At 60.2% G+C, this 57390-nt stretch carries 51 protein-coding genes, 2 pseudogenes and 1 riboswitch (1 of these 54 only partly in view); of the genes and pseudogenes, 24 read left to right on the forward strand and 29 right to left on the reverse strand.

The window, feature by feature from the left end; translation table 11 throughout:
* The 3 genes from HYX42_RS15405 to HYX42_RS15415 form a co-directional block, all read right to left on the reverse strand.
* The coding region (locus tag HYX42_RS15405; protein WP_293404565.1) for a filamentous hemagglutinin N-terminal domain-containing protein at positions 1 to 2465 on the reverse strand (2465 nt) is incomplete at its 3' end.
* A gap of 39 nt (positions 2466 to 2504) precedes the next feature.
* Positions 2505 to 4238 carry a ShlB/FhaC/HecB family hemolysin secretion/activation protein gene (locus HYX42_RS15410; protein WP_293404568.1) on the reverse strand — a complete coding sequence of 578 codons (1734 nt, stop codon included), beginning with the start codon at positions 4236 to 4238 and terminating at the stop codon, positions 2505 to 2507.
* Positions 4239 to 4540: 302 nt separating this feature from the next.
* Entirely contained in the window at positions 4541 to 4873 is a 333-nt protein-coding gene (locus HYX42_RS15415; RefSeq protein WP_293404570.1) for a hypothetical protein, read from the reverse strand.
* Positions 4874 to 5600: 727 nt separating this feature from the next.
* Between HYX42_RS15415 and HYX42_RS15420 the strand changes: the two genes are divergently transcribed.
* From HYX42_RS15420 to HYX42_RS15430, 3 genes are all read left to right on the forward strand, one after another.
* Positions 5601 to 7919: an NADP-dependent malic enzyme gene (locus tag HYX42_RS15420; RefSeq protein ID WP_293404573.1), complete on the forward strand. Its 2319-nt coding sequence runs from the start codon at positions 5601 to 5603 to the stop codon at positions 7917 to 7919.
* Positions 7920 to 8173: 254 nt separating this feature from the next.
* Positions 8174 to 8554 carry a ribonuclease domain-containing protein gene (locus tag HYX42_RS15425; RefSeq protein ID WP_293405415.1) on the forward strand — a complete coding sequence of 127 codons (381 nt, stop codon included), beginning with the start codon at positions 8174 to 8176 and terminating at the stop codon, positions 8552 to 8554.
* A 66-nt stretch (positions 8555 to 8620) separates the two neighbouring features.
* Complete coding sequence (locus tag HYX42_RS15430) at positions 8621 to 9046, forward strand: barstar family protein (protein ID WP_293404575.1); 426 nt, start codon at positions 8621 to 8623, stop codon at positions 9044 to 9046.
* A 300-nt stretch (positions 9047 to 9346) separates the two neighbouring features.
* Here HYX42_RS15430 and rsmA read toward each other — a convergent pair whose 3' ends face one another.
* The 3 genes from rsmA to lptD form a co-directional block, all read right to left on the reverse strand.
* Positions 9347 to 10111, reverse strand: coding sequence for a 16S rRNA (adenine(1518)-N(6)/adenine(1519)-N(6))-dimethyltransferase RsmA (rsmA, locus tag HYX42_RS15435; RefSeq protein ID WP_293404577.1), 765 nt, complete (start codon positions 10109 to 10111; stop codon positions 9347 to 9349).
* A gap of 253 nt (positions 10112 to 10364) precedes the next feature.
* Entirely contained in the window at positions 10365 to 11771 is a 1407-nt protein-coding gene (locus HYX42_RS15440) for a peptidylprolyl isomerase (protein WP_293404579.1), read from the reverse strand.
* Positions 11764 to 14220 carry an LPS assembly protein LptD gene (lptD, locus tag HYX42_RS15445; RefSeq protein WP_293404581.1) on the reverse strand — a complete coding sequence of 819 codons (2457 nt, stop codon included), beginning with the start codon at positions 14218 to 14220 and terminating at the stop codon, positions 11764 to 11766. Before lptD ends, HYX42_RS15440 begins: the two co-directional genes overlap by 8 nt.
* A gap of 139 nt (positions 14221 to 14359) precedes the next feature.
* Between lptD and HYX42_RS15450 the strand changes: the two genes are divergently transcribed.
* The 4 genes and pseudogenes from HYX42_RS15450 to HYX42_RS15465 form a co-directional block, all read left to right on the forward strand.
* A complete protein-coding gene (locus HYX42_RS15450) occupies positions 14360 to 15463 on the forward strand; it encodes a phosphotransferase (RefSeq protein ID WP_293404583.1) in 1104 nt (367 codons plus the stop codon).
* Positions 15463 to 16221, forward strand: coding sequence for a 16S rRNA (uracil(1498)-N(3))-methyltransferase (locus HYX42_RS15455; protein WP_293404585.1), 759 nt, complete (start codon positions 15463 to 15465; stop codon positions 16219 to 16221). Before HYX42_RS15450 ends, HYX42_RS15455 begins: the two co-directional genes overlap by 1 nt.
* 29 nt (positions 16222 to 16250) lie before the next feature.
* Positions 16251 to 17426, forward strand: coding sequence for an MFS transporter (locus HYX42_RS15460; protein ID WP_293404587.1), 1176 nt, complete (start codon positions 16251 to 16253; stop codon positions 17424 to 17426).
* Positions 17427 to 17487: 61 nt separating this feature from the next.
* Positions 17488 to 17961, forward strand: a pseudogene (locus HYX42_RS15465) (YidB family protein); the annotation flags it as partial.
* 247 nt (positions 17962 to 18208) lie between these two features.
* On the opposite strand, the gene HYX42_RS15470 reads toward HYX42_RS15465, so the two are convergent.
* Positions 18209 to 19111: an alpha/beta hydrolase gene (locus tag HYX42_RS15470; protein ID WP_293404589.1), complete on the reverse strand. Its 903-nt coding sequence runs from the start codon at positions 19109 to 19111 to the stop codon at positions 18209 to 18211.
* A 47-nt stretch (positions 19112 to 19158) separates the two neighbouring features.
* Positions 19159 to 20718 carry a M20 family metallopeptidase gene (locus HYX42_RS15475; RefSeq protein WP_293404591.1) on the reverse strand — a complete coding sequence of 520 codons (1560 nt, stop codon included), beginning with the start codon at positions 20716 to 20718 and terminating at the stop codon, positions 19159 to 19161.
* Positions 20719 to 20842: 124 nt separating this feature from the next.
* On the opposite strand from HYX42_RS15475, the gene HYX42_RS15480 reads away from it, so the two are divergent.
* Complete coding sequence (locus HYX42_RS15480) at positions 20843 to 21646, forward strand: DUF72 domain-containing protein (protein WP_293404593.1); 804 nt, start codon at positions 20843 to 20845, stop codon at positions 21644 to 21646.
* Here the strand turns inward: HYX42_RS15480 and HYX42_RS15485 are convergent.
* From HYX42_RS15485 to HYX42_RS15515, 7 genes are all read right to left on the reverse strand, one after another.
* Complete coding sequence (locus HYX42_RS15485; protein WP_293405417.1) at positions 21637 to 23139, reverse strand: glycine betaine ABC transporter substrate-binding protein; 1503 nt, start codon at positions 23137 to 23139, stop codon at positions 21637 to 21639. The two genes, HYX42_RS15480 and HYX42_RS15485, sit on opposite strands and share 10 nt — an antisense overlap.
* Before the next feature lie 63 nt (positions 23140 to 23202).
* Positions 23203 to 24057, reverse strand: a complete 855-nt coding sequence (gene asd, locus HYX42_RS15490; protein ID WP_293404595.1) for an archaetidylserine decarboxylase — start codon at positions 24055 to 24057, stop codon at positions 23203 to 23205.
* A 43-nt stretch (positions 24058 to 24100) separates the two neighbouring features.
* Positions 24101 to 24940, reverse strand: a complete 840-nt coding sequence (locus HYX42_RS15495) for a TIM barrel protein (protein WP_293404597.1) — start codon at positions 24938 to 24940, stop codon at positions 24101 to 24103.
* Positions 24941 to 24942: 2 nt separating this feature from the next.
* On the reverse strand, positions 24943 to 26865 hold the full coding sequence (locus tag HYX42_RS15500) for a SulP family inorganic anion transporter (protein WP_293404599.1): 1923 nt from the start codon (positions 26863 to 26865) through the stop codon (positions 24943 to 24945).
* Between the two features lie 44 nt (positions 26866 to 26909).
* Positions 26910 to 27518 (reverse strand): methionine biosynthesis protein MetW, encoded by a 609-nt coding sequence (metW, locus tag HYX42_RS15505; protein WP_293404601.1) that lies wholly within the window; start codon positions 27516 to 27518, stop codon positions 26910 to 26912.
* A 58-nt stretch (positions 27519 to 27576) separates the two neighbouring features.
* Entirely contained in the window at positions 27577 to 28827 is a 1251-nt protein-coding gene (locus HYX42_RS15510) for a homoserine O-acetyltransferase (protein WP_293404603.1), read from the reverse strand.
* 245 nt (positions 28828 to 29072) lie between these two features.
* Positions 29073 to 29645: a TMEM165/GDT1 family protein gene (locus HYX42_RS15515; RefSeq protein WP_293404605.1), complete on the reverse strand. Its 573-nt coding sequence runs from the start codon at positions 29643 to 29645 to the stop codon at positions 29073 to 29075.
* 11 nt (positions 29646 to 29656) lie between these two features.
* A riboswitch (yybP-ykoY riboswitch) is annotated at positions 29657 to 29851 on the reverse strand.
* A 152-nt stretch (positions 29852 to 30003) separates the two neighbouring features.
* Between HYX42_RS15515 and HYX42_RS15520 the strand changes: the two genes are divergently transcribed.
* The 4 genes from HYX42_RS15520 (at position 30004) to HYX42_RS15535 (ending at position 33110) form a co-directional block, all read left to right on the forward strand.
* Positions 30004 to 31206, forward strand: coding sequence for an ammonium transporter (locus HYX42_RS15520; RefSeq protein ID WP_293404607.1), 1203 nt, complete (start codon positions 30004 to 30006; stop codon positions 31204 to 31206).
* Positions 31207 to 31537: 331 nt separating this feature from the next.
* A complete protein-coding gene (locus HYX42_RS15525; protein WP_293404609.1) occupies positions 31538 to 32104 on the forward strand; it encodes a sigma-70 family RNA polymerase sigma factor in 567 nt (188 codons plus the stop codon).
* A 37-nt stretch (positions 32105 to 32141) separates the two neighbouring features.
* A complete protein-coding gene (locus HYX42_RS15530; protein ID WP_293404611.1) occupies positions 32142 to 32357 on the forward strand; it encodes a zf-HC2 domain-containing protein in 216 nt (71 codons plus the stop codon).
* 300 nt (positions 32358 to 32657) lie between these two features.
* Entirely contained in the window at positions 32658 to 33110 is a 453-nt protein-coding gene (locus HYX42_RS15535; RefSeq protein ID WP_293404613.1) for an RNA-binding protein, read from the forward strand.
* A 133-nt stretch (positions 33111 to 33243) separates the two neighbouring features.
* Here the strand turns inward: HYX42_RS15535 and HYX42_RS15540 are convergent, their stop codons facing one another.
* The 4 genes from HYX42_RS15540 to HYX42_RS15555 all read right to left on the reverse strand — a co-directional run bounded on the left by HYX42_RS15540 (position 33244) and on the right by HYX42_RS15555 (position 36384).
* Positions 33244 to 34017, reverse strand: a complete 774-nt coding sequence (locus HYX42_RS15540) for an SDR family oxidoreductase (protein WP_293404615.1) — start codon at positions 34015 to 34017, stop codon at positions 33244 to 33246.
* Positions 34018 to 34047: 30 nt separating this feature from the next.
* Positions 34048 to 34731: an LPS export ABC transporter periplasmic protein LptC gene (gene lptC, locus HYX42_RS15545; RefSeq protein WP_293404617.1), complete on the reverse strand. Its 684-nt coding sequence runs from the start codon at positions 34729 to 34731 to the stop codon at positions 34048 to 34050.
* On the reverse strand, positions 34728 to 35279 hold the full coding sequence (locus HYX42_RS15550) for an HAD hydrolase family protein (RefSeq protein ID WP_293404619.1): 552 nt from the start codon (positions 35277 to 35279) through the stop codon (positions 34728 to 34730). The genes lptC and HYX42_RS15550 overlap by 4 nt, the downstream gene beginning before the upstream one ends.
* Before the next feature lie 112 nt (positions 35280 to 35391).
* The gene (locus HYX42_RS15555) at positions 35392 to 36384 is read right to left on the reverse strand and encodes a KpsF/GutQ family sugar-phosphate isomerase (protein WP_293404621.1); all 993 of its coding nucleotides are present in this window, start codon (positions 36382 to 36384) and stop codon (positions 35392 to 35394) included.
* A 206-nt stretch (positions 36385 to 36590) separates the two neighbouring features.
* Here HYX42_RS15555 and HYX42_RS15560 point away from each other — a divergent pair, with 206 nt between their 5' ends.
* The gene (locus HYX42_RS15560; protein ID WP_293405420.1) at positions 36591 to 38603 is read left to right on the forward strand and encodes a monovalent cation:proton antiporter family protein; all 2013 of its coding nucleotides are present in this window, start codon (positions 36591 to 36593) and stop codon (positions 38601 to 38603) included.
* Positions 38604 to 38616: 13 nt separating this feature from the next.
* Complete coding sequence (locus HYX42_RS15565; protein ID WP_293404623.1) at positions 38617 to 39189, forward strand: adenine phosphoribosyltransferase; 573 nt, start codon at positions 38617 to 38619, stop codon at positions 39187 to 39189.
* A gap of 16 nt (positions 39190 to 39205) precedes the next feature.
* On the opposite strand, the gene HYX42_RS15570 is transcribed toward HYX42_RS15565, so the two are convergent.
* The 7 genes from HYX42_RS15570 to rpmH all read right to left on the reverse strand — a co-directional run bounded on the left by HYX42_RS15570 (position 39206) and on the right by rpmH (position 45255).
* A complete protein-coding gene (locus tag HYX42_RS15570; RefSeq protein WP_293404625.1) occupies positions 39206 to 40009 on the reverse strand; it encodes a hypothetical protein in 804 nt (267 codons plus the stop codon).
* Between the two features lie 321 nt (positions 40010 to 40330).
* The gene (locus HYX42_RS15575; RefSeq protein ID WP_293404627.1) at positions 40331 to 40822 is read right to left on the reverse strand and encodes a Crp/Fnr family transcriptional regulator; all 492 of its coding nucleotides are present in this window, start codon (positions 40820 to 40822) and stop codon (positions 40331 to 40333) included.
* Between the two features lie 110 nt (positions 40823 to 40932).
* The gene (gene mnmE / locus HYX42_RS15580; protein WP_293404629.1) at positions 40933 to 42339 is read right to left on the reverse strand and encodes a tRNA uridine-5-carboxymethylaminomethyl(34) synthesis GTPase MnmE; all 1407 of its coding nucleotides are present in this window, start codon (positions 42337 to 42339) and stop codon (positions 40933 to 40935) included.
* 163 nt (positions 42340 to 42502) lie between these two features.
* Entirely contained in the window at positions 42503 to 44242 is a 1740-nt protein-coding gene (gene yidC / locus HYX42_RS15585) for a membrane protein insertase YidC (protein WP_293404631.1), read from the reverse strand.
* Complete coding sequence (gene yidD, locus HYX42_RS15590; protein WP_293405422.1) at positions 44239 to 44571, reverse strand: membrane protein insertion efficiency factor YidD; 333 nt, start codon at positions 44569 to 44571, stop codon at positions 44239 to 44241. Before yidD ends, yidC begins: the two co-directional genes overlap by 4 nt.
* A gap of 19 nt (positions 44572 to 44590) precedes the next feature.
* Entirely contained in the window at positions 44591 to 45076 is a 486-nt protein-coding gene (locus HYX42_RS15595) for a ribonuclease P protein component (protein ID WP_293404634.1), read from the reverse strand.
* 44 nt (positions 45077 to 45120) lie between these two features.
* A complete protein-coding gene (gene rpmH, locus HYX42_RS15600) occupies positions 45121 to 45255 on the reverse strand; it encodes a 50S ribosomal protein L34 (protein WP_007862708.1) in 135 nt (44 codons plus the stop codon).
* A gap of 465 nt (positions 45256 to 45720) precedes the next feature.
* Here rpmH and dnaA point away from each other — a divergent pair, with 465 nt between their 5' ends.
* From dnaA to HYX42_RS15650, 10 genes are all read left to right on the forward strand, one after another.
* Entirely contained in the window at positions 45721 to 47115 is a 1395-nt protein-coding gene (gene dnaA / locus HYX42_RS15605; RefSeq protein ID WP_293404650.1) for a chromosomal replication initiator protein DnaA, read from the forward strand.
* Positions 47116 to 47120: 5 nt separating this feature from the next.
* Positions 47121 to 47438 carry a hypothetical protein gene (locus HYX42_RS15610; RefSeq protein WP_293404652.1) on the forward strand — a complete coding sequence of 106 codons (318 nt, stop codon included), beginning with the start codon at positions 47121 to 47123 and terminating at the stop codon, positions 47436 to 47438.
* Positions 47439 to 47503: 65 nt separating this feature from the next.
* The gene (gene dnaN, locus HYX42_RS15615; RefSeq protein WP_293404654.1) at positions 47504 to 48610 is read left to right on the forward strand and encodes a DNA polymerase III subunit beta; all 1107 of its coding nucleotides are present in this window, start codon (positions 47504 to 47506) and stop codon (positions 48608 to 48610) included.
* A 149-nt stretch (positions 48611 to 48759) separates the two neighbouring features.
* Positions 48760 to 51363, forward strand: a complete 2604-nt coding sequence (gene gyrB, locus HYX42_RS15620) for a DNA topoisomerase (ATP-hydrolyzing) subunit B (RefSeq protein ID WP_293404656.1) — start codon at positions 48760 to 48762, stop codon at positions 51361 to 51363.
* 45 nt (positions 51364 to 51408) lie between these two features.
* Positions 51409 to 51657: a DUF3297 family protein gene (locus HYX42_RS15625; protein ID WP_293404658.1), complete on the forward strand. Its 249-nt coding sequence runs from the start codon at positions 51409 to 51411 to the stop codon at positions 51655 to 51657.
* 27 nt (positions 51658 to 51684) lie between these two features.
* Positions 51685 to 52572 carry a glutathione-dependent disulfide-bond oxidoreductase gene (yghU, locus tag HYX42_RS15630; RefSeq protein WP_293404660.1) on the forward strand — a complete coding sequence of 296 codons (888 nt, stop codon included), beginning with the start codon at positions 51685 to 51687 and terminating at the stop codon, positions 52570 to 52572.
* Positions 52573 to 52608: 36 nt separating this feature from the next.
* A complete protein-coding gene (locus HYX42_RS15635; protein WP_293404662.1) occupies positions 52609 to 53217 on the forward strand; it encodes a 3'-5' exonuclease in 609 nt (202 codons plus the stop codon).
* Positions 53218 to 53597: 380 nt separating this feature from the next.
* A complete protein-coding gene (locus tag HYX42_RS15640; protein ID WP_293404664.1) occupies positions 53598 to 55208 on the forward strand; it encodes an anti-phage dCTP deaminase in 1611 nt (536 codons plus the stop codon).
* On the forward strand, positions 55189 to 55383 hold the full coding sequence (locus HYX42_RS15645) for a hypothetical protein (protein ID WP_293404666.1): 195 nt from the start codon (positions 55189 to 55191) through the stop codon (positions 55381 to 55383). Before HYX42_RS15640 ends, HYX42_RS15645 begins: the two co-directional genes overlap by 20 nt.
* Positions 55384 to 55424: 41 nt before the next feature.
* Positions 55425 to 56456, forward strand: coding sequence for an HNH endonuclease signature motif containing protein (locus HYX42_RS15650; RefSeq protein WP_293404668.1), 1032 nt, complete (start codon positions 55425 to 55427; stop codon positions 56454 to 56456).
* A 13-nt stretch (positions 56457 to 56469) separates the two neighbouring features.
* Here HYX42_RS15650 and HYX42_RS15655 read toward each other — a convergent pair whose 3' ends face one another.
* The 3 genes and pseudogenes from HYX42_RS15655 to HYX42_RS15665 form a co-directional block, all read right to left on the reverse strand.
* Positions 56470 to 56964 (reverse strand): hypothetical protein, encoded by a 495-nt coding sequence (locus HYX42_RS15655; protein WP_293404669.1) that lies wholly within the window; start codon positions 56962 to 56964, stop codon positions 56470 to 56472.
* Positions 56965 to 57000: 36 nt separating this feature from the next.
* Positions 57001 to 57219 (reverse strand): annotated as a pseudogene (locus HYX42_RS15660) (cytochrome b/b6 domain-containing protein); the annotation flags it as partial.
* Positions 57220 to 57267: 48 nt separating this feature from the next.
* A protein-coding gene (locus HYX42_RS15665) for a type II toxin-antitoxin system HipA family toxin (RefSeq protein ID WP_293404673.1) crosses the window boundary here: on the reverse strand, positions 57268 to 57390 show its end. The gene runs 1155 nt beyond the window's last position; the window shows 123 of its 1278 coding nt (coding positions 1156-1278); its start codon lies off the right edge, out of view; the stop codon is at positions 57268 to 57270.

Raw genomic sequence — 57390 nt, forward strand, 5'->3', positions numbered from 1 at the left:
AGCGTGATGGTGTTGCCGTTGCCGCCTGCCTGGCTGGCGCCCACGCCGGCCGTCCCGCTGGCTGTGATGGTGCTGGTGCCCAACGCAATGCCTGCGCCTGTGATGCTCACCGTGCCCGCATTGCGCCCCGCATTCGTGGCCAGTGCAGCGCCACCTGAGGCGGCGATATTGCCGCTGCCTGCAGTACCGAGTGCGCTAAGCGAGACGTTGCCGCCATGGCCCATGGTGCCGCCCGTGGTGGTGATGGCGCCTGTGCTGAGGCTGCCTGCAGCAGTATTGGTGACACTCACACTGCCGGCTGTTCCGCCTGCGCCTGCACCGACTGCATTGCCCGTCTGCGCAATCAGTGCGCCTGTGCTGATGTTGCCGGTGCCGCTGTTGGCGAGCGTGATGCTGCCTGCGGAACCGCCTGCGCTGTTGCCCGTGCCGCCTGCGCCGCCCGAAGCAGTGATGGTGCCCGTGGTGAGGCCGCCTGTTGATGTCAGGTTTACTGTGCCGCCGGTACCGCCGGCCTGCCCTGCGCCATTGCCTGCGCTGCCGCTGGCAGTGATCGCGCCGGTGCTGATGCTTGTGCCCGTGATGCTCACCGTACCGGCATTGCGGCCCACCGTGCCCGCGCCCGCCGTGCCGCCTGTGGCTGTCACGGCCGCAGCCAGCGTAACGGCACCGGCAGACGTAATTTCCACATTGCCAGCATTGGCGCTGGCTGCGCCCGTCGCATTGATGGTGCCCGCCGCGTTGCTGGTGACTGAAGCGCCTGACAGTGTGATGCCACCGGCCTGCGAACTCACCCCGGCATTGATTGCCAGAGCGCCCACACCGCTGGCATCGGCATCGGCTTTCAGGTTGATGGCGCCTGTGCCCGTCGTGCTCAATGCCGCACTGACGGTGATGTTGTTATTCGCCTCCATGGAGACGCTCTTGTTGGCGGCGACTGCAAAGGCGCTGCTGACCGTGATGTCGTTGGTAGCCTGCAGCGTGATGTTGCCCGCGACGGCATTGAGCGTACCCACCGACACGGTCTGCGTGGTGCCGGCCTGCGCGGCAAAGGTGCTGACGTCGGCATAAGCAGCCGCGCCTGCTGCAGCCACAATGATATTGAGCGGGTCCAGCAACAGGGTGCCTGCCTGGCCATTGGCCGCACTCAGGTTGGCGGTGCCGTCAAAAGCGAGATTCTGTTTGCCCGAGACTTCTGCAAAACCGCCATTGCCCGATTGCGCGCCGCCGGTGGCCTTGATGTCGCCATAAAAGCCGGTGGCGCCATCTGCCCAGACGATGGCCTTGCCGCCGTTGCCGCTGCTTGCAGCGCTCACGTCGATGGCCGCACCCTGTGCGACCAGCGTGAGCGATGCATTCTGCTCGGTCCCCTTGCCCTGGTAGTTGCCACCCACCAGAACAGTGCCGCCGCCGGCTTGACCCGAGGCGTCAAGCCGCGCACCGGATTCCAGCGCAACCTTGTCCCCCAGCACCTTGATCGTGCCGCCGGACTGGCCGCTGGCAGCGCCCGATGCAGTCAGTTGCCCGGCCACCCTGACCACGCCCGATGGTCCGCCGCTCAGGACAATCATGCCGTCACGCTCGGTTGCAGTGTTGGCGCGAACCACACCTGTCTGGTTGATGACGGTGGCCATCGCATCGCCAACCGAACTTGCCAGCAAGGCAATCTGGCCGCCGTCGGCGAGGATATTGCCGCTGTTGACAACCGCCGCGTTCGCCGCCGCAGCATCTACGGAAAAACGCACCAGCCCCGTGCCCGATGTGTCTATGGTCGCGCGATTGCCGGCAAGCAGGCCAACAGACCCTGCATCTGCCCTGATCGTGCCTGTATTGCCGACCTTTGGGGCCGCCAGCAATACATAGCCACCACGTTTGGCGTCGATGTTGCCGTGGTTATCAACCGGCCCGCCACCGATACCGCTGAAGGTATAACGGCCCGCCATGAAGTCGTCGTTGCTGATGGCCAGGCTGGATGCCACCAGCCCGCCCACGCTGACCTGCGCGCCAGGGGCAAACATCACGCCCGACGGGTTGATCAAAAAGACCTGGCCATTGGCGTTCAGGGAACCGTAAATCGACGAGGCGTCATTGCCAATCACCCGGTTGAGGGCCACCGATGTTGCAGCAGGCTGTACAAACTGCACCGACTGGCCTGTGCCGATATTGAAGGTCTGCCAGTTCAGCGCCGCCTTGTCGGTCGCCTGGTCGATGCGCATGCTGTTGGCCGTCGGCGTGCTGACGGTGGCCTGGCCGGCGACAACCACGCCGCCGGTTGGCAGGTCAGCTCTCGACAGCGGCGATACCAGTGCGAGCAGGCTGCTCAGCAGGAATGACAGGGACCGGCCGGTGCGGATACGGTAGGTCGCCGTCAGCTTGCGGGAGAGCCTGATGACCACCGTGCGCACGGACCACGGCCGGTAACGGCGTTTGCCGTAAGCGGATGGCGGAGCGTTGCGCGTGGAGGTCATGATGTCAGGATGTGCGGGTGTGCAGTCAGGCTGCAAGCCCTAGAACCACTTCTGGGCCGACAGCCAGGCGCGCGGACTGCGGTCTGCATCGCCGGTCGTGGGCAAGGCAGGCGTGGTTCGCCATGCAAGGTGAGTCTTGATGAGGAAGTTGCCAATGCGGCCCAACATGAAACCCAGGCCCACCGAACTCAGCGTGATGCCGTTGGCCGAGCCCGGTATGGGGGGACCTTCCTGGTTCAGCCTGACCTGGCCATAGTCATAAAAGGCCAGCAGGCTGACGGGTTCGGACAGCAGGGACACTGCGGACGGCAACTGATAGCGGTATTCAAGATTGAACATGGTGCCGGAGTCGCCAATGCCTTCGCCGACCGGGTAGCTGCGCACGCCGTTGGGGCCGCCCAATGCCATTTTTTCTGCAGAGCTGAGGTTTTTTGAAGCGATTTGCGTCTGGGCAGTGAAGTAAAGGCTGGAAGCGCCGCCAAAAAACTGGACACGCTGGTACTCGGCGTTCAGTTTGCGAAAGGCGCCGGCAGTATGCAGGCCACCAAAACCCTGGTCTAGCGCCATGTCGGCCGGGTCCAGCGTCAGGCGTCCCAGGGTGCTGCTGAGCGAGTAGCTGTTCGACGCCGTCAAGTCCGCCAGGCGATCAACGAAATTGCCCGACAGGCCGGCACGCAGGGAGATCATCTCGCGTTCGCTTTTCAGCAGTGGTGTGGTCGTCCTGTCGAGAAGGCGCTTATGGTCGGCGCTGACCTGCAGGTACGCATTGTTTTCGCGCCCGCGGACCAGCGGGTGGGACATACTCAGGCCGAACAGGTCTGCCTTGCCGCTGGCGCCCAGCGCGGCGAACTGTTTGCCCAGCGCGTAATTGAGACGGGCTGCATTCAAGCCGACGCGTGTACCCCATCCACCCACCGGCAGGGACCAGGCGGCACGGTAGAGGTTTGAGCCGGCCTGGTCGCCGATCTGGCCGCCCAGTGACAGCACATCGCCCCGGCCCGTCAGGTTGTTGATGTTCAGATTGGCCGAGGCATGTACTGCGCCGGCAGCACTGGCGCCGTAGTTGTCGGCGCTGACAGAGCCCTCCGTCCCGGGCCCCCGGCTGGTGATGGCAACGCGGACATTGGCCTCACCCGGATTTTCGCCGGGCTCAACCACGGCGCTGGCGTCATAACCGGCCAGGTCGCGCAGCAGCAGTATGGGTTTGTCGAGGCCGTATTCGGTGACGGCGTCGCCCCTGGTCATGTGCCTTGCCATCACTTCTTCAGCAAAACTTCTGGAGATGCCGCTGCCGTCGCCCTGAACCTCGACAGTGGTCTTGCCGATTTTGGCTTCAATTACCCGGATGGTGACCGTGCCGCCGGTAGCCGCGAGGGTCTGCTCGGGCAGGTAAGCCTCGGTCAGCAGGTAACCTTTGGATCGGTAGTAGTTGCTGATGGTCGTTGCCGCAGCCGTCAGTCCGGCGATATCGACCGGCTGGTCCACAAACCTGGCGAGCAGCGCATTCAACTCGTCGAAAGAAAAAATCGTGTTGCCGGTCAGCCTGAATGCCTTGGGCGTGATGCGGACATTGGCGGTTGCAGCAGGTGCCGGTTTTGCATCCGGCAGGGAAATGCGTGGCTCGCCCTGGCGGGGAAGCACGGGGGCCGGAGGCTGCGATTCAAGCAGGGTTCCGGCGTTGGGTCGCGTCTGGGACGAAGCTGTATCAGCGCCGAAGGCCATAAGGCCCAGCGCAAACAACTGACCAAGCGTGGCAGGACGGGAAAATATCAATGAAAAGGACGGTGGTTGAGGTATAGCCTATGAAACAGATTACTTCTGTTAACAATTTTTATAGCTATTCACCCGCATGTCCATTGATTTGTCCGGTATTTGCCAATTCCAGATGTAACGCAAGCGTATTTGTACAATTTGCCACAGTTCTCCCGAGTCCTGCGGCACCAGAAGCCCCTTTTCACCTTACAGACTCGGGTTGGCAGCTCGGTGTTGTGGGCCATGTCTGCTACAAAAACAGAAGCGTCACGCTGTTTTGACCGTGGGCTTTTGCGTCCCGGGCGAACGCCGGACGGACGCGGCTAAACCGCAGCAAGGTGCCTGGCAGGTATCCAGCCCTCAAAGATCGGCAGCAGGCTGTTGATGCGGCGCGAGGCTTCACTCTGCCCGCGTTGACGCGCCACGCACTGGTAGATGTCGCTGCGAAGCAACCACAACTCGGTGACGGAATCGGCTGAAGAAATCCGGTCTTCAATACTCAGGCGCCCCGCGCCATCGCGGCAGTCATCCAGCACCATGAGCAGCTGTTTTTTGACGTCTGCCAGGGAGCATGGCCCACCCCTGTCCGGAGTTGCTGCGCGCCCTTCGGGGACAGTTGCCTGACCGGTCACGGCCCGCCTCACCTTGGCCAGCATGCCGGAGGGCTGTAGGGAGCTTGAGAAGAACCCCTGCCAGGAAGAAGAGGAAGAAGAGGACGCCGAACGACTGGATACGGGTTCAGCGCCGGCTTCCGGTCGGGGTTGGGGAATGGTCTGGCCCGTCACGCAGACACCCTGCCATTTAGCGACGCGCACATGCCGCGCACCGTCATGAGAAAAATCATGTCGTCTCCCCGTTTTTGTACTTTGCGTCTCAAACACTGCGGCAAGGCACTTTCGCTCCAGCCCACTCGCTCAGCGAATGTAACCATTTGTTGCCCGGTGCTGATGCCATGGTTACCCTAGGACATCAGACGTCCAAAATTAATATGAAAGTTTGCATTTGGCTCGAAAGTTAACTTCCTTGTTAACTTTCAGGATTTTTACCGGCTGCCGACAGTTGTTGACCGGAAAAACCCTTCAAAATCATCGGAAAGAGCCTGTTTTCGACCATCAATCGGGCCACAGCCCTTTAAATACACGCGCAAGCAGCTATTGAATTAATAGCATTTATACTTCATCAAACTGCTGGTCAACCGAACATACGCGCCTGTTCTGGCCTCCCACGAAGACTGAAACGGGGTTGTTGCCGGTTTTACGTCACATCTGGTTACACCCACGTCTTTGCGTAGATTCACCTACTAGGGTTTCCCCCAAAGCGGCCTACAATCGCCAACCCTACAAAAAATCGCCGGTCAGCCGACCGCGCCCGTGGAGACTTTTGATGCCGACAACACCCCCCGCAACGCCTGGCAACCGCGAGGAAAAGCGCGCAGAACTGCGCCGCGCTGCGCTTGAATACCATGAGTTTCCCACCCCCGGCAAGATCGCCATCGCAGCCACCAAGCAGCTGACCAACCAGCGCGACCTGGCGCTCGCCTACTCGCCCGGCGTGGCCGCCCCCTGCGAAGAAATCGTCAAGGACCCCAACAACGCCTTCAAGTACACCAGCCGCGGCAACCTGGTGGCCGTCATCACCAACGGCACCGCCGTGCTGGGCCTGGGCGACATCGGCCCGCTGGCCTCCAAGCCGGTGATGGAGGGCAAGGGCGTGCTGTTCAAGAAGTTCGCCGGCGTTGACGTCTTCGACATCGAGATCGACGAGAAAGACCCGGCCAAACTGGTCGAGATCATCGCCTCGCTGGAGCCGACCTTCGGTGCCATCAACCTCGAAGACATCAAGGCGCCCGACTGCTTTTATGTAGAGCGCGAGCTGCGCAAGCGCCTGAAGATCCCGGTCTTTCATGACGACCAGCACGGCACCGCCATCACCGTGGGCGCGGCAGTGCTCAACGCACTGAAGGTGGTCAACAAGGCCCCCGGCCAGGTCAAGCTGGTCACTTCGGGTGCAGGCGCTGCGGCGCTGGCCTGCCTGAACCTGCTGCTCAAGCTCGGCATACAGCGCGAGAACGTCTATGTGACCGACCTCGCCGGCGTGGTTTACGAAGGCCGCACCGAACTGATGGACGAGGACAAGATCCAGTTCGTGCAGAAAACCGATGCCCGCTCCCTGAGCGATGTCATTGAGGGCGCGGACATCTTTCTGGGCCTTTCCGCCGGTGGTGTGCTCAAGAAAGAAATGGTCGCCAAAATGGCGGCGCGCCCCATCATCCTGGCGCTGGCCAACCCCAACCCCGAGATCTCGCCGGAAGACGTGAAGGCCGTGCGTGACGACGCCATCATCGCCACCGGCCGTACCGACTACCCCAACCAGGTCAACAACGTCCTGTGTTTCCCCTACATCTTCCGCGGCGCACTGGATGCAGGCGCCTCCACCATCACTGTGGAAATGGAAATTGCGGCTGTACACGCGATTGCCGAGCTCGCCCAGGCCGAGCAGAGTGAAGTGGTGGCTGCCGCCTATGTCGGCGAAAAGCTGGCCTTCGGCCCTGAATACCTGATCCCCAAGCCGTTTGACCCGCGGCTGATGATGAAGATTGCGCCTGCCGTGGCGAAAGCTGCGGCAGAAAGCGGCGTCGCGCTGCGCCCGATTGCCGACCTGGACGCCTACCGCGAGAAGCTGCAGAGCTTTGTCTACGCCTCCGGCTCGGTGATGAAGCCGATTTTTGCAGCCGCCAAGGCTGCATCCCGCAAGCGCATCGCCTATGCAGAGGGCGAAGAAGAACGCGTGCTGCGTGCCTGCCAGATCGTCGTTGATGAGGGCGTAGCCCGCCCGACGCTGATAGGCCGCCCCGCCATCATTGCGCGGCGCATCGAGCAGTTCGGCCTGCGCCTGAAGGAAGAGCTGGATTACGACGTCGTCAATGTCGAGCAGGACCACCGCTACCGCGACTTCTGGCAAACCTACCACCGCATGATGGAGCGCAAGGGCGTGACGGTGCAGATCGCCAAGATCGAGATGCGCCGCCGCCTGACCCTGATTGCCGGCATGCTGCTGCAAAAAGGCGACGTGGACGGCCTGATCTGCGGCACCTGGGGCACCACGGCCCACCACCTTGATTACCTCGACCAGGTCATTGGCAAGCGCGAAGGCGTCAACACCTATGCCTGCATGAACGGCCTGCTGCTGCCCGGCCGGCAGGTGTTTTTGCTCGACACCCATGTCAACTACGACCCGACGGCCGAACAGCTGGCCGAGATCACCACCATGGCGGCTGAAGAGATGATGCGCTTCGGCATCAAGCCCAAAGCGGCCCTGCTGTCACATTCAAACTTCGGCTCGTCCAGCCTGCCCAGCGCCATGAAGATGCGCAAGACGCTCGAATTGCTGCGCGAGAAGGCGCCATGGCTGGAAGCCGACGGCGAAATGCACGGTGACATGGCGCTCGATGAAGATGCCCGTGCACTGATCATGCCCAACAGCACGCTGGCCGGCGAGGCGAATTTACTGGTCCTGCCCAATATTGATGCAGCCAATATTTCCTACAACCTGCTCAAGACTGCCGCTGGCGGCAACATCGCCATCGGCCCGGTTTTGCTGGGGGCCAACAAACCCATGCACATCCTGACCGCGACCGCCACCGTCAGGCGGATTGTCAATATGACAGCGCTGACTGTCGCAGACGCCAACGCGGCACGGTGAAGCCTTTTTAGATAGTTTGCACTAACTTTTTAAGCCTTCCGGCGCCGGATCGGGTGCCTAATTTTTCAGCACCCCCTTGCCTTTTGAAGCCGGATGCGGCAAACTATCACTCTTGAAATTTAAGGGTTAACCCGAAATTTCCTTGGGATGCCTTCCGGTATTCAAAGGGTGTGCCGGTTCTGGCATTAAATTCAAAAAAGGTTTTTTTCATGTTGCGCAACGGTTACCGGCATTGGCAGGAGATTGTTGCAGCGATGAAGCTGGCTCTTTTGGCCAGCCTGATCAGTCTGACGGTTGTCAGCCCCAGCCTGGTGCAAGCCAGGGGGCCCCAAACCTCACGCCAGATTGACACCATTGCACTCACCCAGCTGCCGCCACAGGCGCGCGACATGATGACATTGATTTACCAGGGTGGTCCGTTTCGGTATGACAAGGACGGCACGGTTTTCGGCAACAGGGAGCGCATTCTTCCCGCCCAGAACCGCGGCTACTACCGCGAGTACACCGTCAGGACGCCAAATGAACGCAGCCGGGGAGCCCGGCGCATCATTTGCGGTGGGGTCAAACCCGCCGCGCCTGACAACTGTTATTACACGGACGACCACTATGCGAGTTTTCGCAGGATTTCCCGTTAAGCCCGGCCAACCGGGCAGGTGGTTGTTATTTTGAGTTTTGTTGACTTCATAGAAAGAGATGCGGAGATGGATACACCACTTCGTAAGGATACTGATACGCCCCTCAAGGGTGTGCGGCCAAATATCGTGCAGTCCATTCGCGCTTTCCGCGTGCAGGACCTGCAGGATGCGGCTACGCACCTGAACCAGCACTTCCTGTACGCCAACCTGGGCAATGCCCAGAGCAAGCAGGACGTTCTGGACATGATCGCGGCCCAGTACACCTTCCCCGCCCACTTCGGCAAGAATTTTGACGCCCTGTATGACTGCATGACGGACCTGGTTCACAAATCAGGCCCGCAACCCGGTTTTATCGTGGTGTTGGAGCAAATCCCGGCAAACGCGAAGTTTGACAAGGAAGCGCGCGAGCAGCTTCTGGACATCTTCAGGGATGCCGCGGACTACTGGGCGGATCGAAAGATACCGTTCCGGTGCTTCTATTCTTTTCTGTAGCCCGCTCCCCGGAAATTGGCCAAGGGGATCGGGCTAATGAGGCCCAGAACGCAATCGCAGAAGGCGAAGAAATCATGCCGACCGACAAACTGGTCGACGTGTCTCCGCTGGCTCTGCGCATGAGTAGCCCGTTCAATGCGGGTTACTGGCTGGCAGCAGCCTAGTAGTTATAGAGCCCCCACGTTCGCTCACTTCGTGTAGCTCTCTGCCCCCCAAGGGGGCTAATTTTCCCAGGGGCGGCCCGTCGGAAAATTTTGCGTTTAGTTAAAAGCCCGGTCACTCACGTGATTCCGGGCTTTTTTATGCCTGCTGCGCCAGCGCGATGTACTCAGCCACCGGCACCTCCTCGGCACGCCGCTGAAGGTTGAAGCTGCCGGCAAAAGCGCGCTGCTCCAGCCATTTGCCCAGCGAATGCCGCAACAGTTTGCGCCGCTGGCTGAAGGCGACACGCACCAGTTCGCTGAACAGCGCCACATCCAGCAAAGCGGGCGTGGGGTGCGGCACCATGCGCACGATGGCACTGTCCACCCGCGGCGGCGGGTCGAAACTTTCGGGCGGCACAAAGAGCACGTTTTCCATCGCATAACGCCACTGCAGCATCACGCTCAGGCGGCTGTAGTCGCCGTTCGAAGGGGTTGCCACCATGCGGTCTATGACTTCCTTCTGCAGCATGAAGTGCTGGTCCTGAACCACATCAGCCACATCAAGCAGGTGAAACAGAATCGGCGTGGAGATGTTGTAAGGCAGGTTGCCCACGACACGCAGTTTTGCGCCAGCCTCTACGGCTTCAGCCGCCAGCGCGCGGAAATCAACCTTCAGCACATCCGACTCAATGACCTTGAGCTGGGGATGCGCCCGCAGCTGCACGGCAAGGTCGCGGTCAAGCTCGATCACCGTCAACTGGCCCAGGCGCTCGACCAGAGGCTGCGTCAAGGCGGCAAGCCCCGGCCCGATCTCCACCATGGCATCCCCAGCCCGAGGCGCAATCGCCTCAACGATGGCTTCAATGATGTACTTGTCGGTCAGGAAATGCTGGCCAAAGCGCTTGCGGGCTATGTGCTTCACAAAACAGTGCCTGGTGGTTCGAAATCGGACACAACGCCCGCGCCAGCTGCATTCAACGAAGCGCTGCCTTTGCAAGCAGGAGCCGCGGTCCGGCTCTGCCGGCCGCAAGGCAGGGCGGCCCCCGAGGGGCTGGAGCCTGCGGCTCTGAAGCTGCTTGAGCAGCTTCGGACAGGCGACAGAGGCGAAGCGTCTCGCAAGCCGCGGCCTGCAAGGCCTCGGGCGCTACACGAAGTGAGCAACCGTGGGGGCCACATTATTGCGGTGGTTCACGATACTCGACATAAGCCCGCCCACGCACTTCCTGCGCCCACAGGGAATAGGCTTCTTCCTGCTTCTTCTCGCGGACGATGCCGCGCACCAGCTCGCGCTGGTCGCGCTCCGACAGCTGGGTGACGCGCCGCTCCAGAACCTGGATCAGGTGTGCGCCGAAACGCGATATCACCGGGTCAGAAATCTGGCCGGGAGACAGGCCATTCATGGCCTGCTCAAACTCCGGCACAAAACTGCCGGGGTTGGTCCAGCCGAGGTCGCCGCCGTCCTTGGCGGAGCCGTCGACGCTGTTCTCCTGTGCTTCCTTTGCGAAATCTGCCTGGCCGGCGGCAACGCGCTTTTTGATATTCAGCAGTTTTTCAACGGCGCCGGCCTCGGTCAGCTGGGGTGTGGGGCGCAAAAGGATGTGGCGCGCACGCGTCTGCGTGATGTTCACGCCGGGAACACCGGCCTTCTTTTTCTCAAGCACCTTGAGGATGTGAAAACCCGCACCGCTGCGTACCGGCCCCGCCACACCACCCGCGGCCAGGTTCTGGGTCGCCTCCAGGAAGAGGGGCGGGTAGCGATCAGCCGCGCGAAGCCCCATCTGACCGCCGGTCAGGCGCACCTGGGCATCAGAAAATTCATTGGCCAGCGCGGCAAAATCGCCACCCGCGCGCGCGCGCTGCGCAACCTGGCTGGCCCTGGCCTGCAGGGCGGCAAGCTGTTCAGCCGTTGCGTTCTCGGGAACAGGGACCAGGATCTGCACCAGGTTGAGCTCGATCGCAGCCGCATCGTTGCTGCCTTCCTGATCGCGCAAAAACTGGTCAATGTCGGCTTCGGTGACCGTCACACGCGAATCCACTTCACGCTGACGCAGCCTCGTGACCAGCAATTCATCGCGCAACTCGGACCGGAACTGCGCGTAGGGAATGCCGTCGGCCACAAGCCGGCGTCGCAGTTCGTCAATCGTGAGCTGGTTCTGCTGTGCCACGGCGGCGACGGCGTTTTCCACCGCGTTGTCATCGACACGGATACCGGAGGTGCGCGCCATCTGGAGCTGCGCCTTGTCGCTGATCAGGCGCTCCAGAACCTGCAGGGCAAGCTCATTGCGCGGCGGCATGGCGCTGCCACGCTGCGACAGCTGCTGCTCCGCACGCACTAGTTTTGAACGCACCTCGTTGTTGGTCACGGGCTCTGAGTTGACCACCGCCACGATGAAATCTGCCTGCCGCTGGCCGCCTGCATTTGCAGCTCCGACGGCCCTGTCAGGCAGGCGCAATGCGCCCGATGGCCTGAGTCCCTGGGCATCGACGGCCATGGCAGAAAAAACCAGCGCCAGCGCCGCCATAACCCGGCTGTCAAAAACGCTCCTGGCGGCAACACGTGAAGAAATAAGATGTTTAGTCATAGTTGGTAAAACGGCTAGGTGCGGTCACTTGGTCGCGCAGGAACTCATAGCGCGGAATATTCTGTTTCAGGGTATCCAGGGGATTCACCCCAAGACGCGAAAATCCGACCAGTTCCAGCTGGAAAAGAATGCGTGTGTTGGAGGCCACCAGCGTGTTCTGGGAGCGCTGAAGCACCACCCGGCCAATCCAGCAACAGCCATCGTACTCAACGCCGGCGATGGCATCAACCAGTTTCCGTTCGGGGATGCTGTAGTTGAGGCGCCCTACCGTATACAGGCGGCCGCCGCCCTGGCCGCGCCCGGCGCCCAGATCCTTGCCCTTGTCGCCCCAGATATCGTTGAGCGGCCACTGCCAGCCGACATCCACAGAATTGCTGATATTGCGCTGGTAGCGCAGCGATGCGCTGATCACCCGGTAATGACTCGGGTTGTAACGGACCCCGTAGCTGCTGCGCTCGGACTGCTTGAGTTTGGGGTTGTATTGAACCGTCGCGTCAAATGCCCACTGCGGTGCCCAGTTGATGCTGGTACCGAACAACAGGTCACTGATGCGATCGGTGACGGGCAGGCCACCGGGCGTGGTGACTCTCTGGTCTGCAAAACGCAGGCGCTGGGCTGCACCGAAGCGCACTTTTTCCGCGCCGGTGTCGGGGTCCAGCAGGCGCGATGTTACGCCAAGCGTCAGCAGGTTGGCGTCCGAAATACGGTCATTGCCGACAAAGGCGTTTTCCGTAAACACGGTTGCAAAGTTGAAGTCATTGAGCCCGGAGTCATAGTTGGGCAAAAGGCTCTGGTCACGGTAAGGTGTGCGCACGTAGAACGCGCGCGGCTCCAGCGTCTGCGTGAATGTGCGGCCGAAGTAGCTGGTCTTGCGTTCGTATTGAAGACCGCTGTCAACGCTGAACGTCGGCACCACACGCGATTTTGAGAATGTGCCGTCGGCCAGCGGCGCATCAAAGCGGTACATGGTCGAATGCAGCTGCATTTTCGGCGTGAAGTACCAGCCCGGGGACACCCATGGACGGCTGATCTGGGCGATAGCCACCGCCCGGTTGCTGTTGGGCTGCCTCGTGAGGGCCCTGTCAGCCGAAAACCGCGTGAATTCGCCGGAAAGCGAATAGTCAAACCCGTTCGCGCCAGCCAGTGGCGCATTGAGGCGGCTGTAGGTTGAGGTGATCTGGGGAAGCCGGTTGTAGGGCGGCACGATCACTGACAGCGGGTCCTGCAGGGGCTGCCAGGTCAGTGCGCTCACCGTGGTTGAAACATAACCCTTGGACCAGCTGACACTGGCGTCATTGGACAGCAGCCGCTGCACGAGGAAAGTGCTGCTGCGCGGGAAGTCCTTCCAGTAGTCGTTGTCGCTCACGCGGTTCAGGTTGAGGCTGAGCCCCAGCTTGCCGAATGTCGGCGTGCCGGTGTCAAAGACGCCCACGTGCGTGGTCGCATAGGACCAGCGGTCGATGTTGTTGCGCAGCTTGTCGCTGACCAGGTAGCTGGCCCGCACGCGGCCGGAGTTGGTCTTGTTGAGGTAACGGAACTCCGACCCCAGATCCAGCCCGCGCTTGCTCATCATCGTTGGCGAGAACGTGGCATCCATGTCGGGCGCGATGTTCAGGTAATACGGCTGGCTCCACATCACGCCACTGACGCTGTCCACGTTGTAGGTGGGCGGCAGCAAGCCGGACTTGCGCTTGTCGCTCAGCGGAAAGCTGATGGTCGGCCCCGCCAGGATGGGCACGCCCTTGAAGCGCAGCACCGCACCGGTGGCCTCGCCGGTTTCGGTTTCCTGGTCGAACTTGAAGCTGGTGCCGGTCAGTGTCCAGGCCGGCTCCCAGGTGGCTTCGTTGTCGCGCTCGCAGGTCGTGTAGTTGGCGTTGCGTGCGACCAGCACCTTGTCGCTGAGGAAATCAATGCGCCCCGCCTTGCCATTGCCGCCATTGCTCAGGAAGCGGTAGGAAGGCTGGGCAAAATAGCCCTCGAAGGTGTCGAGCTTGAGTTGCAGCTCCGGGCCGCGAAACTGGTTCCCCGAACTGCTGACATGCACATTGCCTTTGGCATTGAGCATGTCGGTCGGATGCGTGAGTTCGATGCGGTCGGCACGGATGGCGGTCGGGCCCCGGCGCAACTCGGCATTGCCATCAATCACCGTCTCAAGGTCGGGGCGGCCGGTCACGCTGTCGCCGAACACAAAGGTCGGCGGAATATTTTCGTCGCCCTCGGGTGGCTTCTCGGCCAGCATGGGCGTCATCTTCAGCGTGATGGGCGCGGTTTCCGTGTCATACGTGCCAGTCCACTCCTGCTGCTGGGGCAGCGCCGGTGGCTGCAGCTCCATGGCCTGGGCGTGTACCGGCGCGTGAAAGCCCCATCCCAGCGCGGTGATGGAAACCACGCAAAGAACGGCACGGGACACCGGGGAAAGCAGGAAGGGCGAGGGAGATGCGTGGCGCATCAAGTTTTGTACGGGCTAGGGCGTGTTTGTAAAATCAGGCCTGATTATCCATGACCCTCTGGTGCGGCCCCGGGCATGACCCTTGTTCCCGCTGCGCAGGCCCTGCATGTATCTGCCCGCCCTTCCCGACTGGAAAACCATGACTGCCTCCCTTAACGACATTGCATGGCCGGATCCGGCCAGAAGCCAGGCATTCTTCACATGGCTGTCCGGCCTGTCTTCGCGCCATGAGGTGCCCCAACTGAATGCGGCCAGCCTGCGCCTGGCGTCGGCCGATGCCAGCTTCAGGCGCTACTTCCGGGTCGATGCGGCCTCGGGTGGCGAGACCTTCATCATCATGGATGCCCCCCCTGACAAGGAGGACTGCAAGCCTTTTGTAAAGGTGGCCGAGCTGATGGCCGGTGCCGGCCTGCAGGCGCCACGCATACTGGCCTGGGATGAGGCCAACGGCTTCATGCTGCTCAGCGACCTGGGCAGCCGCACCATGATGGAGGTGATGGCGCTGCCGTCAGCGGTAGATGCCGTCGCCCGGCCGGTTGCTGCAGACCATGAGCTTTACCTGGCGGCCACCGATGCGTTGGTGAAATGGCAACTGGCCTCAAAGCCGGGGGTGCTGCCGCCCTATGACGATGCACTGCTGAGCCGGGAGATCCATCTCTTCCCTGAGTGGTACATCGCCAAACACAGGGGCATCACGCTCAAGCCGGAGCAGCAGGCGACTCTCGACTCGGCTTTTGCGCTCATCAAGACCAGTAACCTTGATTCACTGGACAATGCGCGTGTTTACGTACACAGGGATTTCATGCCGAGGAATCTCATGGTCACGGGTCAGGCTGAAGGACCGCTAGGTGTATTGGATTTCCAGGACGCCGTTTACGGCCCCATCACCTATGACATCGCCAGCCTGATGCGCGACGCCTTTCTGACGCTGGAAGAAGACTTCGTGCTCGACATCACCATCCGCTACTGGCAAAAGGCGCGCAAGGCCGGCCTGCCGGTGGGTGACGACTTCGGCGAGTTCTACCGCGCCGTCGAATGGATGGGCCTGCAGCGCCACCTCAAGATCCTGGGCATCTTTGCGCGCCTGACCCTGCGCGACGGCAAACCGCGCTACCTGGCCGACACGCCGCGCTTCATCAGATATGTACGTGCCACCTGCGCACGCTACCGGCAGCTTGGCCCGCTGATGGTGCTGCTCGACGAGATCGAGGGCAACGAGACCCGCATCGGGTACACCTTCTGATGGCGCCCCGGTTTTACGCCGACCTGCCACTGGCCGCAGGTGAATCCGTTTTTTTGCCTGCAGCAACGGCGCGCCATGTGCAGGTGCTGCGCATGCAGCCAGGGGGGCTCATACGCCTCTTCAACGGCCAGGGCGACGGCGGCACGGCCAGTGAAGGCGAGTTCGAAGCCGTCATAGACGAGATGGGGCGCAGCGATGTGCGCGTCACCATCAAGAGCTACAAGGCCACCCAACGCGAGTCAGGCCACCAGGTGCACCTCGCCGTCGGCATGCCGGCCAATGACCGCATGGACTGGCTGGTCGAGAAGGCCACCGAACTCGGCGTCGCCAGCATCCAGCCCCTGATGGCCGAGCGGTCGGTGCTGCGGCTCAAGGGTGATCGTGCGGACAAAAAAATTGCGCACTGGCGCGGTGTGACCATCGCGGCCTGCGAGCAATGCGGGCGCAACCGCGTGCCCGTGATGCATGAAGCCCTGGGCCTGACAGAGTGGCTCAAGGCGCTGCCGCCCGTGTCGGGCGAAGGCGCACCCCTGCGTTTGCTGTTGTCGCCAACAGCGGGCAGCAAGCCCTTGAAGCAACTGGCGCCACTGCCGGGACCCGTGGTTTTCCTGAGCGGCCCTGAGGGCGGCTTGAGCGCAGGCGAAGAAACCGCAGCCATCAGCGCAGGCTTCACACCTGTCAGCCTGGGCAGCCGCATACTGCGCGCCGAAACCGCGCCGCTGGCCTGCCTGGCCTGGCTGGCGCTGGGCGAGGGCTGAAGCCCTCAAGAACACCATAAAAGAACAACATGAACGCCAACCTCTACCTGCTCACCATCTGCCAGGGCCTGTTCCTGACCAACAACGTCACCTTCATCGCCATCAACGGCCTGGTCGGGCTGGCGCTGGCGCCCCTGGGATGGATGGCGACGCTGCCCGTGATGGGTTATGTCGTCGGCGGCGCGCTGTCGACCGGGCTGGTGGCCCGCACGCAGCGTCTGTTCGGGCGCAAGACATCTTTCCAGCTCGGGCTGCTGGTGGCCTTTTTGTCTGCACTGCTGTGCTGTTACGCGGCCTATGGCAAGAACTTCTGGCTGCTGGTAGCCGCGACCGTGGTGGCCGGTTATTACAACGCCAACGCCCAGCTCTACCGTTTTGCAGCTGCAGAGCTGGCAGCACCCGCATTCAAGGAAAAAGCGATTTCGCTGGTCATGGCCGGCGGCCTGATAGGCGCGGTCGCCGGCCCCAACCTTGCAGCGCGCACCCGCAGCCTGACCGAGGTGCCTTTTGCCGGCGCTTACCTGGCGCTGGCTGCGGTTGCACTGCTGGCCATGCTGCTGCTGGCTTTTATCAGATTCCCGCCGCTGCCCGTCAAGGTGGCTGGCGCTGCCGCCGTCAGCACGGGCCGACCACTCAGCGAAATCATGCGCCAGCCGGTCTTTATCGTCGCCGCGTCGGCGGGCTCGCTCGGTTTCGGTGTCATGAGTCTCCTGATGTCGGCCACGCCGATTGCCATGCAGATCTGCAGCCTGCCGTTTTCCGATGTAGCGCTGGTGCTCGAATGGCACGTGATCGGCATGTTCGCGCCCGGCTTTTTCACTGGCCACCTGATCAAGCGCTTCGGCACGCTGCCCATCATGGCGGTCGGGCTGGCGCTGAATGTCATTTGTGTGTTCATTGCCCTGTCAGGCATTGACCTGATGCATTTTGTCAGTGCGCTTTTCCTGCTGGGTGTGGGCTGGAACTTCCTCTTCACCGCCAGCACCACGCTCTCGCTCGGTGCCTGGCGCCCGGAAGAAAAAGACAAGGCCCAGGGCGCGCTCAACTTCTGCGTGTTTGCCGTGCTGGCCGTGTCCTCTCTGGCCTCGGGCGTGCTGGTCACCACCCAGGGCTGGCGGCTGCTGAATCTGGGCTCACTGTTGCCGCTGGGCCTCACGGCAGCGGGCCTGTTCTGGCTGGCGCTCCGAAAGCGCCCCGTCGGCTGAGGATTGACACACAGGGACCGGGGGCTTACCTTAGGGTCAGTTTCTTCAACAACAGGGGCATGTCATGGGTTTATTCGATTCCGTTCTGGGCGCCATCAACAAAGGTCAACCATCGGCGGACGGCAGCGCTGCGGCTGGCGGGCTGGGTGCGCTGATCGCCATGGCAGCCAGCAACCCGCAGCTGGTGCAGGCCATCACCGGCATGCTGGGCAATGACGGCCAGCACGGCGGTCTTTCCGGCCTGGTCGAGAAGTTCCAGCAGGCAGGCCTGGGTGATGTGGTCGGTTCATGGATAGGCAGCGGCCAGAACCAGAGCGTCTCGGCTGACCAGTTCACCAATGTTCTGGGTTCTGACGCCATGGCCGGGCTGGCAGAAAAACTGGGCGTCAGCCCTGACGAAGCCGCTGGCCAGCTGTCAAACGTGCTGCCGGGGCTGATCGACAAGCTGACGCCGGGCGGCGAGGCACCCCAGGGCGGCCTGGGCAATTCCGGCGACCTGATGGGCATGCTGGGTGGTTTGCTTAATCGCCGCTGAGCTACATCAGCTCCACCGCCCTGATTTTAATGTTTACGGCAAAAATTTAACGCAAGCATTAAAAACCGGGGGATTGTTAATATGGAAGTTAACATTTTGCCCTCCAGCCCGATCTCCACTGGATGGTGCTTAAAAAACAGGCAAAAAAGGCCTGTTTTTGGCGTCAAATATGGCTCTAGCCCTTTAAATACGTGCGTGAGCAGCTACTTAATTAATAGCGCTTCCAGCGCTCCGCCCGGGTTGGCCGCTATTCAAAATGCTCGTCCAGCCAGGACTTCAGCCTGATAAAAACCTCGCCCGAATCGCGCTCATTGAAGATCTCGTGGTACATGCCCTCGAAGCAGTGAGCGGTGACCGTGTCGGGTTTGACCGCTTTTGAACTGGCCGCAATTTCTGCAAATGCGCGGCTGCCGGCCGGGTTGACCAGCCTGTCCTGGCCCGCATACATCAGCAGGGTGGGCACGCACCACTTTGCCGCAGCCCTGACCGTGGGCGGGCCGGCACGCGTGATGAAGCTGGCCAGGCGCGGCGAGATTTTTTTATGGATGCGCGGGTCTGCCTTGTAGTTGCGCACCACATCTTCGTCGTGCGAGATGTAGTCGGCATTCAGGCCGTTGCCGACGCACAGGTTGGGGGCCAGCCGGTAGCCGATCTTGAGCTTGAAGCGCTGGAAGGCGCTCAGCCCGGCATCCAGCGCCGGCGAGGACATCACCAGGGCCGACACCGGCCGCACGCCCAGCGCCACAAAACGCCCGGCGATCAGGCCGCCCATGCTGTGGCCCAGCAGGATGAGCGGCAGGGGACGGACCCCGCCATCCCGGTTGAGGGCGTGCGCCCGGGTGTCATCAACGATCTCGGCCAGGTCATAAAGCAGGGCGGCTTCCGTAGGCACCGCTCCACGCGCGCCGCCGGACTCTCCGTGCCCGCGCTGGTCATAGGAGCGCACGACAAAACCCCATTCCGTGAGCTGGGCAGCCACATGCTCGTAACGAAGGGCATGTTCACCCAGGCCGTGCACGATCAGCACCATGCCGCGAAGGCCGGTTCCGGCGTCTTCAAGGCCGGCCGGGCCGCTGTCGGGCTGCCACTCGTACAGCGCGAGAAGTTCACCGTCACGCGCAATGAACGGCAGGGCAACTGCAGATGTCATTAGGGAACAGGTCTTTTTTTATTGATGCAGTCTGGCGCGGCCTGAGCCTAGCCGGGCATGCGCGCAATCACCTGCGCCACCGCCGCTGTCAGCTTCTTCGCATAAGGCACATGCAAAAACTCGTTCGGCCCGTGTGCATTGCTCCTGGGGCCGAGCACGCCGCAGACCATCATCTGCGCCTTGGGAAAGCCCTGGCTCAGCATGTTCATCAGCGGTATGGTGCCGCCCTGGCCAATCGTGCCGCAGGGCGCACCGAAAAAGTTTTGCGAGGCTTCGTTGAGGGCATTTTCAAACCAGTCAACCGTGCCGGGCGCATTCCAGCCGGTCGCCCCGCCGTTGCTTTCAAAGGTGACTTTGGCGTTGTAGGGCGCGTTGTCTTCCAGCAGTTTTTTAAGCTCCTGCACCGCGGTGCCGGCGTCAATCAGCGGCGGAAAGCGCAGCGACAGCTTGAACGCCGTGTAGGGCCGCAGCACATTGCCGGCGTCCTTGAAAGCAGGGAAACCTTCGGCACCGGTCACGCTCAGCGTCGGCCGCCAGGTGCGGTTGAGCAGCGCCTCAAGCGGGTCGGTCGTCGTCGGCAGCGTGAAGGCGCTGGAGCCTTCGCAGTCGTAGTGCGCCCACGGAAATCGTTTGTACAGCTCGTCGCCCAGGATGGCGGCGGTGGCTTTGGCCTGGGCCATGCGGTCGGCCGGGATCTCGCAGTGAAAACTCTGCGGCAGCAGGCGGCCGGTCTTGCTGTCTTCAAGGCGGTCCAGCAGCTCGCGCATGATGCGAAAGCTCGACGGCACGACGCCGCTCGCATCGCCGGAATGCACACCTTCGGTCAGCACCTCGACCTTGAGCACACCCCCGCCGTTGCCGCGCAGGCTGGTGGTCAGCCAGAGCTGGTCATAGTTGCCGGCGCCGGAGTCCAGGCAGACGACGAGGGCTACATCGCCGAGGCGGTCCTTGAGTGCCGTCACATAGGGCAGCAGGTCGTAGGAGCCGCTTTCCTCGCAGGTTTCGATCAGGCCAACGATGCGCGGATGCGGCACATTCTGGCTCTTGAGGGCCTGCACGGCCGCGATGCTGGCGTAAACGGCGTAACCGTCATCCGCACCGCCGCGGCCATACAGCAGGCCGTCTTCATATTTGGGTGTCCATGGGCCGAGGTCGCTGCGCCAGCCGCTGAACTCGGGTTGTTTGTCGAGGTGGCCGTACATCAAAACCGTTTGTGTCGATGTGATGGCCCCCACGCTCGACGCTTCGCGTTCTTCGCTGCCCCCCGAGGGGGCTGAGCTTGCTTGGGGCGGCCCTGCGCGGCGCTCGCCACGCGAGGCGGGAATCTCAAAAAACAGCACAGGCGTACGGCCTTCAAGGCGCACGATTTCGAGCGTCAGGCCCTCGACCTTCTGGGCTTCGACCCAGGTGGCGGCATTGCGCATGACAGTGTCGATGTAGCCGTGCTGCTTCCAGTCGCTGTCAAAGCCGGGCGACTTGGCCGGGATGGCGATGTAGTCGGACAGCTGTTTGACGATGTCGCTGTCCCACTGGCGCGTGACCTGTGACAGTGCCTGGGCGGCGTCAAGGATGTCGGCGGGGATTTCGCGGTGCAGGGGGGCATTCATGAGGCAAACTCCAGACGGGCTCGGGTACAGGGAACATACTTTACGCCTCTGCCAAATCCCGCGCTACCTTGGAGACCATGCCGGGACCAAAATGACATCAAAACTTGAAAAGGATGATTCGTCAATGAGACATTCCATACGAGTGGGCACAGGCGGCTGGACTTATGAGCCATGGCGCGACAACTTTTTCCCCGAAGGCCTGCCGCACAGCCGCGAGCTTGAATACGCCAGCCGCCATCTCAGCGCCATCGAGGTCAATGGCACCTATTACGGCACGCTCAAGCCCGCCAGCTTCAAAAAGTGGCACGACGAAACGCCGGAAGGTTTTGTCTTTTCACTCAAGGCCACGCGTTACGCCACCAACCGGCGCATGCTGGCTGATGCGGGCGAGTCCGTCACCCGTTTTGTGGAAAGCGGCATCAGCGAGCTCGGCGCCAAGCTCGGGCCCATCGTCTGGCAGTTCATGCCGGGCAAGGTGTTTGATGCGGCGGATTTCGAAGCCTTCCTCACACTGCTGCCAGCAAAAGCGGACGGCATTGCGCTGCGCCATGTGGTCGATGTGCGCAATGAAAGTTTCATGACGCCGGAGTTCCTGGCGCTGGCGCGCCGCTACAAGGTGGCCACGGTGTTTGCCGACGCAGAGCAGTTCCCGTCTTTCGCTGACCTCACCAGCGACTTCGCCTATGCACGCCTGATGATGAGCGACGCAGCGATTGACACCGGTTATGCCGGTGCCGCGCTTGATGCCTGGGCCGAACGGGCCAAATTGTGGGCTGCAGGTGACGCACCCGATGATTTGCCGAGCATTGAAGATGTGCCGAAAAAGCAGGCGCCGCGCGATGTGTTCATCTTTTTCATCAACGGCGCGAAGGAGCGCGCGCCCGCTGCGGCCATGGCTTTGCTGCAGCGCCTTGGGTTTCAGGCCTGAAGGGCATTCACTTTTGAGCTGACACCACGGAATCGCCTGCGCATCAGCCATTCGATCACTTCAAACACAGCCTCGCTGATCAGGGCCAGCGCCGCAGCGGGCAGCGCACCCGCCAGCAGCAGCCCGCGGTCATTGAGCGCCAGCCCGGTCACTATGCGTTCGCCATACCCGCCCGCACCTATAAAGGCGGCAATGGTGGCCGTGCCAATCGCAATGGTGGTGGCGGTACGCACACCGGCCAGCAGCGTCGGCAAGGCCAGCGGCAGCTGCACCAGCCAGAGGTTTTGCCGGTTGGTCATGCCCAGCGCAATAGCGGCTTGGCGCAGGCCCTGCGGCACCTCATTCAAACCGGTCACGGTGTTGCGCATGGTGGGCAGCAGCGCGTAAAGCGTGAGTGCGACCAGCGCGGGCAGTGTGCCAATGGCACCCATCCATGAAATGAGCACCGCCAGCAGCGCCAGCGAAGGCACGGTCTGCAACAAGCCAGCAAGCCCCAGCACGGCAGCACGCAGCCGCACATGCGGAAAGACAAGAATGGCCAGCGGCACAGCAATCAGCAAAGCCAGCGCGACGGATGCGCCGACGAGCAGCAGATGCTGGCGCGTGAGACGTGCAAAGTCAGGGCCAAAAAGCTTGTCCGCAAAACCGCGCTGCGCAGAAGACGCCGCACCGCCCTGGAGGAAGTCACGCGCAATCACATCAAAACCCTGGCCCTGCAGCTCGGCGCGCGCATTCATGGCAATCATGGCGCGCTCGTCGATGCGGCCTTCGAGCTTTTGCAGCGCAGCCCACGCGGCCGGGAAGCGCGCCGGCACATCGAGTCGGTACAGCACCACGGCGTCATAGCGCGGAAAGTACTGGCGGTCGTCGCCGAGCACACGCAGGCCCAGGCTGTCGATTTTGGCGTCCGTCGTATAGATGTCGATCACATCGACCTGCTTCGCAGCTATGGCCCCATAGGCCAGGCCGTGGTCCAGCCCCGTTGGCGATTGCGGCAGCCGGTACTGCGCGGCCAGGCCCTTCCAGCCATCGGCACGGCCTATGAATTCATTGGACAGGCCGAGCTTAAGCTCAGGGTGTTTTGCAAGGTCAGCCAGGGTGCGAATGCCCAGGCTGTCAGCACGGTCTGCGCGCATGGCGAGTGCGTAACCGTCGTTAAAACCAAAAGGCGCCGTCACGCCCAGACCAAAAGGCGCCAGCGCCGCATTCATCGCATCGCGCGACATCGGCTTATCGCTCTTGAGAATCTCCAGCGCAATCGTGCCCGTGTATTCGGCGTACAGCTCTATGCTGCCTGAGCGCAGGGCCTCATACACGATGGCTGTGTTGCCCAGCCCGTGGCGCACCACTGGCGGCGTCGCCACATGGGGGGCTGCGGTTTGCGCCAGCACCTCGGCGAGGATGTAGGACTCGGTAAACCGTTTGGAGCCAATGCGCAGCGGCTCGTCTGCAGCATGTGAGAGTGTTGTGTTCAGCAGCCCTGTCAGCAGCAGTGCCTTGATAAAGCCGTGCAGGATGTGTCTGATCACTTGCGCGGCCTGCTGAAGGTATGACCGCTAGGACTGGTCAGCCATGGCCTCGCCCAGCCTGATGCTGCGGCCGGGCGCCCACTCGGGGTTGAAGCTGAGCGGACCTTTGGGGAACAGCATCACGACGGTAGAGCCGAGCAGAAAGCGTCCCATCTCATCGCCTTGCCTGATGTGTATGGCAGATGTCGGCTCATCCGGGTAGTCCCATGTGCGTACACCCCTGCCGCGCGGCGGATTCACCACGCCATGCCAGACGGTGGCCATGCTGCCGACGATGGTGGCGCCGACCAGCACCAGCACAAAAGGGCCGCGAGGTGACTCGAACACACAGACCACACGTTCGTTGCGCGCAAACAGGCCGGGCACACCTCGCGCGGTGACCGGGTTCACCGAGAACAGGTCGCCCGGCACATAAATCATGCGCACAAGCCGGCCGTCACAGGGCATGTGGATGCGGTGGTAATCACGCGGGCTCAGGTAGAGCGTGGCAAAGCTGCCGTCCTGGTATTGCGCGCCCAGTGCGGCATCACCGCCCACCAGTGCGGTGGTCGAATAGCTGTGGCCCTTGGCCTGAAAAATCTGGTCGCGTTCAATGCGCCCGAACTGGCTGATCGCGCCATCGACCGGCGAGATGAGGTCAGCGTTGGCGATGGGCCTTGCGCCGGGTTTGAGCGCCCGCGTGAAGAAGTCGTTAAAGCTTTTGTAGCTGGCGATGTCTGAATCCAGCGCTTCGCCCATGTTCACGTCGTACTTCGCCACAAAGCGGCGAATGATTTCTGTCGTCACCCAGCCTCGTTCTTTTGAAGCCACCCAACCCGCGAAGCTGGTGAGCGCCTGTTTGGGGAACAGGTATTGGGGAAGGACGGCTGATCTGTCGGACACGTGTGCTTTTGGTGTGAAGGTGGGTGCGATTCTATCGAGCGTCTCACCCTGCACGCTGTAAGCCAGCCGCCCGAAGCCAGCCCAGTCCCGCGGAAGTCGCCCCCGGCTGATTGCCGCGCACGGGCTGGTATTCGCCGGCTATCCAGCCCTGATAGCCCAGCTCTTCAAGCACCGAAAAAAGATAGGGATAGTTGAGCTCGCCAATGTCAGGCTCATTGCGCCCGGGCGAACCCGCCACCTGAATATGGCCCACGTCGCCGGTCGGGATGTATTTGCGCAGCTTCATGGCCACATCGCCCTCCACCACCTGGCAGTGGTAAAGGTCCATCTGCACCTTGAGGTTTTTTGCGCCTACCTGTCGCAGGATTTCATGCGCATGGTCCTGGCGGTTCAAAAAATAGCGCGGAATGTCGCGCGTGTTGATGGGTTCGATCAGCAGCTTGATGTCCAGCGGTTCGGCCATGCGGGCAGCGTGACGCAGGTTGCTGACATAGGTCGGCTGCACGGTCTCGCGGTCCACGCCTTCCGGCACCACACCGGCCATCACGTGAATCCGCGGGCATGACAGCGCGCTTGCATAGGCCAGTGCAATGTCAATCCCGGCATTGAACTCTGCCTCGCGTCCGGGCACACAGCCCAGGCCCTTCTGTCCTGACGACCACGCGCGTTCTATGGTGGCTGCATCAATGCCCGCGGGCGGCGCGTTGATGAGCACCAGCGACAGTCCATGGGCCGAAAGTAGCGACTTCAGTTCATCGACAGGCCATGCATAGGGGGAGAGGATTTCAACACCGGTAAAGCCGTCTCGGGCAGCTGCTCCAAAGCGTTCGTCAGGTGGCAGCTCGGCGTACATCCAGCTGAGGTTGGCGGCAAATTCAGGCATGGTCAGACATTGTTTGTGGTCTCCGGCGGCGGCACGCTTTTGCACTCCCAGAATATGCGTGCAGTGCAAGCCCTGCAGATCTGCGGGTCGAGTTTGGGGAAGATGGTGGCAATTGCGGTGCGCTTGTCGGGGAACTGGTGCTCGGGCCCCAGCAGCCGCGTAAAGCCTGTCGTCTGCCACATCGCAATGACTTCGGGGCGCGGCCTGTGGAAGTACAGGTCACCGCCTATGGCGCGGCGCGCATTGAGTTCGGCCTCCCAGAGCTCGGCACCCGCGAGGTCTATGAAGTTCATGCTTTTGCCCATGACGAGCAAATGTTTTTGCACCGGCGGGGTGTGGCGCAGGGCGTGAAGTGTGTCTGCCACATGCTGGGTGGCACCGAAATAAACCTCACCCTCCATCCTCAGGAGCTTGAGTTGCGGGCACTCAGGCAAAAATAGCGCCCCCACGCTTGTCACTTCGTGTACTGCGCTGCCCCCCGGGGGGGCTGGCCTTGCTTGGGGCGGCCCGGCGCGGCGGCCGTGCGTGATTGCTTGCGACGCGTCATCAATCACCACAAACTGCCGCTCCTGCCCCCAGCCGTCAAAGCCCATGGTGCGCATGGCGGGTTTTGAGGTGCGGTAAAGAAATGACATCAGCGACAGCAGGGTGCCGAGCAGAATGGCCATCTCCAGCCTGATGGTGACGGTGGCCACCATGGTGGCAAAGGCGACGGCAAACTCGGTCTGGCTCAAGCTGAAGAGCTGTTTCCAGCGCGGGATATCCAGCAGCGTGATGGCCACCAGCATGAGCAAGGCGGCCAGCGCGGCCATCGGGATGCGCGCCAGCAGGGATGAACTCACCGCCACAAGACCCAGCAGCAGCAATGCAGAAAAAACGGCCGCCAGCGGTGTGCGCGCACCCGCCTGCAGATTCGGCATGGAGCGGTTCATGGACCCGCAGGACACGTAACACGAGAAAAAACCGCCCACGATGTTGGACAGGCCCTGGCCGCGAAACTCGCGGTTGGCATCAATGCGCTGACCGGAGCGCGCAGCAACCGCCTTGGCAATCGAGATGGCCTGGCCCAGCGCCACAATCGTCAATGCAAAAGCCAGCCCCAGCAGGTCGGGCACGGCGGCCCAGTTGATGCGCGGCAGTTCAAACCTGGGCCAGGGCGTGCTGAGCGCGCCCACCGTGCGCAAGGCCTGCATCGGCGAAACCGGATTGGTGGTGAAGTGCAGCCAGAGCATGGTGCCAGCTGTGGCCACCGCAAGACCCATCAGCATGTAAGGCCAGTTGGGCCGCAGGCGGCGCACGCCAAATGCCACGATGGCCGTGACCGCAGCCACCAGCAATGCCGCCGGTTGCGCATGCGTGGCCTGCGAGACCACATGCTTCAACACCCCGGCAGCGCCATGCTCGGCTGCAGGCGCAAGCCCCAATAAATCGGGCAGGGCATACACCGCAATCAGCAGGGCCGCGCCTGACGTAAAACCAAACAGTGCGGCAGGCGAAATGAAATTGGCCAGGCTGCCCAGCCTGAGCGCGCCTATCAGCCACTGCATGATGCCCACCATGATGGTGACGACCAGCGCCAGCTGGATATAGGCCGGGCTGAAGGCAAAGGCCAGCGGCGACAGCATGGCAAACAGGGCCAGAGAATTGGCATTGGTCGGCCCCGACATCACATGCCAGCTGGAGCCGAACAGCGCCGCGATGATGCAGGGAATGACGGCCGTGTAGAGCCCGTATTCAGGCGGCAGCCCGGCCAGCGTGGCAAAGGCAATGCCCTGCGGCAACACCAGCACGGCGCCCAGCAAACCGGCCAGCGCGTCGGCGCGCAGCGTGTCACGCGAGACACGTTGTACCCAGTCGCCAAAGAGGCGCTCAAGCAGCGGCGTTGCGCCGCGCGGGTGTTGAGCTTCTGTGGATGCCTGCGTCATGGTGAAGAGGCAAGGATAACCCGCTCAAGGCTTGCGCAGGGCGGTCAGCGGCGCTGCACCTTGAACACGGCACGGCTGGCCCGTGCATTCGGCCAGAGCCGCACTTCGCGACCTTCCTGGAGGCCGAACTGGTCAAGGATGTCGAGCCTGTTCTGGGTGGCCAGCGCCTCGAAATCTTCAAGTGTTCCGACGCGGATATTGGGCGTGTCGTACCACTGGTAGGGCAGCACGCGGGTCACCGGCATGCGGCCGCGCAGCACGGCCAGGCGGTTGCGCCAGTAACCAAAGTTGGGAAACGCCACCACGCCCATGCGGCCGACACGGGCGGTTTCCATCAGCATGGTTTCGGCATTGCGCAAATGCTGCAGCGTGTCGATCTGCAGCACCACGTCAAAACTGTTGTCGCCGAACATGGCAAGGCCCGCTTCGAGATCGAGCTGCAGGACATTGACACCGCGGGCCACGCAGGCCTGCACATTGGCGTCGTTGATCTCCACACCGTAGCCCGAGCAACCGCGCTCGCGGATCAGGTGGTCAAGCAGCTCACCTGTGCCGCAACCCAGGTCAAGCACACGCGAGCCTTGCGGCACCAGACGCGCTATCGACAGCAGGTCTGGCGATGGCTGGGCGGTCATATCGGTGATCGGGGTCATTGAGAAACCTTCGTGCTGCGCACTGCGGTGCAAACGCCTTCGGGCGGCCGGGCGGCGTTCATGCCGCCACCCGCGCGTTGAAGTAGGAGCGCACCACGCCCATGTAACGCTCATCGTCGAGCAGGAAGGCGTCATGGCCGTGGGGCGCATCGATCTCGGCGTAGCTCACGTCGCGCTGGTTGTCGAGCAGGGCCTTGACGATCTCGCGGCTGCGGGCCGGCGAGAAGCGCCAGTCGGTGGTGAAGCTCACCAGCAGGAATTTCGCGGTGGCCTTCGCCAGGGCTGCGCTGAGGTCGCCGCCGAAAGCCGATGCCGGGTCGAAGTAATCGAGTGCGCGCGTGATCAGCAGGTAAGTGTTGGCGTCGAAGTATTCGCTGAACTTGTCGCCCTGGTAACGCAGGTAGCTTTCGATTTCGAACTCGACATCCTGGGTTGTGTATTTGTAAGGTGAAGCGCCTGACGGGAAAACGGCCTCTTCACCCGCCGGGGCCGCAGAACCGGCTTCGCCGGGCTGCAGGCGCAGCGCCCCCTCGGGGGGCAGCGCAGTACGCGCAGCGACAAGCGTGGGGGCCCGTAATTGTCTGCCGAACTTCTCGTTCATCACGTCGTCGCTCAGGTAAGTGATGTGGCCAATCATGCGGGCAATGCGCAGGCCGCGTTTGGGCAGCACGCCCTTGCGGCTGTAATTGCCGCCATTGAAATCGGGGTCGGTGATGATGGCGCGTCGCGCCACTTCGTTGAAGGCAATGTTTTCGGCCGTGAGGTTGGGGGCGCTGGCCACGACCACGGCGTGGCGTACGCGGTCAGGGTATTGCAGCGTCCAGCTCAGCGCCTGCATGCCGCCCAGGCTGCCACCCATCACGGCGGCAAGTGTGTTTATGCCCAGCGCATCGAGCAGCCGCGCCTGCGCATTGACCCAGTCCTGCACGGTGACGACCGGGAAGTCTGCGCCATAGATATTGCCCGTGTCGGGGTTGACCTCCATGGGGCCCGTGGTGCCGAAACACGAGCCCAGGTTGTTCACGCCAATGACAAAAAAGCGGTCTGTGTCGACCGGCTTGCCCGGGCCGATCATGGTGTCCCACCAGCCTTCGGATTTGGCTATGACCTTGCCGTCGGGATCTATATAAACGCCAGCCACATGGTGCGAGGCATTGAGGGCGTGGCAGATCAGCACGGCGTTGGACCTGTCGGCGTTGAGTTCGCCGTAGGTCTCGTAGCTGATGTCGTAAGCACGTATGGACGCGCCGCTCTGCAAAGCCAGAGGGGCTTCAAAGTGCATGCTGGACGATGTGGCAATCAGGGGCAAAAAATCACCTGCAGAAAAACAAAAACCCGAAGTCGCCAAGCAGGTGCTAAAGCGAGTCCGGGTTCATGGGCTTTCTTTAGCTGTACTTTTTAAGCGCCCGCAAGCTGGGCAAATCGGCGCTAAAGAAAGTATACCCCCACGGTTGCTCACTGCGTGTAGCGCCCTGCCCCCCGAGGGGGCCGCTGCTCCTGCGGCCCGGCCAAGCCGGTTCCGCGGACCTGCTTGCTTAAGAGGGCTTGTGCGGATCAACCACCGGTCAGCATGGGCCACAAGGCGATAACCCCGAGCACCGCGAATACGCATGCAGACACCACATGCACCACACGTAGCGGTACCAGCCGCGTCACGCGCTCGCCCAGCCAGACGACAGGCGCGTTGGCCAGCATCATGCCCAGCGTGGTGCCCGCGACGACCGCGATCATGGCGTTGTAGCGCGCGGCGAGCATGACTGTGGCGATTTGTGTCTTGTCACCCATCTCGGCCAGAAAGAACACCACCACGGTGGTGGCGAAAACACCGAAGCGGGGTGCTTTGCTTTCTTCTTCTTTTTCGAGTTTGTCGGGGATCAGCATCCACACGGCCATGGCGAGGAAGGAGGCGCCCAGAATCCAGCGCAACGTCTGCGGGCTGATCAGGGTGGTGACACAGGCGCCCGCAGCGCCGGCCAGCGCGTGGTTGAGGATGGTGGCGACAAAGATGCCGGCGACGATGGGCCAGGGTTTCTTGAAGCGGGCGGCCAGCACAAGGGCCAGCAGTTGCGTCTTGTCGCCCATTTCGGCGAGAGCGACGATGCCTGTAGAGACGAGGAAAGCTTCCATACAAATAGACCTCCGGCCGGAAAACAAAAACCATTGACTGCACGGCATCCCCGGCCAATAGCGGAGGCTGTGCAGTCAAAGGTCTCGCCAGGTCTGTGGAACTGTTTGCGCCATGTCTGCCTTGTTGCAAGGCCGGACAAGTCTGTTGACGCAAACCCCTTTCAGTCTTTGCAGACGAAGGGCGGCTACTCCCCAATGACAGCCTTCATTCTAACCCTTCTGGCCTCAATACCCGGGTTAAACCCTGAATTGCACGCTATTGGCGCATTTATTGCTTGTATTTGGTGCGCTCATTGAATTTCAGCCAATAACGCACCACAAACAAACAATTCATTCAGTTTTCATCCAAGAGGAACCTATGGAAGCACTAAAACAGGGCTCAGACGCCTTGTTCATTTTGTTGGGCGGCATCATGGTGCTGGCCATGCATGCCGGTTTTGCGTTTCTGGAGCTGGGCACGGTCCGCAAGAAAAACCAGGTCAATGCGCTGGTGAAGATCCTGGTCGATTTTTCGGTCTCGACCATTGTTTACTTCGTGGTGGGCTTCGGCGTGGCCTACGGCACCCACTTTTTTGTGGGCGCCGAACAGCTGGCCGCCAAAAACGGTTATGAGCTGGTGCGCTTCTTCTTTCTGCTGACCTTCGCGGCGGCCATACCGGCCATCATCTCGGGCGGCATTGCCGAGCGCGCACGGTTTTACCCGCAGCTGATCGCCACAGCCGTCATCGTGGGTTTTGTTTACCCCTTCTTTGAGGGCATCGCCTGGAACCAGCACTTCGGCGTGCAGGCCTGGATCAAGTCGCTGACGGGCGCCGAGTTTCATGACTTTGCCGGCTCCATCGTGGTTCACGCCGTGGGCGGGTGGCTGGCCCTGCCGGCAGTCATCCTGCTGGGCGCGCGCAGCAACCGCTACCGCAAGGACGGTGCGGTGTCGGCGCACCCGCCATCGAACATCCCCTTCCTGGCGCTGGGCGCGTGGATTCTGACCGTCGGCTGGTTCGGCTTCAACGTGATGAGCGCGCAGACCATAGACAAGATCTCGGGCCTGGTCGCGGTCAACTCGCTGATGGCCATGGTGGGCGGCACGCTGGCCGCGCTGGCTTTCGGCAAGAACGATCCGGGCTTTGTGCATAACGGCCCGCTGGCCGGCCTGGTCGCCGTGTGCGCGGGCTCTGACCTGATGCACCCGCTGGGCGCGCTGGCCACCGGCGGCGTGGCCGGCGGCGTGTTCGTCATGATGTTCACGCTGACGCAAAACCGCTGGAAGATCGACGACGTGCTCGGCGTATGGCCGCTGCACGGCCTGTGCGGTTTGTGGGGCGGGATTGCCGCCGGCATCTTCGGCACCAAGGCCCTGGGCGGGCTGGGCGGCGTGAGTTTCAGCGCACAACTCATAGGCAGCGCGATGGGCGTGGTGTGGGCCGTGGCCTCGGGGTTTGTGGTCTACGGCATCCTGAAAGCGGTCATGGGCCTGCGCCTGAGCCAGGAAGAAGAATTTGAAGGGGCGGATTTGTCGATTCACCGCATTGGCGCCACGCCTGACCGCGAAGTGAACTGGTAGGGCAGACGGATTTGCAGGCAGGTTGCTATTTATTTGGTAGCTGCTCACGTACGTATTTATTGGCTTGCAGCCGAAATTAGCCCCTGAGAACGGCCTTTTTCGGCGTTTTGGCATGTTTTTGAGCCACGCTGCATACCGGAAGGGCCAAAAGTTAATATGGAAGTTAACTTTTCGGGTCTTTTTGCCGTGCACGTTAAAAATTTAGCGTATACGTCAAAAGTCCGTCGTCATTGCGGGCCTGGTGCGTCGGCCAGGCACAGCAAACCTTACACCGCCGCATCAAAATAAATGTCTACCGCAATCGCACACTGCGGGGCTAGACTTCCCGCCCATGGCCACCTTTGAAGAGCAGCTCGTCGAGCACCGCAGCTACCTGATGCGTTTTGCGCGCCTGCAACTGCGCAATGACGCCTGGGCAGAAGATGCGGTGTCCGAAACCCTGCTGGCGGCCCTGGCCAAACCGCAGACTTTCGGCAACCGCTCCCAGCTCAAGACCTGGCTGGTCGGCATCCTCAAGCACAAGGTCATAGACATGATCCGCAGCAACACGCGTGAGGTGTCGGCCACCGATGCGGATACCGACCATGAAGGCGACGAGCTCGACAGGATGGCCTTCAAGGCCGACGGGCATTTTGCAGAGGAGCCCAACGACTGGGGCGACCCGCACAAGACCTTGCAGCAAAGCCAGTTTTTCCAGGTGCTGGACGCCTGCATGGAGCGCCTGCCGCCCGCGCTGGGCCGGCTGTTTTTGATGCGCGAGTGGCTGGAGCTGTCGTCGCAGGACATCTGTAAGGAACTGTCCCTGACGCCGACCAACCTGTATGTCCAGTTGCACCGGGCCCGCCTGCGTTTGCAGGAGTGCCTCAACATCAACTGGTTCGGCAGGCATGGCGCCTAGGGCCTGTTAACTTATTGGCCATACAGGCATTTCTGACGTGAAACCGAAACTCACCCTGCTCAGACGTACCTGCCGTGAAGCGGCGGCGCTGATCATCGCGCGGGAAGACCGCGCCCTGAACCTGCCGGACAGGGTCGCGCTGAAGCTGCACCTGCTGGCCTGCAAGGCCTGCCCCAAATTTGCCAACCAGGTGCTGACACTGAGAAGCGCCATGGGGAAGTGGCGGCGCTACACCGACGACAGCGGCAACTGACGACCGGCTTACGCCAGACTGACGCGCCCGGATACACAAACCCGCCAAGGGCCCCGGGCTTGGGTAAAGCCGCCCCCAAAACCGCCGGAGATGGCGTGGTTACAGGGTTTTTCCCGTATCGAAGAATACCAATGTTGCTTGACTTCCAGTCGAGTGCCGCATAATGTACGCCTACAAATGTCCGCATTTGTACAGGTCAGGTGATCGGTCAGTTTCGCGCGCCACAGCGGTACGTATAAACATTTGTTGTGCTTTCGGGACCCCATCGCTTTTGTTATTGTGTTTTAGAGGAGTCCCTTCATGGGCAACAAACTTTACGTCGGCAATCTGCCGTACTCGGTTCGCGACGAAGACTTGCAACAATCTTTCGGCCAGTTCGGCTCTGTCACCAGCGCCAAGGTCATGATGGAACGCGATACCGGTCGCTCCAAGGGCTTTGGTTTTGTCGAAATGGGCAGCGATGCAGAAGCCCAGGCAGCCATCAACGGCATGAACGGCCAGCCTCTGGGCGGCCGTAGCGTTGTCGTCAATGAAGCCCGTCCCATGGAAGCACGTCCTCCACGCAGCGGCGGTTTCGGCGGCGGTGGTGGTGGATACGGCGGTGGTGGTGGTGGTGGTGGATACGGCGGTGGCGGCGGTGGTGGCCGTTCCGGTGGTGGCGGCGGTGACGGCGGCTTCCGCAGCCCATACGGTGGCGGCGGCGGCGGTGGCCGTTCCGGCGGCGGCGGTGGTGGTGGCCGCGGCGGCTACTAAGCCCCCGGATCCCACACACCCGCATCAGCCGAAAGGCTGATGGCAAGCTGAAAAGGCTTCAAGACCCAGGTTTTGAAGCCTTTTTGCATTGGTAGCTCCATACAGCGCAGGCTTCCAAAAAGAATACCTGCCTTCAGCTGCCCAGTCGCTTCTTTCGCGCACGGCCCGACAGCGCCTTGTCGAACACGGCATTGGGCAACAATCGCAAAAGTTTGGCTACCACGCCCATCTGCCAGGGAATAACGCTGTAGCTGCTGCCAGCCTGTATGGCCGCAAAAGCCTTGTCCGCAAAGTCGTCCGGCTTCATGAGGAAGGGCATGGCGTAGCTGTTCTGCTGCGTGAGCGGCGTATCGATATAGCCCGGGCAAATCGTCACCACATTCACGCCCGCGCTTTTAAGTTCACCTCGCAGGCTTTCACAGTAGGCGATGACTGCGGCCTTGCTGGCGCAGTATGCGCCGTGGCCCGGCAGGCCACGAATGCCGGCCACGCTGCCTATGCCCACCAGCGCGCCCGAGCCACGCCTGGCCATGGCCTCGATAAAGGGGTTGAAGGTGGCTGCCACGCCGATGTTGTTGGTCGCAAAGGTCTGGCGCATCACATCCAGGTCTTCGCGCATGGCCGTATCCATGCCAATGCTGATGCCCGCATTGGCAATGACGACATCAGGCACACCCTGTGCCGCAATACAGGCGCGGCCGGCGGCAACAATGCTGTCGATGTCTGACACATCGGCGCTGTAGACCCGGTAGCTGTCGGCGCCTATGGACCGGGCATGCGCCCAGGCCTCAACTTCGGCAGTCCGGCGCGCGACCAGTGCCAGCCGATAGCCCGCCTGAAAAAACCGCAGCGCCAGCGCCTGGCCTATGCCACTGGAGGCGCCTGTGATGAATACGAGTCTGGACACACGGCCCTCCTGACTTTGAACGGAACGCCGCTACCGGGGCGGCACGGGCACAAGCACCCTGGGCACCAGCACACCCTTGACACGGCCATTGAGGTCGGCCACGCCCGTCAGGTTGTTGAAGGCAAACGTATCGCCCGTGAACTGGTCACTGCCGCGGATCAACACAACCGGCAGGTGCGACTTGACCCGTTCATCATTGATGTAGGCATGCAGGAATTCACCCTGAAACTCCATGCGCGGCAGATCGTTGCCGTCCGCATCTTTTGCGGCCTCGCGCACCACGCGCGCATTACCCATGAGCTGCACTTCCGAGCCATCGCCATTGGACAGGGCGCGGTTGCCGGTAGACGTCACCAGCCGACCCGCATCGCTGATGCTGCGAATGCGCGGCGCGTCAATCTCCAGCGTATCGGTATCGGGGTAGTGACGCGCCTCTATGCCGTAAATTTCGCTCTTCAACCTGCCTGTCTCATCATAGGTCTTGATGGTGAACTTGCGCATGAAGTAATCAATCTCGTGTTTGGCCTCCTTCGCCGCTTCGGCCGGACCAAACACCGGCGAGTTCCGCACCAGCCAGTAGGTGCCCAGCGCCAGGCCGCCCATCAACAGCAGCGGCAGGTAAATGGACACGTGGTCCCAAAGGCGCAGGGCCTTGCGCCAGGGTTCACGCATGGCGCGCAAGGCGGTCGTCAACGGCGTGACAGCCCTGCTCATGCGTAGGCTTTCAACAAGGCCGCGTAATGTCCACCGGCTATCAGCAGCAGGTCGCAAAAAGCGCGTGCAGCACCGTGCCCGCCCTGCTCATGGGTGACGTAATCAGCCGCCGCCCGTACCTCTGCGTGGGCGTTGGCGGGGGCCGCGCTGAATGCCGCCTGCCGCATGACGGGCAGGTCGGGCCAGTCGTCGCCGATAGCCGCAGCCTGCGACCAGTCCAGACCCAGCGCCTTCAGCGTGGTCTCGGCGGCAGGGCGTTTGTCTTCTGTGCCGAAATGCGTATGAACAACGCCCAATGCATCCAGCCTGCCACGCAGCGCAGGGCTGTCGCGCCCGGTGATCACCACAGGCGTGATGCCGGCTTTCTGCAAGAGCTTGAGCCCGTGGCCGTCCAGCGTGTTGAAGCGCTTGAGTGTTTCGCCGTGTTCAGACACGTACAGGCCGCCATCTGTCAACACACCGTCGACATCAAAAAAAGCAAGGCGTACGCCTTGTGCCTTGAGCAACAACTCTGGCGAAAAACTCAGGGCAGGCGACATGACGCTCATCAAGAAGATCCGTGCAAGCAGGGGCCGCGGGACCGGCTTTGCCGGACCGCAGGCGCAGCGGCCCCCCGGGGGGGCAGGAAGTTACACGAAGTGAACGACCGTGGGGGCCACATCAGATGACCTTCGCCCGCATCAGATCGTTGGTGTTGAGCGCACCGCACAGCGCGCCTTCATCATCAACGATCAGCACGCTGGTGATGCTGTGCTGCTCCATCAACTCAACCGCATCCACGGCCAGCGCATCGGCGCGCAGCGTGCGCGGGTTGGCATGCATGACTTCGCCCGCCGTGGCGGTGCGAAGGTCCACGCCTTTTTCGACCAGGCGGCGCAGGTCGCCGTCGGTAAAAATGCCCAGCACGCGCCGGTTTTCATCGACCACGGCAGAAGCGCCCAGCCCCTTGCTGCTCATTTCGCGCATCAGATCGGTAAAGCCGGTGCCAGGCGTCACACGCGGCACCTGGTCGCCGCTGCGCATGACGTCACTGACATGGGTCAGCAACTTGCGGCCAAGTGCACCGCCGGGGTGGGAGCGTGCAAAGTCTTCTTCCTTGAAGCCGCGCGCATCAAGCAGCGCCACGGCCAGCGCATCACCCAGCGCCAGTTGCGCCGTGGTGCTTGCGGTAGGAGCCAGATTCAATGGGCAGGCCTCTTTGGCCACGCTGCTGTCGAGCGTGACGCTGGCCTGCCTGGCCAGTGAGGAGTTTGCACCCCCGGTGATGGCCACCAGCGGAACACCCTGCCGGCTGAGCACCGGCAGTATGGAGGTCAGCTCGGCACTCTCGCCGCTGTTTGAAATGGCGAGGACCACGTCCGCATCGGTCACCATGCCGAGGTCGCCGTGGCTGGCCTCGGCGGGGTGCACAAACATGGCCGGCGTACCGGTAGAGGCCAGTGTGGCGGCGATCTTGCGCCCGATGTGGCCGCTCTTTCCCATACCCATCACGACCACCCGGCCGCGGCAGGCCAGCATGATCTGCACGGCTTCGGAAAACTCTGGCCCGACGCGACTGGCCAGCCCCAGGACAGCGGCGGCTTCAATCTCGAAAGTCTTGCGGGCAAGTGCCTGCGCCTGCAAGGGATCAAAGGAAAGCGCGTCAAACGTCATCACAGCATTCTATCGACGCGTGCCGGGCGACGAGGCTTTACTGGAATGGGGTCTCCAGAAATCCGATTCCCGGGATGGAGGGCAAGGCGCACGGAGCGGAGGACACCGGAATGCACTTGGGTGCATGAGGATTCCGAGCACCGCGCAACGCCGCCATACGCCCGGGAATCGGATTTATGGAGACCCCCATGGGCTACCATCAAAGGATGAGCGCGCTCGAACTGACCCTGCTTTACCTGCTGGCCGCCGTGCTGGGCGTGGTGGCGTGCCGGTCGCTCAAATTGCCGCCCATGCTGGGCTACCTCGCCGTGGGTGTGCTGATTGGCCCCCATGCACTGGCACTTTCGCAGAATGCCGAAGCTGTGCGTCATTTGGGCGAATTCGGGGTGGTGTTCCTGATGTTTGTCATCGGCCTGGAATTCAACCTGCCCAAGCTGCGGTCCATGCGCGGACATGTTTTTGGTCTCGGCCTGCTGCAAGTGGTGCTGACGGTGTTGCTGGCCACATTCGGCTCGCTTTTCCTTGCCAGCATGGCCCCTACGCTGTGGAAGATGGAGTGGCAAACCGCGCTTGCATTGTCGGGCGCCATTGCCATGAGCAGCACGGCCATCGTGGTCAAGCTGCTGTCGGAGCGGCTTGAACTTGAGTCAGAACATGGCAAGCGCATCATGGGCGTATTGCTGTTCCAGGATCTCGCCGTGGTGCCCCTGCTGGTGCTGATTCCCGCATTGGGCTCGTCGCCTGACAAGCTCTTCACCGCGCTGGCCCTGGCGGGGCTGAAAGCCGCCGTTCTGGTCGGCATTCTTCTGACGGGCGGGCAACGCGTGATGCGCTGGTGGCTGACCATCGTTGCGCGCCGCAAAAGTGAGGAACTGTTCGTACTCAACCTGCTGCTGGTCACACTGGCGTTATCGTGGCTCACCGAACTCGCGGGCCTGAGCCTGGCCCTGGGCGCCTTCATCGCGGGCATGCTGATTTCGGAAACCGAGTTCAAGCACCAGGTTGAAACCGATATACGGCCATTTCATGACGTGCTGCTGGGGCTGTTTTTTATCAGCGTCGGCATGATGCTGGACTGGCGCATCGTGCTGGAGCGCTGGCCGCTGGTTCTTCTGCTGGCCACACTGCCGGTGATTTTCAAGCTGGTGCTGGTGACCGGGCTGGCCAAGGCACTCGGTGCGACAGCCGGCGTCTCGCTGCGTACCGGCCTCTACCTTGCCCAGGCCGGCGAGTTTGGCTTTGTGCTGCTGTCGCTGGCCAATGACAGCCAGCTGGTGCCACCCGCATTGCTCAACCCGATTCTTGCCAGCATGGTGCTGTCCATGCTGGCCACGCCTTTCATCATCATGTACAGCAACCAGATCGTGATGAAGCTGGTGGCCAGCGAGTGGCTGCAACAGTCGCTGCAGATGACCACCATCGCACGCAAATCCATCAACGCCGACAAACACGTCATCATCTGCGGCTACGGCCGTTGCGGCCAGAACCTGGGCCACATGCTGGAGGGCGAGGGCATCCCCTACATGGCGCTTGACCTGGACCCGGACCGCGTTCGCCAGGCCGCCGCCGCCGGTGACTCCGTCGTGTTCGGCGATGCCGTACGCCTGCAGGCCCTGATGGCTGCCGGTCTTTCGCGGGCGAGTGCTGTGGTGGTGACCTATCTTGACACCGCCAGCGCCCTCAAGGTGCTGGCCAACGCCCGGGCCCACGCACCGACGGTCCCTGTCATTGTTCGTACGGTGGATGACCACGACCTGGAAAAATTGCAGGCCGCCGGCGCGACGGAAGTGGTTCCTGAAGCGATAGAGGGCAGCCTGATGCTGGCCAGCCATGCCCTGGCCCTGGTAGGTGTACCCATGCGGCGCGTGATCCGTGTGGTGCAGGAGCAGCGCGACGCACGCTACAACCTGCTGCGCGGTTACTTCCGCGGTGCCGATGACGACACCGTCAACGAACTCGACGAAGAACGGCTGGCCACGGTGACCTTGCCGCTGGGCACGCGCTCCATCGGCCAGGCGTTGGGCGCCTTTGCGCTGCATGCAGCTGGTGTGCGGGTGGTCAGCCTGCGCCGGGCCAATGGCAAACCCGCAGACCCGGGCGAAGATACGCAGCTTGAAGGCGGCGATACGCTGGTGTTGTCCGGCAAGCCGGGAGCACTGGCGATGGCAGAAGAAAATCTGCTGCGCCGCCGTTCATCCAGAAACAATTCCGCATCCTGACAGGTAGTCCTCAATGCCAGAACTCGAAAACCTCAACCGGGCAGGCATCAGCGCCTACCTGAGAAACCACATCCGCACCGTCCCCGACTGGCCCGCCCCCGGTGTGCAGTTCAGGGACATCACGCCATTGCTGCAGAACCCCAAAGTCTTTCGCGTGCTGATCGACGCATTCGTTCACCGCTACATGGACCCGGCGCTGCGGCCCGATGTTGTGGCCGGCCTGGATGCGCGCGGGTTCATTCTGGGGGCCGTGGTCGCCTACGAATTGAATGTCGGCTTTGTGCCCATCCGCAAGAAAGGCAAGCTGCCCTTCACCACGGTGCAGGAAACCTATGAACTGGAATACGGCAACGCCACCGTCGAGCTTCACACCGACGCCGTCACCGCCGGCCAGCGCGTGCTGCTCATCGATGACCTGATAGCCACGGGCGGAACCATGATGGCGGGGAAAAACCTGCTTGAAAAACTCGGCGCCGTTGTGACCGAAGGCGCGGCGATTGTGGATTTGCCCGAGCTGGGCGGTTCACAGAAGATCCAGGCGGCTGGCCTGCCCCTGTTCACGCTGGTGGATTTCGCGGGTCACTGAAACCCGGGCGCGACGTTCAGTTCAGGTCGCCGTACTGTGTTGCGCTGAGCGCCGGCACCGCAGCAGATTCGGGCATTTCGGTGTCTTCAAACCCCGTCAGCAAGGTGTATGAGTGCAGGCCGGTACGCGTCTTCCCGCTGGCATCGACGGACACCGGCGCAGCAGATGCACTGGCCAGCGCCTGCTTGAAGGCCGTAACCTCATCGTCCTGGATGGGGTCGTAACGCGAAGCGGGTTTTTTCAAAGGCATGTTGAGCGGGGCATGCCGGTCGGAAACCGCCGCCGCCTGCGAAACCGCAACAGCAAGCGGCATTGGCGCGGATGTCATCGTCTCACGGCCCGCAGTGCGATCTGCAGCGACTTCAGCCGCCGTCCTGGCATCTGATCGCCAGTACACCGCCGTCACCACAATCTCAAAGCGCGCCCTCGCGGTCTGGACGATCAGGGTCTCGATATCGGCGAGCCTGTCTGACTGGCGCCCCAGGGAATACGCAACGTCCATCATGACCAGAAACTGGTCACCGCGCTGATCGAGCGATAACACCTTGAACCTGTAGCTTGCAGCCAGCACGCCGGCACGCGTCATTGCTTCACGTACAGCCACGTACAGCTGCTCGCGGCGCGCATGCCGCCTGACCTTGCGCAACTCGCTTCGATTGGCAGGATCTGCAGCGCCCGCCTTTGCGACCGGCGGAGCCGCCTGGGGTCTGTCCCTTGCCGGCACGGACCGGCCACAGCTGTCACGCAGGCCGCTGCTGTCCGCTGGCCCGGAATGGGCGGGGGTGTGGGATTTGCGGGAGAACCAATTGAAGACGGACATTTTCTGATCCCGAAATGAAACGATGCTGCTTGCCCTGCTTCACCCATGACTAACAGTTGATCCGGGCCCACCCTGAACACAGGACTGCGCTTTATCGGAGTTTACGCAAGAGGCCGCGCGTTACGCGGACCGCTCAGCACGCCAGTGAAACCGCTAGTAACCGGAATTGCGCCAACTGGCAATAAGTCACAACTCGCCATTTGCCTTGTGAGACCACATGCGGGGGGGCGAAAACACGGATTCGTTGAAGAATGGTTGCCGAGCTGGCCATACCTCTGGCAAAGCCTGCGACGGCCGGTTACCGGCAGTTTGCCAAAACCGTCAGGTCACCGCAACCCGTTTCGGCCGGTTGTAGAGCCTTTTGGCCATGACACCGCCCATGGCCATGGTCAGCTCCAGCGCCAAGGGGCTTTGCCGGTTCGCAAGCTCAAGAAAGCGGATGGGCGTGAGGCTCCACAGCTTGCAGGCCCCCGACGCCTGCACAGTCGCGCTGCGTGCCTGATGCGAGAAGAACGAGCCCTCTCCAATCACCGTTCCGGGCCCGACAAGCGCCATACGCACACGGGACTTTTCATCTTCGTAGTGCACGCTGAGCGTGCCGCTTTCGATGAAATAGATGGTTCGGTCCGTTGCCCCCTGCTCGATCAATACCTGCCCGCTGCCCAGTGCAAAGGGTTGCATGTATCCGGCAAGAATGTCCCAACTCTGGGGTGAGAACTGGCAGCGCAGGGCGTCGCTCGCATTGCAATGCGCAATGGCCTGGGCAAGCCCGTGTATGTCAAACCGTAGATTGGCGGGTAGTGCTGCATTCATGATGCAGGGAAGATACCCGCGGCGGACCAGCCCCGGCAAGGCATGTTAACGCCCGCTTACACCTGATACATGAATACTTTGGGTTGAAGTGCCGAGAGCGCGGGCAGAGACTATTTACCGATGCAAAACTTCGAAAATATCTCGCCAAGCAGGTCATCCGGCGTAAATTGCCCGGTGATTTCACTCAAGTGGCGTTGCGCCTGCCGCAGGTCCTCGGCCAGCAGGTCCAGCGCAGGCACCCGCGACAGCAGCTGGGCAGAAGCACGCGACAGCTGTTCATCCACTTTTTGAAGGGCATGAACATGCCGCTCTCGCGCCATAAAAACACCTTCAGGCGCAGACTGCCAGCCGACAAGTTGCAACAGGCGCAGACGCAATTCCTCCAGCCCCGAGCCCGTCCTGGCCGAGACGGCAACGCCGCGGTCATCCGGTGGGGCAGCAGCCACATCCGATTTGTTCCAGACATCAATCACCGGCGTGGTGGCGGGCAACTTTTTCAGCAAGGCCTCATGGATATGCGCATCGGCCTGGATGTAATCGGCGGCGCCTTGTTGCGTCAGGTCATGCAGAAACAGTACGGCATCAGCGCTTTCAATTTCTGTCCAGGCGCGCTCGACACCGATTTTTTCAACCTCATCCAGCGCTTCGCGCAAGCCGGCCGTATCAACCACGTGCAGGGGGACACCGTCGATCTGTATGAGCTGTGTGACCTTGTCACGCGTGGTACCGGCAATCGGCGTGACGATGGCGAGCTCGGCGCCGGCCAGGGCATTGAGCAGCGAGCTTTTACCGGCATTGGGCTGGCCCGCAATCACCACCTTGATGCCTTCACGCAGGATGGCCCCCTGACCGGCACTCTGCATGACACCCTGAAGTGTTTGCTGCAAACGCGAAAGCTGGCCTTGCGCATCGGCCTTTTGCAGAAAGTCGATGTCTTCTTCCGGGAAATCCAGCGTTGCCTCAACCAGCATGCGCAGATGAATGAGCTGCTCCAGCAGCGTATTGACCGCCTGCGAGAACTCGCCGGACATCGAGCGCGCAGCAGAGCGGGCTGCCGTTTCGGTACTGGCGTCAATCAGGTCGGCGATGGCTTCGGCCTGGGCCAGATCTATCTTGTCGTTAAGAAAAGCCCGCTCGGTGAATTCACCGGGTAACGCGACCCGCATGTTCGCCAGTGACGGCTTGCCCGTCTGCGGGTTGATGGCCGCCGCCGCCTCGAGGCAACGCGCCAGCAAAAGCTGCAGGACCACGGGGCCGCCATGGGCCTGCAGCTCAAGAACGTCCTCGCCGGTGTAAGAGTGGGGCGCCGGGAAATGAATGGCCAGACCCTGGTCAATCACGCCGCCAGTGGCGTCGCTGAAAGGCAGGTAAGTCGCCATGCGCGGCGACAGGGGCTTTCCACAGATGGCCTGAATGACCGGCGCAATGTCGCCGCCCGACACACGCACAATGCCCACGGCACCGCGGCCTGGGGCGGTAGCGATGGCGACGATGGGATCATGGTGACGTGCAAGCATGGCTGAATGTTAAATGCCTGAAATGCAAAGGGCCGCGAAGCGGCCCTTTTTTTGGTTTCAATCTCCCAGCGATGTTGTCTTCGCAAAAGACAGCGCGGAACCGGCTTTGCCGGGCCGCAGATGTCGCCCCCTGGGGGGAGGGCGTCGAAGACGCTTCGGGGGGTTACTTAAACTTCGGTAAGTTGAACTGTGGCGGCACGCCCATACGCGTGTTGATGACCCACTGCTGTGCGATCGACAAAATGTTGTTGGTGATCCAGTACAGCACCAGGCCGGACGGGAAGAAGAAGAACATCACGCTGAAAATCAGCGGCATGAACCACATCAGCTTGGCCTGCATCGGGTCGGGTGGTGCAGGGTTCAGCGCGGTCTGCAGCATGGTGGTGAGCGTCATGATCACTGGCAGGATGAAATACGGGTCTGGTGAAGACAAATCCCTGATCCACAACATCCACGGCGCGCCGCGCATTTCAACGCTGGACAACAACACCCAGTACAGCGCAATAAACACGGGGATCTGGATCATGATGGGGAAGCAGCCGCCAATCGGGTTGACCTTTTCTTCCTTGTAGATCTTCATCATCTGCTGCTGCATTTCCTGGGGTTTGTCTTTCAGGCGCTCGCGCATTTCCATGATCTTGGGGTTGATGGATTTCATCTTGGCCATGCTGGCGTAAGCCTTGGCATTGAGCCAGTAGAAGGCAATCTTCAGCAACAGCACCAATGCCACGATGGACCAGCCCCAGTTCTGGATAAAGCCGTGCAGCTTGTCCAGCAACCAATAGAGCGGCTTGGCCAGGATGGTCAGCCAGCCATAGTCCTTGACCAGCTCCAGGCCGGGCGCCATGGCTTCAAGTGTTTTTTCTTCCTGCGGGCCGACAAAAAACTTCGCGTCTATGGCCTTGCTTGTACCTGCTGCAATGGTGTCCAGCGATGTGATCATGCCGACCGCGTAGAGGTTGTTGTCAACCTTGCGTTCAAACAGGTCGCGCTTGATGCCGTCGCCCAGAATCCAGGCCGATGCAAAGTAGTGCTGCACCATGGCGATGTAGCCGTTGGTCGCTGTTTTTTCGACTTCAACCTTGCCTTTTTCGATGTCCTTGAATTCAATCTTCTGGTACTTCTTGGCCTCGGTGTAGATCGCAGGGCCAGTGAAGGTTGAATAGAAAGACGACTCGCCCGGTGGCGGGTTGCCGTCACGCACCAGCTGGTAATACAGCTGTGGCGATACCGCGGTGCTGCCGGTGTTGACCACTTCATGGCGCACAGCAATGTCGTAGGCGCCGCGCTTGATGGTGTAGGTCTTGATCAGTTTCAGGCCGCCAACATCGGGCGATTCAAACTTCACCACCAGCTCGTTCTGGCCGTCTTTCAGGCTGCGTTCACCGGGGGCGGCAACCATGATGGTTTTATGCGTTGGCAATGCAGGGCCACCGGTACCGGCAGCGATCAGGCCGGTTTGTGCAACGTAAACGCGGTTGCTGCTTTCGTCCAGCAATACAAACCCCTGGTCCTTGTTGGCCTGGTCCTTGAATTTGTTGAACGACGACTTGACCAGCGTGCCGCCTTCGGTATCGAAGGTCAGTGTAAACACATCGCTGTTCACCACGATGCGTTCTTTCACGCCCTGAAGCGGCGCAGGTGGCACGCTGCCGGGTGCAGACACCATGCCCGGCACACTGGTTGCGCCAGTCGCCACGGGCGATGGCACTGCAGAAGGCACACCGCCAGGCACAGCGGCCGATGAGGCGGCGGGTACAGCAGCAGGCGCAACCGCCTTGGAGCTAGCGGCGCTTGGGAAAAAGGTTGGCTGTTTGCCATTGTGGACTTGCCACTGGTCCCACAGCAGGACCATGGAAAAACCAAAAATCACCCACAAAATGGTGCGGCGGATGTCGTTCATGACGGCTTCTTTTTAGAGGGGGTGGAAGTCACGGGTGTGACGAGACGGGTAAACAGGGATGTGCGGGTATCGGCATGCGGCCTGCGCGGTGGAACAGGGTCGTGACCCCCATCACACCAGGGCTGGCAGCGCACCAGGCGATGCAATGTGAAGTAAGTGCCGTACACCGCACCGTATTCCTGCAGCGCCTGCAGCGAATAGGCGGAGCAGGTGGGTTCAAAACGGCACGACGAGCCCAGCCAGGGGCTGAGCAGCAAGCGGTAGGCCTTCACCAGGCCCATGAGCACGGTTTGCGGCAAACGAAAGAAAACGGCCAGAAAAGGTTTCATGCGCACGATGGGCTGGGCCTCATGTAGAGGCGACACCGGCTTTCATCAAGGCCTGCACTTCATGACGCACGGCTTCTTTCAGCTGCGTCGACGTGGCGCTCAAAAACTCCTTGCGTGAAAACTCACGCCGCAGGCGAACCAAAAAGGCCGCCTGTGGATAGTTCTGCATGGAATCGGCACTCACGTTGTAGATCTGCCTTTTGATGGCGTTGCGGGTCACCGCACGCTTTGCCCAGCGCTTGGGCACCATGGCGCCTATCCATATGTCCTGAACCGGGAACAGTCCCTGGACAGATATGTCGGCAGGCGCAGCAGTGCCGTTATCGGGAATGTTTTTGCGCGAAGAAAGTTCTTTCGCGCCATCAGGTCGGCGTTCAGGGCCCGGCTCGGCCTTGGGTGCAGTGGTATCAAGGCCGTTGCAGTGCAAAACAAAATGCTCAGTTTTGGCAATCACGCTGCCCGCAAGAACCGCCTGGAACTGGGGCCGGGTTTTAAGCCTTTGCACAAAACCCGTCCGGGACCGGCCTGAAGAAGCCTTCAGCGTGAAGCTTAGACTGCCAGGCGCTTGCGGCCCTTGGCGCGGCGTGCAGCAATCACTGCGCGGCCGCCGCGGGTCTTCATGCGGGTCAGGAAACCGTGGGTGCGCGCGCGCTTGACTTTGGATGGCTGATATGTACGTTTCATGATGGCTGCTCTTACTAGTGCTACTGGTTACTGTTGCTGTTTTCGGCGCGCCGGCTTTAAAGCTTTTTTCAAAGCTCAACCACCAGGACCTGCCTTTTTGACCGCTGACAAATGTCCGCCAGTAAAAGCCGGCTCACAAGAATCAATCATCACAATTGATCTTTATGGGCCATTGAAGGCCTGGGACGCGAATCAGGGAAACCCATGATTATCGCAGATTTCCCATGGCTGGCAACAAGTTAGGCGGCTTATTTGGCGCAATGGCTGAGAAGCCCACAATGCCAGGCCAGCCAGCCGGTAAAGCTCCCCGGCAAGCCTGCAGATAACGTGAATATAGGTTTAAACCCGCAGCAATTTATTTTGTGGATAACTTGCCCCCGCAGGTACAATCGCGGCTGCCAAAAACAAAGAATATCCACAAGCGCTCAATGACAACGATTATCAACGCGGCCAACCGGAGCCGCCATGAGTGAAGCTTCGGCGCTGAACATGAGCCACAGTTTGTGGCAGACCTGCGTTGAGCATCTTGCCCAGGAATTGCCCGAGCAGCAGTTCAACACCTGGATTCGTCCGCTGGCTGCCGACGTCGCCGACGACCTCTCCAAGGTCACCATTCAAGTCGGCAACCGTTTCAAGCTCGACTGGATCCGCGCCCAATACGCCGCCCGTATTTCTGCCCTGCTTGAGAAAGTTTCGGGCCATAGTATTCAGCTTGAGTTAGCGCTCGCTCCGCGTGAGGCCCCCAATAAATCAGCATCCATCACACGCGCCTTTGAAGGCTCTGGCGTTCCCGAGCCTGTGGGCCTGGGCGTGGCTGAAGACGTCGCCGGCGCGCCATTCAAGAACCGGCTCAATACCGCGCTGACCTTTGACACCCTGATTGAAGGCACGGCCAACCGCATGGGCCGCGCCGCCGCCATGCATGTGGCCAGCAGCCTGGGCCAGCTTTACAACCCGCTTTTTATATATGGCGGCGTTGGTTTGGGCAAAACCCACCTGATGCACGCCATCGGCAACAAGCTGTTATCAGACAACCCCGCGGCCAAAGTTCTCTACATCCACGCCGAGCAATTTGTGTCGGATGTGGTTAAGGCCTACCAGCGCAAGACTTTCGATGAATTCAAGGAGCGTTACCATTCGCTCGATTTATTGCTGATTGACGACGTCCAGTTCTTCGCCAACAAGGACCGCACGCAGGAAGAATTCTTCAACGCCTTTGAAGCGCTGTTAACCAAAAAGTCTCACATCGTGATGACGTCCGACACCTATCCCAAGGGCCTGACAGACATTCATGAACGCCTGGTTTCCCGGTTTGACTCCGGCCTGACTGTCGCCATCGAGCCGCCTGAACTCGAGATGCGCGTCGCTATCCTGATCAACAAGGCAGCCGCCGAAGCTGCCGTCATGCCCGAAGAAGTTGCCTTCTTCGTCGCCAAGAACGTGCGCTCCAATGTGCGCGAGCTTGAAGGCGCCCTGCGCAAAATCCTCGCCTATTCGCGTTTCAACCAGAAGGAAATCTCCATCCAGCTGGCCCGCGAAGCCCTGCGCGACCTGCTTTCCATACAAAACCGCCAGATCTCTGTCGAGAACATCCAGAAGACAGTCGCCGACTATTACAAGATCAAGGTCGCCGACATGTATTCCAAGAAGCGCCCGGCCAGCATTGCCCGGCCGCGCCAGATCGCCATGTACCTGGCCAAGGAACTCACCCAGAAGAGCCTGCCAGAGATCGGCGAGCTCTTCGGCGGCCGTGACCACACCACCGTGCTGCATGCCGTACGCAAGATGTCTGCCGAGCGCCAGCAGATGACCGAGCTCAACCAGCAATTGCACGTGCTTGAACAGACGCTCAAGGGATGATGAAGATGTTTCTTGCCATCAACTCCCCTGACCGTCATTGCGGACTCGATCCGCAATCCATGACCCCGCATTCAGCGCTGAAATCAAAGTCATGGATGCCGGATCAAGTCCGGGATGACAAAACGGGAGATAAAGCACGGGAAAACCCTTCCCTGATAACCATGGGTATAAGTTTTGAACAACCCATGGCTTATCCACAGGCAGGACGCCAAACCCAAAGTTGTTCATGTTTCGAAGCAGGTCTCGCAGGGGTATTCAACACAAGGTTAAACAATCGCCAAGTGCTTGATCAAAAAGGGGAAAATAGCGCTATCCACAGATAGCAGCTGCCCTTACTACTACTACTAATTTGAATTAAAGAATTAAAGAGAAAGAACAAGAGGAAGTCATGATCGTTCTGAAAGCTACCCAGGATAAAGTTTTGTCGGTACTGCAATCGGTCGCCGGTATCGTCGAGCGTCGGCACACGCTGCCGATTCTTGCCAACGTGTTGATCCGCAAGACAGGCTCGCAGCTTCAGCTGACGACCAGCGATCTTGAAATCCAGATCCGCACCACGGCCGAGCTTGAAGGCGACAGCGGCAACTTCACCACCACGGTCGGCGCTCGCAAGCTCATCGATATCCTGCGTTCCATGCCCAGCGACCAGACCGTGTCGCTCGAGTCGGCGCAGAACAAGCTGATCCTAAAGGGTGGCAAGAGCCGCTTCACGCTGCAGACCCTGCCGGCTGAAGACTTTCCGCTGGTGCAGGAAGCCGCCAACTTCGGCCCGGCCTTCTCGGTGCCGCAAAAGACCCTGAAAGAACTGCTCAACCAGGTGTCGTTTGCCATGGCTGTGCATGACATTCGCTACTACCTCAACGGCATTTTGTTCGTCGCTGAAGGCAAGCAGCTCAGCCTGGTCGCCACCGATGGCCACCGCCTGGCTTTCTCGTCCGCCACGCTCGATGTTGAAGTGCCAAAACAGGAAGTGATTTTGCCGCGCAAGACAGTGCTCGAAATGCAGCGCCTGCTCAGCGACAAAGAGGGTGCGATTGAAATGCAGTTCGCCGGCAACCAGGCCAAGTTCAGTTTTGAAGGCATGGAGTTCGTCACCAAGCTGGTCGAAGGCAAGTTCCCAGACTACAACCGCGTCATTCCCAAGAACCACAAAAACATCATCACGCTGGGTCGCCAACCACTGCTGGCCAGCCTGCAGCGCACAGCCATCCTGACCAGCGAGAAGTTCAAGGGCGTGCGCCTGAACATTGAGCCGGGCACCTTGCGCGTGGCGTCCAACAACGCGGAACAGGAAGAAGCCGTCGACGAGCTCGACATCGACTACGCAGGCGATGCGATTGAAATCGGTTTTAACGTCACCTACCTCATTGACGCACTGGCCAACATGGACCAGGACATGGTGAAGATTGAGCTGGCTGATTCGAACAGCTCTGCACTGCTCACCATTCCCGACGATGCGGCCTTCAAATACGTCGTGATGCCGATGCGGATTTAAGTCACGCAAGAGTGAAGAGACAAGTCAGATGCAACTGCGATAGACCATAAAAATAAAACCCCCAGACCCGCTTACCAAAGCGGGTTTGGTCATTCAAGAGATTGAAGAAATCCGGCCACGCCGGATGAAGATTGGATAAAGAAGCCGGTATGACTGAAGAAAACAAAGCTGAAACACCTAACAACGACGCCCTGGTGAACGTCAACAACGGCGATGCAGGCGAGGCAAGCTCCAATTACCAGCCCAAGATAGATACCAACCAGGCCGGCGCGTCTGAAGCCTATGGTGAAGGCTCCATCCAGATTCTTGAAGGCCTTGAAGCCGTGCGCAAGCGCCCTGGCATGTACATCGGCGACACATCTGACGGTACTGGCCTGCATCACCTGGTGTTTGAGGTGGTTGATAACTCCATCGACGAAGCACTGGCCGGCCATTGCGACGACATCGTGGTCACCATCCATACCGACAACTCGGTCAGCGTTACAGACAACGGCCGCGGCATTCCGACCGGCATCAAGATGGACGACAAGCATGAGCCCAAGCGCTCTGCTGCTGAAATTGCATTAACCGAGTTGCACGCCGGCGGCAAGTTCAACCAGAACAGCTACAAGGTCTCAGGCGGCCTGCACGGCGTGGGTGTGAGTTGCGTTAACGCCCTGAGCAAAATGCTGCGCCTGACGATTCGCCGAGACGGCAAGGTGCATGTCATGGAGTTCTCACGCGGCTTTGTGCAGAACCGCATCATTGAACAGGTTGACGGCGTTGATGTGTCACCGATGAAGGTGATGGACGATACCGACAAGCGCGGCACTGAAGTTCACTTTTTGCCCGACACCGACATCTTCAAAGAGAACAACGACTTTCATTACGAAATTTTGAGCAAGCGCCTGCGCGAGCTCAGCTTTCTGAACAACGGCGTGCGTATTCGCCTGAAAGACGAACGCAGCGGCAAGGAAGACGACTTTGCTGGCGCCGGCGGCGTCAAGGGTTTTGTTGACTTCATCAACAAGGGCAAGACGGTTCTCAACCCCAATGTGTTTGCTGCCATGGGCGACCGCCAGAGCGACCAGGGCACCAACATCGGTGTTGAAGTTGCCATGCAGTGGAACAGCGGTTACAGCGAGCAGGTCCTCTGTTTTACCAACAACATTCCCCAGCGTGATGGTGGTACCCACCTGACCGGCCTGCGCGCCGCCATGACGCGTGTGATCAACAAATACATCGACGATTCAGAGATCGCGAAAAAAGCCAAGGTCGAAGTCACCGGCGACGACATGCGTGAAGGCCTGTGCTGCGTTCTGTCGGTCAAGGTGCCTGAGCCCAAGTTCTCAAGCCAGACCAAAGACAAGCTGGTGTCGAGCGAGGTGCGCGGCCCGGTGGAAGACATCGTCAGCAAGCTGCTGTACGACTACCTGCAGGAGCGCCCGGCCGATGCCAAGATCATCGTCGGCAAAATCATTGAAGCCGCCCGAGCGCGTGAAGCCGCCCGCAAGGCGCGTGACATGACGCGCCGCAAAGGTGTGCTCGACGGCATGGGCCTGCCCGGCAAGCTGGCCGATTGCCAGGAGAAAGACCCCGCCATGTGCGAGATCTACCTGGTCGAGGGTGACTCCGCCGGTGGCTCTGCCAAGCAGGGCCGTGACCGCAAGTTCCAGGCAATCCTGCCCCTGCGCGGCAAGATCCTGAACGTTGAAAAAGCGCGTTATGAAAAGCTGCTCACCAGCAATGAAATTTTGACGCTCATCACTGCCCTGGGCACCGGCATAGGCAAGGCCGGTGGCAGCACCGGCAACGATGACTTCAACGTCGCCAAGCTGCGTTACCACCGCATCATCATCATGACCGATGCTGACGTTGACGGCGCCCACATTCGTACGCTGCTGCTCACTTTCTTTTACCGCCAGATGCCCGAGCTGGTCGAGCGTGGTCACATCTACATTGCCCAGCCGCCGCTGTACAAGGTCAAGGCCGGCAAGGAAGAGCAGTACCTCAAAGACACCGCAGCGCTAGACGGCTTTTTGCTGCGCATTGCGCTCAAAGACGCGTCGTTGCAAACCGCAGGCGAAGGCGGCAGCCTGCTCAATGGCGAAACGCTGGCAGAGCTGGCACGCAAACACCAGCTGGCCGAGTCTGTCATTGCCCGCCTGCGCGACTTCATGGATGCAGAAGCCCTGAAGGCGATTGCAGACGGCATCAGCCTTAACCTCGACACCGTGGCCGATGCTGAAGCCTCGGCCGCCCTGCTGCAGAAGTTTTTGCCCACCGCTGAAGTCGCCGGCGAATTCGACGTACGCACCGACAAGCCCATCCTGCGCATCAGCCGCCGCCACCACGGCAACGTCAAGAGCAGTGTGCTCACACAAGACTTTGTGCACGGCGCCGACTATGCCACTCTGGCTGATGCAGCCGCCACGTTCAAGGACCTCATCGGCGAAGGTGCCAAGGTCATGCGCGGTGAAGGTGAGCGCCAGAAGGAAGAAAAAGTCAGCGACTTCCGCGAAGCGATGAAATGGCTGATTGGCCAGGCAGAAAACGCCACCTCACGCCAGCGCTACAAAGGCCTGGGCGAGATGAACCCCGAGCAGTTGTGGGAAACCACGATGGACCCAACAGTACGCCGCCTGCTGCGCGTGCAGATCGACGACGCCATCGAAGCCGACCGCGTGTTCACCATGCTGATGGGCGACGAGGTCGAACCCCGCCGCGAGTTCATCGAGCAGAACGCCCTGCGCGCAGCGAACATCGACGTTTGATGTTCGTTGATTGAAACCTCATTAATAAATTCTTTGCCCTGACCCATGACCGAACCCATCGCACGCCCCGAGTTGCCCGATCACCTCTCTACCGACGAACGCAGCCCGCATTTCGTGAAAGAAATTTTTGAGCACGAGGTCGGCATCCGCTTCAACGACAAGGAGCGCAACGACGTGCAGGAGTACTGCATCAGCGAAGGCTGGATCAAGGTACCCGTGGGCAACAAGGTCGACCGCAAGGGCAACCCGCTGACGATCAAGCTCAAGGGCAAGGTCGAAGCGTTTTACAAGTAAGCGGCGCAATCCGAAAAAGGGCACCTGATGAGCAACGCAGATGAATACGTCCCGCCCAAAGTCTGGACCTGGGACAAGGAAAGCGGTGGCAAGTTTGCCAGCATCAACCGCCCAATTGCTGGTGCCACGCATGACAAGGAACTGCCAGTCGGCAAGCACCCGCTGCAGCTTTACTCACTGGCCACGCCCAATGGCGTCAAGGTCACCATCATGCTTGAAGAGCTGCTTGCACTGGGCCACAGCGGCGCCGAGTACGACGCCTGGTTGATTCGCATCAATGATGGTGACCAGTTTGGCAGTGGCTTTGTGGCGGTGAACCCCAACTCAAAAATCCCGGCGCTGATGGATCGCAGCGGCAAAACACCTGTGCGTGTGTTTGAGTCGGGCGCCATTCTGCAGTACCTGGCCGAGAAGTTTGTTGCCTTTATGCCCGCTGGTGGCGCTGAGCGTGCCGAATGTCTGTCGTGGCTGTTCTGGCAGATGGGCAGTGCGCCGTTTCTGGGTGGCGGCTTTGGTCATTTCTACGCTTACGCACCTGCCAAGTTTGAATACCCCATCAATCGTTACGCCATGGAAGTCAAGCGCCAGCTCGATGTGCTGGACCGCCATCTTGCAGAGCACCACTACCTCGCCGGTGACGACTACACCATCGCCGACATGGCCGTGTGGCCCTGGTACGGCAACCTGGTCAAGGGCCTGGCCTACGGTGCAGGCGAGTTCCTCAGCGTGCACGAGTACAAAAACGTGTTGCGATGGACGGATGAAATCGCGTTGCGTCCTGCCGTACAACGCGGCCGCATGGTCAACCGCGTGATGGGCGAGCCCTCAAGCCAGCTGCATGAGCGCCACGACGCCAGTGATTTCGACACCCAGACGCAGGACAAAATCGGCCCCGCCGCTACGGGCAAGTCGTAGAAGCAAACAGCAGATGACCTTGATCGCAGCCAGCACATGACCTGCATCGCCGTCATCGACTTCGAGACCACCGGCCTGTCACCCACCATGGGCGACCGCGCGACTGAAGTAGCCATCGTGCTGGTTGAAGATGGCCAGGTGGTCGACCGCTTTCAGAGCCTGATGAATGCAGGCCTGCACATCCCCGCTTTTATTACCAGCCTGACGGGCATCACCAATGCAATGGTGGCCGCTGCGCCCGCCGCAGAGAGCGTCATGCGCGACGCCAGCCGCTTTGTAGGCAGCGCACCTATGGTGGCGCATAACGCTTCGTTTGACCGCAGGTTCTGGCAGGCTGAACTGACGCGCGCAGGGGAAGCCGCCATGCAACCTTTTGCCTGCACCATGCTGGTTGCCAGACGGCTTTACCCGCAGGCGCCCAGCCACAAGCTTGGTGTGCTGGTGGACTATCACCGTTTGCCCAGGGCTGGACGCGCGCACAGGGCTATGGCTGATGCTGAAATGGCTGCGTCGTTGCTTGGGCAGATCCAGAATGATTTGCGTACACGGCATCGGGTTGCAAAGGCAGATCACGGCGTTTTGATGGCGTTACAGCGGTGTGCCAAGCCAGCTGTGGGGACGTTGATGGCGAGATATGCCGGTTAGACAGGCTTTGATTCATCGCCGTAAATCATTCGTCTGACATTTGATTTCAGGGGGTCAATGAATAGGGGTCCCCATTTTGGCTCTGTCCTTTGTGTCTGCGTGCTGGGAAGTTATCATGCCTTGAGAGACGTAGGAGAGCTTGATCTCCATGAGTATTTCATTGGCGAGGGCAGATCAACACAAAGATGCCTGTAGGCAACAGGGTCGACCGCAACCGGAACCCGTGGACGATCGAGTAGAAGGGGCGGGTTGAGGCGTTTTATCAGCTGAAGAACCACAAGATTCCGGGCGTGATATTTTGAAATTCAGGTGAGGTTCTGCTTGCAAGTTATTTTGGTGACCTCACCAGCCGACGTGAAAAATTTAATAAAGGGGGAGACATGGCGACTGCTCAAAAACCTAAAGCTGCTAATGACGCTGTGAGTAAGGGGGATTTGTTCTCTCCATTGAAGATTAAGGACTTAATTTCTTCTACTCACACTAATGAGTTGGTAATTGCTCTATGCGGCCCAATCGGTTCACCGATGCATGCCGTTGCAGAGAAAATCAAAGATATGCTGGAAGAAACGTTTGCGTATGACTCGTGCAATGTCATAAAGCTGAGCCAATTTATTAGTGAGAATGGAGCGAAGCTCTCAACTCCAATTTCGTCAGGCAATGGAAATGCTGCTAGTCGCATTGATGCCTTGATTACGCATGGAAATGACATGCGCAAAGCATTTGGTAACAGCGTTTTAGCAGAACTCGCTGTAAATCAAATAAGGTTGGATAGAGAGCTCAAGGGACGGGATGCCACTACCGGACAATATACGCCAAGACGGGTTTGCCACATTATTGATTCAATTAAGAATCAAGAAGAGATGACACTACTTCGCACTGTATACCGAGAGGTTCTGTATGTAGTGGGTGTTTTTGCACCATTAGAAACAAGGGAGCAGAATCTCAAAAATAAAGGGATGGACGTAGCGGAGATCTACAAGTTGATGGATAGAGACTCTGGTGAAGAGTTGGAAGAAGGGCAGACAGTTGCTAAAACGTTTCCTCAATGCGATTTTTTTCTGAGGATGGCATCGAATTCGGAATCGCAATTGAAAAGCAGAGTCGAAAGATTTTTACATCTGATTTTGGGAACCAAAATAATCACGCCTACAAGAGCTGAGACTGCGATGTACGCTGCAGCGTCCGCAGCAGGTAATTCAGCTTGTCTGTCCCGGCAAGTAGGTGCTGCCATCACTGATTCTGAGGGCGAAATTTTGTCAACCGGCTGGAATGACGTGCCGCGAGCTTTTGGTGGGCTGTACCAAACAGAGCATGACACTGATCCAAATGGAGAACGAGATCTACGCTGCTGGAACAAAGATGGCGGGAAATGTTTCAATGACGAGGAAAAAGATGGCTTGGCACGACAAATCGTGCAGTCGCTAAGCCCATATATCTCCACCGGATCTATGGACGCTGCGGTTGAGACCGTTATAAAAGATAAAAGGCTTCGAGGTTTAATCGAGTTTTCGCGATCGATTCATGCGGAAATGCATGCAATTCTTACGGCTCTGAAAAGTAGCGGAAGTAGAGTTCACGGAGGAATGCTATTCGTGACCACATATCCTTGCCATTCTTGCGCGCGCCATATCGTTGCAAGTGGGATAAAAGAGGTTTATTACATCGAGCCATATAAAAAGAGTCTTGCTACAAAGCTACATGATGACGCAGTGTCTGAGCGAGAGACTGAAACCGGCAAGATGCGAATACTTCCTTATGACGGTGTGGCTCCAACAAAATACCTATCGTTGTTCCGAATGACGCCAGATTCACGTAAGGAAAAAGGCCGCGTAATCAAAATTGCGCCGAAAAATGGCGTTCCAAGACTGGAAAAGAGTCTTGAGGCCCTTCCAGCCTTGGAGGGCTTGGTGGTAAAGTCTCTCGTCAGTAAGAATCTCGTGAATTCGGCGGAGGTAGCCAAGGGGAATGACGATGGACCAAACGCAGCTTGAATTAGATTTACAGATGGCACCGGATCAAACCGAGTTACCGCGGAAAAAAACTGCGGAGATAGTAGATCTAACCAGTGTTTTTGCTAGCAAGCAGCAGAGCAGGATGGTAAAAGTTTACGCTGCAATTTTGGAGTCTGTCGAGCATATTGGCGGTTCAGATAAACGCTATAAATAACTTCTTCGGTATCTGAAATTTCCGCGCCTCCCGCGTAATTTTTGCGCGCTTCACCAGACATTCGTCTGGCCCTCGAGGAAAAGCCGTTGCGGTATTGGTGGGTCAATCAAAACCAGACTTATCGCCAAGAGATTCAGGGCGGCTACCTCTGGTCGCCTAAACGCAAATCAAACCAAGCGAGAAATCCCTTTTACGATTTCATGCGTGAAGTTGCGCCTGGGGATGTAGTTTTTTCTTTTGCTGGAACAGTGATTGCTGCGATTGGGACAGCTACTTCTCATGCCCAAGAGGCGCCCAAACCTGCTGAATTTGGCTTGACTGGCGCGTATTGGGAAAATATTGGCTGGCGTGTCAATGTCTCTTTTGTTGAACTTCGGTCACGAATTAGGCCATCTGACTACATGGATGTCCTTGCCCCGCTCCTGCAAAGGTTATACGCACCTTTACGACCTGATGGCGTCGGCATGCAGGGCGTTTACCTCACATATTTAACGGACGCATTCGCGGCTGCTCTTGTTGACCTTCTTGGCGCAGAGGCGCGATCCGTGGTTATGGGATTCCGAGTCACCGAAACCGATCCCCCGCAGTCTTCAGTGATCCAGCTTCAATGGGAGGACCACTTAATCGCCCAGATTAAGAGCGATAACAAGATCACAGAGACTGAAAAAGAAACGGTTGTGATGGCTCGTCGAGGGCAAGGTCTTTTTAAGCAGCGAGTGATGGAACTCGAGAGAGCTTGCCGAATCACCGGTGTGACCAAGGAAGAACACTTAAGAGCGAGTCATTGCAAACCTTGGCGGGACTCGTCGAATCAAGAGCGGCTGGATGGTGAGAATGGGCTGCTGCTTACGCCGACGATGGATCATTTGTTTGACCAAGGATTCATTGGCTTTGAAGGAAATGGAGATCTTCTGATTTCGCCTGTGGCGCACATGGACTCTTTGGCACGGATGGGCCTCTCTCGTGGCGAGAAATTCAATGTGGGTAACTTCTCGTTGGGGCAGCGAAATTATTTGGAATATCACCGCGAAGAAGTTTTATTACGGTCAAAGTTTTTGGCTCAAAAGGTATGACTTCGCCCGCGTCTTAAGGAGGAATGCCGAGTTGCAGGAGTTCCTTGACACGCGCGCCGTCGATTTTTCTCGCAGCAAGCAGCTCGCTCACGACGTTCTGCATCCTCGAAAAGTACAGCTGGAAGATCGGGGCAACAGCTTGTGTCGCATGGCGCACAAACTCCTCGTCTTCCTCTTTCGTGAAGTCATTGTCTTCAGTTACCGTGCGCCCGGCGAACTCCTGACGGTCTCGCCAAGCATTACCAAGTACAGTCGCGCTGATTTCTTGTAGGTCAACCCAGTCAACGAGACCGGTTTGCACCAAGTAGAACTCAGCAGCATATCCACCGCACGCCACACTCCGTTCCATGTCCGGCATGACATCGCAGCAGCGCGCGACCGCGAAGCCTCTTGCATCGCCTTCAAGAAATTCGATGCAGTCTAGGTCGCCGCCCATGTGCAAGCAAATAGTGGCGTGGCCGACCTCATGCCAGGCCTTGAACTCATCGCTATTGATAGTGATCTTCATAGAAATCGTTTTGCGGCATGTTAGTGCATCGCTCTCCTATGGCAACATCCGCTGCAACTCAGGATCCTTGTCAACGAACTGGTGCTTCAACGCGCCGCCCAGATGCGCGACCCACACATACAGCAGATAGCTGGCCACGGTGTGCGGCAGGTCGAAGGCGTCGTGCAGCATTTCTTTTGTGGCGGGCTCTATGGACATGATCCAGCCTACGCGGGGCCAGGGCACGAGGCCGAAGAGGTGCATGGGGTGGGTGGCGGCGTCTTTCGAGGTGGAGTTCTGACATGCCTTTTTAGCTGAAAACGGTCATACGGCAAAGACGTTTTCCATGGCCTGAATTTCTGTGCCGGGTAGTTGCAGGGCCCTGGCCTTGTCCTGCCATGATGCAACGGCGGTCCTGACCTGGTCGATGATGGTCTGGGCGTCTTC

The sequence above is a fragment of the Polaromonas sp. genome (assembly GCF_016185115.1).
GTDB lineage: Bacteria > Pseudomonadota > Gammaproteobacteria > Burkholderiales > Burkholderiaceae_C > Polaromonas.

Excerpts from the sequence above, each read along its gene's own strand:
- HYX42_RS15415 (WP_293404570.1), bottom strand. The coding sequence starts at position 4,873 with ATGCTGGCCAAGGTGAGGCGGGCCGTGACCGGTCAGGCAACTGTCCCC.
- HYX42_RS15420 (WP_293404573.1), top strand. The coding sequence starts at position 5,601 with ATGCCGACAACACCCCCCGCAACGCCTGGCAACCGCGAGGAAAAGCGC.
- HYX42_RS15425 (WP_293405415.1), top strand. The coding sequence starts at position 8,174 with ATGAAGCTGGCTCTTTTGGCCAGCCTGATCAGTCTGACGGTTGTCAGC.
- HYX42_RS15430 (WP_293404575.1), top strand. The coding sequence starts at position 8,621 with ATGGATACACCACTTCGTAAGGATACTGATACGCCCCTCAAGGGTGTG.
- HYX42_RS15440 (WP_293404579.1), bottom strand. The coding sequence starts at position 11,771 with ATGACTAAACATCTTATTTCTTCACGTGTTGCCGCCAGGAGCGTTTTT.
- lptD (WP_293404581.1), bottom strand. The coding sequence starts at position 14,220 with ATGCGCCACGCATCTCCCTCGCCCTTCCTGCTTTCCCCGGTGTCCCGT.
- HYX42_RS15450 (WP_293404583.1), top strand. The coding sequence starts at position 14,360 with ATGACTGCCTCCCTTAACGACATTGCATGGCCGGATCCGGCCAGAAGC.
- HYX42_RS15455 (WP_293404585.1), top strand. The coding sequence starts at position 15,463 with ATGGCGCCCCGGTTTTACGCCGACCTGCCACTGGCCGCAGGTGAATCC.
- HYX42_RS15460 (WP_293404587.1), top strand. The coding sequence starts at position 16,251 with ATGAACGCCAACCTCTACCTGCTCACCATCTGCCAGGGCCTGTTCCTG.
- HYX42_RS15470 (WP_293404589.1), bottom strand. The coding sequence starts at position 19,111 with ATGACATCTGCAGTTGCCCTGCCGTTCATTGCGCGTGACGGTGAACTT.
- HYX42_RS15475 (WP_293404591.1), bottom strand. The coding sequence starts at position 20,718 with ATGAATGCCCCCCTGCACCGCGAAATCCCCGCCGACATCCTTGACGCC.
- HYX42_RS15480 (WP_293404593.1), top strand. The coding sequence starts at position 20,843 with ATGAGACATTCCATACGAGTGGGCACAGGCGGCTGGACTTATGAGCCA.
- HYX42_RS15495 (WP_293404597.1), bottom strand. The coding sequence starts at position 24,940 with ATGCCTGAATTTGCCGCCAACCTCAGCTGGATGTACGCCGAGCTGCCA.
- HYX42_RS15500 (WP_293404599.1), bottom strand. The coding sequence starts at position 26,865 with ATGACGCAGGCATCCACAGAAGCTCAACACCCGCGCGGCGCAACGCCG.
- metW (WP_293404601.1), bottom strand. The coding sequence starts at position 27,518 with ATGACCCCGATCACCGATATGACCGCCCAGCCATCGCCAGACCTGCTG.
- HYX42_RS15515 (WP_293404605.1), bottom strand. The coding sequence starts at position 29,645 with ATGGAAGCTTTCCTCGTCTCTACAGGCATCGTCGCTCTCGCCGAAATG.
- HYX42_RS15520 (WP_293404607.1), top strand. The coding sequence starts at position 30,004 with ATGGAAGCACTAAAACAGGGCTCAGACGCCTTGTTCATTTTGTTGGGC.
- HYX42_RS15525 (WP_293404609.1), top strand. The coding sequence starts at position 31,538 with ATGGCCACCTTTGAAGAGCAGCTCGTCGAGCACCGCAGCTACCTGATG.
- HYX42_RS15535 (WP_293404613.1), top strand. The coding sequence starts at position 32,658 with ATGGGCAACAAACTTTACGTCGGCAATCTGCCGTACTCGGTTCGCGAC.
- lptC (WP_293404617.1), bottom strand. The coding sequence starts at position 34,731 with ATGAGCAGGGCTGTCACGCCGTTGACGACCGCCTTGCGCGCCATGCGT.
- HYX42_RS15550 (WP_293404619.1), bottom strand. The coding sequence starts at position 35,279 with ATGAGCGTCATGTCGCCTGCCCTGAGTTTTTCGCCAGAGTTGTTGCTC.
- HYX42_RS15555 (WP_293404621.1), bottom strand. The coding sequence starts at position 36,384 with ATGACGTTTGACGCGCTTTCCTTTGATCCCTTGCAGGCGCAGGCACTT.
- HYX42_RS15560 (WP_293405420.1), top strand. The coding sequence starts at position 36,591 with ATGAGCGCGCTCGAACTGACCCTGCTTTACCTGCTGGCCGCCGTGCTG.
- HYX42_RS15565 (WP_293404623.1), top strand. The coding sequence starts at position 38,617 with ATGCCAGAACTCGAAAACCTCAACCGGGCAGGCATCAGCGCCTACCTG.
- HYX42_RS15570 (WP_293404625.1), bottom strand. The coding sequence starts at position 40,009 with ATGTCCGTCTTCAATTGGTTCTCCCGCAAATCCCACACCCCCGCCCAT.
- HYX42_RS15575 (WP_293404627.1), bottom strand. The coding sequence starts at position 40,822 with ATGAATGCAGCACTACCCGCCAATCTACGGTTTGACATACACGGGCTT.
- mnmE (WP_293404629.1), bottom strand. The coding sequence starts at position 42,339 with ATGCTTGCACGTCACCATGATCCCATCGTCGCCATCGCTACCGCCCCA.
- yidC (WP_293404631.1), bottom strand. The coding sequence starts at position 44,242 with ATGAACGACATCCGCCGCACCATTTTGTGGGTGATTTTTGGTTTTTCC.
- yidD (WP_293405422.1), bottom strand. The coding sequence starts at position 44,571 with ATGAAACCTTTTCTGGCCGTTTTCTTTCGTTTGCCGCAAACCGTGCTC.
- rpmH (WP_007862708.1), bottom strand. The coding sequence starts at position 45,255 with ATGAAACGTACATATCAGCCATCCAAAGTCAAGCGCGCGCGCACCCAC.
- dnaA (WP_293404650.1), top strand. The coding sequence starts at position 45,721 with ATGAGTGAAGCTTCGGCGCTGAACATGAGCCACAGTTTGTGGCAGACC.
- HYX42_RS15610 (WP_293404652.1), top strand. The coding sequence starts at position 47,121 with ATGTTTCTTGCCATCAACTCCCCTGACCGTCATTGCGGACTCGATCCG.
- dnaN (WP_293404654.1), top strand. The coding sequence starts at position 47,504 with ATGATCGTTCTGAAAGCTACCCAGGATAAAGTTTTGTCGGTACTGCAA.
- gyrB (WP_293404656.1), top strand. The coding sequence starts at position 48,760 with ATGACTGAAGAAAACAAAGCTGAAACACCTAACAACGACGCCCTGGTG.
- HYX42_RS15625 (WP_293404658.1), top strand. The coding sequence starts at position 51,409 with ATGACCGAACCCATCGCACGCCCCGAGTTGCCCGATCACCTCTCTACC.
- yghU (WP_293404660.1), top strand. The coding sequence starts at position 51,685 with ATGAGCAACGCAGATGAATACGTCCCGCCCAAAGTCTGGACCTGGGAC.
- HYX42_RS15635 (WP_293404662.1), top strand. The coding sequence starts at position 52,609 with ATGACCTGCATCGCCGTCATCGACTTCGAGACCACCGGCCTGTCACCC.
- HYX42_RS15640 (WP_293404664.1), top strand. The coding sequence starts at position 53,598 with ATGGCGACTGCTCAAAAACCTAAAGCTGCTAATGACGCTGTGAGTAAG.
- HYX42_RS15645 (WP_293404666.1), top strand. The coding sequence starts at position 55,189 with ATGGACCAAACGCAGCTTGAATTAGATTTACAGATGGCACCGGATCAA.
- HYX42_RS15655 (WP_293404669.1), bottom strand. The coding sequence starts at position 56,964 with ATGAAGATCACTATCAATAGCGATGAGTTCAAGGCCTGGCATGAGGTC.